67 protein-coding genes, 4 tRNA genes and 3 pseudogenes are annotated in these 52,244 nt (G+C 62.0%); 37 read left to right on the top strand and 37 right to left on the bottom strand.

Annotated elements, in window-relative coordinates; genetic code table 11:
- The first annotated feature begins 59 nt into the window (after positions 1–59).
- Positions 60–302, top strand: a complete 243-nt coding sequence (locus tag B3E94_RS02335) for a DUF1654 domain-containing protein (RefSeq protein WP_176514264.1) — start codon at positions 60–62, stop codon at positions 300–302.
- Between the two features lie 6 nt (positions 303–308).
- A complete protein-coding gene (locus B3E94_RS02330; RefSeq protein ID WP_286912179.1) occupies positions 309–1,001 on the top strand; it encodes an endonuclease I family protein in 693 nt (230 codons plus the stop codon).
- A 17-nt stretch (positions 1,002–1,018) separates the two neighbouring features.
- Here the strand turns inward: B3E94_RS02330 and B3E94_RS02325 are convergent, their stop codons facing one another.
- The 4 genes from B3E94_RS02325 to B3E94_RS02310 form a co-directional block, all read right to left on the bottom strand.
- Entirely contained in the window at positions 1,019–1,444 is a 426-nt protein-coding gene (locus B3E94_RS02325) for a GTP pyrophosphokinase (protein ID WP_176514261.1), read from the bottom strand.
- A gap of 87 nt (positions 1,445–1,531) precedes the next feature.
- Positions 1,532–2,104, bottom strand: coding sequence for an SPOR domain-containing protein (locus B3E94_RS02320; protein ID WP_176514259.1), 573 nt, complete (start codon positions 2,102–2,104; stop codon positions 1,532–1,534).
- Between the two features lie 142 nt (positions 2,105–2,246).
- A tRNA-Val gene (locus tag B3E94_RS02315) sits at positions 2,247–2,323 on the bottom strand.
- A 160-nt stretch (positions 2,324–2,483) separates the two neighbouring features.
- Positions 2,484–2,560, bottom strand: a tRNA-Val gene (locus B3E94_RS02310).
- A gap of 201 nt (positions 2,561–2,761) precedes the next feature.
- Between B3E94_RS02310 and B3E94_RS02305 the strand changes: the two genes are divergently transcribed.
- Positions 2,762–4,045, top strand: a complete 1,284-nt coding sequence (locus tag B3E94_RS02305) for an NAD(P)/FAD-dependent oxidoreductase (RefSeq protein WP_003250557.1) — start codon at positions 2,762–2,764, stop codon at positions 4,043–4,045.
- A gap of 72 nt (positions 4,046–4,117) precedes the next feature.
- Here the strand turns inward: B3E94_RS02305 and B3E94_RS02300 are convergent, their stop codons facing one another.
- Positions 4,118–4,861: a peptidase C39 family protein gene (locus B3E94_RS02300; RefSeq protein ID WP_286912178.1), complete on the bottom strand. Its 744-nt coding sequence runs from the start codon at positions 4,859–4,861 to the stop codon at positions 4,118–4,120.
- Positions 4,862–5,017: 156 nt separating this feature from the next.
- Between B3E94_RS02300 and B3E94_RS02295 the strand changes: the two genes are divergently transcribed.
- A complete protein-coding gene (locus tag B3E94_RS02295) occupies positions 5,018–5,197 on the top strand; it encodes a hypothetical protein (RefSeq protein ID WP_236193562.1) in 180 nt (59 codons plus the stop codon).
- Positions 5,198–5,342: 145 nt separating this feature from the next.
- Here the strand turns inward: B3E94_RS02295 and B3E94_RS02290 are convergent, their stop codons facing one another.
- Together B3E94_RS02290 and B3E94_RS02285 are read right to left on the bottom strand one after the other, a co-directional pair.
- Complete coding sequence (locus B3E94_RS02290; protein ID WP_236235404.1) at positions 5,343–6,095, bottom strand: TerC family protein; 753 nt, start codon at positions 6,093–6,095, stop codon at positions 5,343–5,345.
- Between the two features lie 26 nt (positions 6,096–6,121).
- Positions 6,122–6,370 carry a hypothetical protein gene (locus B3E94_RS02285; RefSeq protein WP_176517209.1) on the bottom strand — a complete coding sequence of 83 codons (249 nt, stop codon included), beginning with the start codon at positions 6,368–6,370 and terminating at the stop codon, positions 6,122–6,124.
- Positions 6,371–6,501: 131 nt separating this feature from the next.
- On the opposite strand from B3E94_RS02285, the gene nhaR reads away from it, so the two are divergent.
- From nhaR to B3E94_RS02270, 3 genes are all read left to right on the top strand, one after another.
- Positions 6,502–7,395: a transcriptional activator NhaR gene (gene nhaR, locus B3E94_RS02280; protein ID WP_176517210.1), complete on the top strand. Its 894-nt coding sequence runs from the start codon at positions 6,502–6,504 to the stop codon at positions 7,393–7,395.
- A gap of 105 nt (positions 7,396–7,500) precedes the next feature.
- Positions 7,501–8,712, top strand: a complete 1,212-nt coding sequence (gene sstT / locus B3E94_RS02275; RefSeq protein ID WP_286912175.1) for a serine/threonine transporter SstT — start codon at positions 7,501–7,503, stop codon at positions 8,710–8,712.
- 179 nt (positions 8,713–8,891) lie between these two features.
- Positions 8,892–9,539, top strand: a complete 648-nt coding sequence (locus tag B3E94_RS02270) for a YceH family protein (RefSeq protein WP_236235407.1) — start codon at positions 8,892–8,894, stop codon at positions 9,537–9,539.
- 4 nt (positions 9,540–9,543) lie between these two features.
- Here B3E94_RS02270 and B3E94_RS02265 read toward each other — a convergent pair whose 3' ends face one another.
- The 8 genes from B3E94_RS02265 to B3E94_RS02230 all read right to left on the bottom strand — a co-directional run bounded on the left by B3E94_RS02265 (position 9,544) and on the right by B3E94_RS02230 (position 16,970).
- Positions 9,544–9,732 carry a hypothetical protein gene (locus B3E94_RS02265; protein ID WP_236235408.1) on the bottom strand — a complete coding sequence of 63 codons (189 nt, stop codon included), beginning with the start codon at positions 9,730–9,732 and terminating at the stop codon, positions 9,544–9,546.
- A gap of 157 nt (positions 9,733–9,889) precedes the next feature.
- A complete protein-coding gene (ahpF, locus tag B3E94_RS02260; RefSeq protein ID WP_286912173.1) occupies positions 9,890–11,452 on the bottom strand; it encodes an alkyl hydroperoxide reductase subunit F in 1,563 nt (520 codons plus the stop codon).
- Positions 11,453–11,577: 125 nt separating this feature from the next.
- Complete coding sequence (ahpC, locus tag B3E94_RS02255) at positions 11,578–12,141, bottom strand: alkyl hydroperoxide reductase subunit C (protein ID WP_008090543.1); 564 nt, start codon at positions 12,139–12,141, stop codon at positions 11,578–11,580.
- Between the two features lie 252 nt (positions 12,142–12,393).
- Complete coding sequence (gene gorA / locus B3E94_RS02250) at positions 12,394–13,749, bottom strand: glutathione-disulfide reductase (protein WP_286912171.1); 1,356 nt, start codon at positions 13,747–13,749, stop codon at positions 12,394–12,396.
- A gap of 99 nt (positions 13,750–13,848) precedes the next feature.
- The gene (galU, locus tag B3E94_RS02245) at positions 13,849–14,688 is read right to left on the bottom strand and encodes a UTP--glucose-1-phosphate uridylyltransferase GalU (RefSeq protein WP_176515059.1); all 840 of its coding nucleotides are present in this window, start codon (positions 14,686–14,688) and stop codon (positions 13,849–13,851) included.
- Between the two features lie 226 nt (positions 14,689–14,914).
- Entirely contained in the window at positions 14,915–15,829 is a 915-nt protein-coding gene (locus B3E94_RS02240; protein WP_286912170.1) for a c-type cytochrome, read from the bottom strand.
- The gene (locus B3E94_RS02235) at positions 15,826–16,476 is read right to left on the bottom strand and encodes a c-type cytochrome (protein ID WP_236235413.1); all 651 of its coding nucleotides are present in this window, start codon (positions 16,474–16,476) and stop codon (positions 15,826–15,828) included. The genes B3E94_RS02240 and B3E94_RS02235 overlap by 4 nt, the downstream gene beginning before the upstream one ends.
- A gap of 134 nt (positions 16,477–16,610) precedes the next feature.
- On the bottom strand, positions 16,611–16,970 hold the full coding sequence (locus tag B3E94_RS02230) for a hypothetical protein (RefSeq protein WP_286912169.1): 360 nt from the start codon (positions 16,968–16,970) through the stop codon (positions 16,611–16,613).
- Positions 16,971–17,131: 161 nt separating this feature from the next.
- Here B3E94_RS02230 and B3E94_RS02225 point away from each other — a divergent pair, with 161 nt between their 5' ends.
- The 8 genes from B3E94_RS02225 (at position 17,132) to csrA (ending at position 22,893) form a co-directional block, all read left to right on the top strand.
- Positions 17,132–17,434: a DUF1883 domain-containing protein gene (locus B3E94_RS02225; RefSeq protein WP_039602623.1), complete on the top strand. Its 303-nt coding sequence runs from the start codon at positions 17,132–17,134 to the stop codon at positions 17,432–17,434.
- Positions 17,435–17,441: 7 nt separating this feature from the next.
- The gene (locus B3E94_RS02220) at positions 17,442–17,612 is read left to right on the top strand and encodes a hypothetical protein (protein ID WP_176515065.1); all 171 of its coding nucleotides are present in this window, start codon (positions 17,442–17,444) and stop codon (positions 17,610–17,612) included.
- A 28-nt stretch (positions 17,613–17,640) separates the two neighbouring features.
- Positions 17,641–18,717 (top strand): NAD(P)H-dependent flavin oxidoreductase, encoded by a 1,077-nt coding sequence (locus B3E94_RS02215; protein WP_286912168.1) that lies wholly within the window; start codon positions 17,641–17,643, stop codon positions 18,715–18,717.
- Between the two features lie 114 nt (positions 18,718–18,831).
- Positions 18,832–19,590, top strand: a complete 759-nt coding sequence (modA, locus tag B3E94_RS02210; RefSeq protein WP_236235417.1) for a molybdate ABC transporter substrate-binding protein — start codon at positions 18,832–18,834, stop codon at positions 19,588–19,590.
- Positions 19,590–20,270, top strand: coding sequence for a molybdate ABC transporter permease subunit (gene modB / locus B3E94_RS02205; RefSeq protein ID WP_176515068.1), 681 nt, complete (start codon positions 19,590–19,592; stop codon positions 20,268–20,270). Before modA ends, modB begins: the two co-directional genes overlap by 1 nt.
- A 1-nt stretch (position 20,271) precedes the next feature.
- Positions 20,272–21,363, top strand: a complete 1,092-nt coding sequence (gene modC / locus B3E94_RS02200) for a molybdenum ABC transporter ATP-binding protein (RefSeq protein ID WP_286912167.1) — start codon at positions 20,272–20,274, stop codon at positions 21,361–21,363.
- A gap of 57 nt (positions 21,364–21,420) precedes the next feature.
- On the top strand, positions 21,421–22,443 hold the full coding sequence (locus B3E94_RS02195; protein WP_286912166.1) for a DNA topoisomerase IB: 1,023 nt from the start codon (positions 21,421–21,423) through the stop codon (positions 22,441–22,443).
- Positions 22,444–22,695: 252 nt separating this feature from the next.
- Entirely contained in the window at positions 22,696–22,893 is a 198-nt protein-coding gene (gene csrA, locus B3E94_RS02190; RefSeq protein ID WP_008089330.1) for a carbon storage regulator CsrA, read from the top strand.
- A gap of 73 nt (positions 22,894–22,966) precedes the next feature.
- On the opposite strand, the gene B3E94_RS02185 is transcribed toward csrA, so the two are convergent.
- The 4 genes from B3E94_RS02185 to B3E94_RS02170 form a co-directional block, all read right to left on the bottom strand.
- Positions 22,967–23,320, bottom strand: a complete 354-nt coding sequence (locus tag B3E94_RS02185; protein WP_176515072.1) for a response regulator — start codon at positions 23,318–23,320, stop codon at positions 22,967–22,969.
- An 11-nt stretch (positions 23,321–23,331) separates the two neighbouring features.
- The gene (locus B3E94_RS02180; protein ID WP_286912165.1) at positions 23,332–24,777 is read right to left on the bottom strand and encodes an ATPase domain-containing protein; all 1,446 of its coding nucleotides are present in this window, start codon (positions 24,775–24,777) and stop codon (positions 23,332–23,334) included.
- Positions 24,778–24,782: 5 nt separating this feature from the next.
- Entirely contained in the window at positions 24,783–25,943 is a 1,161-nt protein-coding gene (locus tag B3E94_RS02175) for a two-component system sensor histidine kinase NtrB (protein WP_286912164.1), read from the bottom strand.
- Positions 25,944–26,025: 82 nt separating this feature from the next.
- Complete coding sequence (locus B3E94_RS02170; RefSeq protein ID WP_286912162.1) at positions 26,026–26,313, bottom strand: hypothetical protein; 288 nt, start codon at positions 26,311–26,313, stop codon at positions 26,026–26,028.
- Between the two features lie 204 nt (positions 26,314–26,517).
- Here B3E94_RS02170 and B3E94_RS02165 point away from each other — a divergent pair.
- Together B3E94_RS02165 and B3E94_RS02160 are read left to right on the top strand one after the other, a co-directional pair.
- A tRNA-Leu gene (locus tag B3E94_RS02165) sits at positions 26,518–26,602 on the top strand.
- 102 nt (positions 26,603–26,704) lie between these two features.
- On the top strand, positions 26,705–27,118 hold the full coding sequence (locus tag B3E94_RS02160; protein WP_236235422.1) for a DoxX family protein: 414 nt from the start codon (positions 26,705–26,707) through the stop codon (positions 27,116–27,118).
- Between the two features lies 1 nt (position 27,119).
- On the opposite strand, the gene B3E94_RS02155 is transcribed toward B3E94_RS02160, so the two are convergent.
- A complete protein-coding gene (locus B3E94_RS02155; protein WP_286912161.1) occupies positions 27,120–27,323 on the bottom strand; it encodes a hypothetical protein in 204 nt (67 codons plus the stop codon).
- A gap of 248 nt (positions 27,324–27,571) precedes the next feature.
- Here B3E94_RS02155 and B3E94_RS02150 point away from each other — a divergent pair, with 248 nt between their 5' ends.
- The gene (locus tag B3E94_RS02150) at positions 27,572–28,246 is read left to right on the top strand and encodes a polysaccharide lyase family 7 protein (protein WP_286912160.1); all 675 of its coding nucleotides are present in this window, start codon (positions 27,572–27,574) and stop codon (positions 28,244–28,246) included.
- A gap of 130 nt (positions 28,247–28,376) precedes the next feature.
- Here B3E94_RS02150 and B3E94_RS02145 read toward each other — a convergent pair whose 3' ends face one another.
- From B3E94_RS02145 to B3E94_RS02115, 6 genes and pseudogenes are all read right to left on the bottom strand, one after another.
- A complete protein-coding gene (locus B3E94_RS02145) occupies positions 28,377–28,631 on the bottom strand; it encodes a hypothetical protein (RefSeq protein ID WP_286912159.1) in 255 nt (84 codons plus the stop codon).
- A 480-nt stretch (positions 28,632–29,111) separates the two neighbouring features.
- Positions 29,112–29,726 carry a hypothetical protein gene (locus B3E94_RS02140; protein ID WP_286912158.1) on the bottom strand — a complete coding sequence of 205 codons (615 nt, stop codon included), beginning with the start codon at positions 29,724–29,726 and terminating at the stop codon, positions 29,112–29,114.
- A gap of 445 nt (positions 29,727–30,171) precedes the next feature.
- The gene (locus B3E94_RS25435) at positions 30,172–30,420 is read right to left on the bottom strand and encodes a hypothetical protein (protein WP_313394414.1); all 249 of its coding nucleotides are present in this window, start codon (positions 30,418–30,420) and stop codon (positions 30,172–30,174) included.
- Positions 30,417–30,905: a glycoside hydrolase family 104 protein gene (locus B3E94_RS02125; RefSeq protein WP_286912157.1), complete on the bottom strand. Its 489-nt coding sequence runs from the start codon at positions 30,903–30,905 to the stop codon at positions 30,417–30,419. Before B3E94_RS02125 ends, B3E94_RS25435 begins: the two co-directional genes overlap by 4 nt.
- 188 nt (positions 30,906–31,093) lie before the next feature.
- Positions 31,094–31,300 (bottom strand): annotated as a pseudogene (locus B3E94_RS25455) (DapH/DapD/GlmU-related protein); the annotation flags it as partial.
- 559 nt (positions 31,301–31,859) lie between these two features.
- The gene (locus B3E94_RS02115; RefSeq protein ID WP_286912155.1) at positions 31,860–32,480 is read right to left on the bottom strand and encodes a hypothetical protein; all 621 of its coding nucleotides are present in this window, start codon (positions 32,478–32,480) and stop codon (positions 31,860–31,862) included.
- Between the two features lie 70 nt (positions 32,481–32,550).
- Here B3E94_RS02115 and B3E94_RS02110 point away from each other — a divergent pair, with 70 nt between their 5' ends.
- Both B3E94_RS02110 and B3E94_RS02105 read left to right on the top strand, forming a co-directional pair.
- Entirely contained in the window at positions 32,551–32,868 is a 318-nt protein-coding gene (locus B3E94_RS02110) for a hypothetical protein (protein WP_286912154.1), read from the top strand.
- 81 nt (positions 32,869–32,949) lie between these two features.
- On the top strand, positions 32,950–33,309 hold the full coding sequence (locus B3E94_RS02105) for a hypothetical protein (RefSeq protein ID WP_286912153.1): 360 nt from the start codon (positions 32,950–32,952) through the stop codon (positions 33,307–33,309).
- Here B3E94_RS02105 and B3E94_RS02100 read toward each other — a convergent pair.
- The 3 genes from B3E94_RS02100 to B3E94_RS02090 all read right to left on the bottom strand — a co-directional run bounded on the left by B3E94_RS02100 (position 33,293) and on the right by B3E94_RS02090 (position 34,389).
- Positions 33,293–33,505: a hypothetical protein gene (locus B3E94_RS02100; protein WP_286912152.1), complete on the bottom strand. Its 213-nt coding sequence runs from the start codon at positions 33,503–33,505 to the stop codon at positions 33,293–33,295. The two genes, B3E94_RS02105 and B3E94_RS02100, sit on opposite strands and share 17 nt — an antisense overlap.
- 122 nt (positions 33,506–33,627) lie before the next feature.
- Positions 33,628–34,053 carry a hypothetical protein gene (locus B3E94_RS02095; RefSeq protein WP_286912151.1) on the bottom strand — a complete coding sequence of 142 codons (426 nt, stop codon included), beginning with the start codon at positions 34,051–34,053 and terminating at the stop codon, positions 33,628–33,630.
- Between the two features lie 81 nt (positions 34,054–34,134).
- Complete coding sequence (locus B3E94_RS02090) at positions 34,135–34,389, bottom strand: hypothetical protein (RefSeq protein ID WP_286912150.1); 255 nt, start codon at positions 34,387–34,389, stop codon at positions 34,135–34,137.
- Between the two features lie 47 nt (positions 34,390–34,436).
- Here B3E94_RS02090 and B3E94_RS02085 point away from each other — a divergent pair.
- A pseudogene (locus B3E94_RS02085) lies at positions 34,437–35,360 on the top strand (DNA cytosine methyltransferase).
- Between the two features lie 60 nt (positions 35,361–35,420).
- Here the strand turns inward: B3E94_RS02085 and B3E94_RS02080 are convergent.
- On the bottom strand, positions 35,421–35,930 hold the full coding sequence (locus B3E94_RS02080; RefSeq protein ID WP_286912149.1) for a hypothetical protein: 510 nt from the start codon (positions 35,928–35,930) through the stop codon (positions 35,421–35,423).
- 743 nt (positions 35,931–36,673) lie between these two features.
- Between B3E94_RS02080 and B3E94_RS02070 the strand changes: the two genes are divergently transcribed.
- The 5 genes from B3E94_RS02070 to B3E94_RS02050 are packed head-to-tail and all read left to right on the top strand — an operon-like array spanning position 36,674 to position 38,240.
- The gene (locus B3E94_RS02070) at positions 36,674–36,856 is read left to right on the top strand and encodes a hypothetical protein (protein ID WP_286912148.1); all 183 of its coding nucleotides are present in this window, start codon (positions 36,674–36,676) and stop codon (positions 36,854–36,856) included.
- Positions 36,853–37,104, top strand: coding sequence for a hypothetical protein (locus B3E94_RS02065; protein ID WP_286912147.1), 252 nt, complete (start codon positions 36,853–36,855; stop codon positions 37,102–37,104). Before B3E94_RS02070 ends, B3E94_RS02065 begins: the two co-directional genes overlap by 4 nt.
- Positions 37,101–37,613, top strand: a complete 513-nt coding sequence (locus B3E94_RS02060) for a hypothetical protein (protein WP_286912146.1) — start codon at positions 37,101–37,103, stop codon at positions 37,611–37,613. The genes B3E94_RS02065 and B3E94_RS02060 overlap by 4 nt, the downstream gene beginning before the upstream one ends.
- A complete protein-coding gene (locus tag B3E94_RS02055) occupies positions 37,610–38,008 on the top strand; it encodes a phage protein NinX family protein (RefSeq protein WP_286912145.1) in 399 nt (132 codons plus the stop codon). The genes B3E94_RS02060 and B3E94_RS02055 overlap by 4 nt, the downstream gene beginning before the upstream one ends.
- On the top strand, positions 38,001–38,240 hold the full coding sequence (locus B3E94_RS02050; RefSeq protein WP_286912143.1) for a hypothetical protein: 240 nt from the start codon (positions 38,001–38,003) through the stop codon (positions 38,238–38,240). Before B3E94_RS02055 ends, B3E94_RS02050 begins: the two co-directional genes overlap by 8 nt.
- Positions 38,241–38,310: 70 nt before the next feature.
- Here the strand turns inward: B3E94_RS02050 and B3E94_RS02045 are convergent, their stop codons facing one another.
- On the bottom strand, positions 38,311–38,568 hold the full coding sequence (locus tag B3E94_RS02045) for a hypothetical protein (protein WP_286912142.1): 258 nt from the start codon (positions 38,566–38,568) through the stop codon (positions 38,311–38,313).
- Between the two features lie 413 nt (positions 38,569–38,981).
- On the opposite strand from B3E94_RS02045, the gene B3E94_RS02040 reads away from it, so the two are divergent.
- The 3 genes and pseudogenes from B3E94_RS02040 (at position 38,982) to B3E94_RS02030 (ending at position 40,793) form a co-directional block, all read left to right on the top strand.
- Entirely contained in the window at positions 38,982–39,458 is a 477-nt protein-coding gene (locus B3E94_RS02040) for a hypothetical protein (protein WP_286912140.1), read from the top strand.
- Positions 39,459–39,497: 39 nt separating this feature from the next.
- Positions 39,498–39,743 carry a DUF4224 domain-containing protein gene (locus tag B3E94_RS02035; RefSeq protein ID WP_084966406.1) on the top strand — a complete coding sequence of 82 codons (246 nt, stop codon included), beginning with the start codon at positions 39,498–39,500 and terminating at the stop codon, positions 39,741–39,743.
- Position 39,744: 1 nt separating this feature from the next.
- Positions 39,745–40,793: pseudogene (locus B3E94_RS02030) on the top strand (tyrosine-type recombinase/integrase).
- Between the two features lie 96 nt (positions 40,794–40,889).
- On the opposite strand, the gene B3E94_RS02025 reads toward B3E94_RS02030, so the two are convergent.
- Positions 40,890–40,963, bottom strand: a tRNA-Cys gene (locus tag B3E94_RS02025).
- Between the two features lie 153 nt (positions 40,964–41,116).
- Positions 41,117–42,136 carry a protease SohB gene (gene sohB / locus B3E94_RS02020; RefSeq protein WP_286912138.1) on the bottom strand — a complete coding sequence of 340 codons (1,020 nt, stop codon included), beginning with the start codon at positions 42,134–42,136 and terminating at the stop codon, positions 41,117–41,119.
- 197 nt (positions 42,137–42,333) lie between these two features.
- Here sohB and B3E94_RS02015 point away from each other — a divergent pair, with 197 nt between their 5' ends.
- The 4 genes from B3E94_RS02015 to B3E94_RS02000 all read left to right on the top strand — a co-directional run bounded on the left by B3E94_RS02015 (position 42,334) and on the right by B3E94_RS02000 (position 45,470).
- Positions 42,334–43,044: a histidine phosphatase family protein gene (locus B3E94_RS02015; protein WP_286912137.1), complete on the top strand. Its 711-nt coding sequence runs from the start codon at positions 42,334–42,336 to the stop codon at positions 43,042–43,044.
- 57 nt (positions 43,045–43,101) lie between these two features.
- Entirely contained in the window at positions 43,102–43,419 is a 318-nt protein-coding gene (locus tag B3E94_RS02010) for an SCP2 sterol-binding domain-containing protein (protein WP_012273165.1), read from the top strand.
- A gap of 192 nt (positions 43,420–43,611) precedes the next feature.
- Positions 43,612–44,679, top strand: coding sequence for a phosphotransferase family protein (locus B3E94_RS02005; protein ID WP_286912136.1), 1,068 nt, complete (start codon positions 43,612–43,614; stop codon positions 44,677–44,679).
- A gap of 23 nt (positions 44,680–44,702) precedes the next feature.
- Entirely contained in the window at positions 44,703–45,470 is a 768-nt protein-coding gene (locus B3E94_RS02000; RefSeq protein ID WP_286912134.1) for an SDR family oxidoreductase, read from the top strand.
- Here B3E94_RS02000 and B3E94_RS01995 read toward each other — a convergent pair whose 3' ends face one another.
- Genes B3E94_RS01995 through B3E94_RS01985 form a run of 3 tightly spaced genes read right to left on the bottom strand, consistent with a single transcriptional unit; the run spans position 45,471 to position 47,146 of the window.
- Positions 45,471–45,593 carry a hypothetical protein gene (locus B3E94_RS01995; protein WP_286912133.1) on the bottom strand — a complete coding sequence of 41 codons (123 nt, stop codon included), beginning with the start codon at positions 45,591–45,593 and terminating at the stop codon, positions 45,471–45,473.
- 1 nt (position 45,594) lies between these two features.
- Positions 45,595–45,945 (bottom strand): hypothetical protein, encoded by a 351-nt coding sequence (locus B3E94_RS01990; RefSeq protein WP_286912132.1) that lies wholly within the window; start codon positions 45,943–45,945, stop codon positions 45,595–45,597.
- Positions 45,946–45,985: 40 nt separating this feature from the next.
- Positions 45,986–47,146: a GGDEF domain-containing protein gene (locus B3E94_RS01985; RefSeq protein WP_286912131.1), complete on the bottom strand. Its 1,161-nt coding sequence runs from the start codon at positions 47,144–47,146 to the stop codon at positions 45,986–45,988.
- A 224-nt stretch (positions 47,147–47,370) separates the two neighbouring features.
- On the opposite strand from B3E94_RS01985, the gene B3E94_RS01980 reads away from it, so the two are divergent.
- From B3E94_RS01980 to B3E94_RS01965, 4 genes are all read left to right on the top strand, one after another.
- Complete coding sequence (locus B3E94_RS01980; RefSeq protein WP_176515102.1) at positions 47,371–47,547, top strand: hypothetical protein; 177 nt, start codon at positions 47,371–47,373, stop codon at positions 47,545–47,547.
- Between the two features lie 51 nt (positions 47,548–47,598).
- Positions 47,599–47,979: a glycine zipper domain-containing protein gene (locus B3E94_RS01975; RefSeq protein WP_236235433.1), complete on the top strand. Its 381-nt coding sequence runs from the start codon at positions 47,599–47,601 to the stop codon at positions 47,977–47,979.
- A gap of 121 nt (positions 47,980–48,100) precedes the next feature.
- Complete coding sequence (locus B3E94_RS01970; RefSeq protein WP_236235434.1) at positions 48,101–49,930, top strand: SLC13 family permease; 1,830 nt, start codon at positions 48,101–48,103, stop codon at positions 49,928–49,930.
- Between the two features lie 139 nt (positions 49,931–50,069).
- Positions 50,070–51,491: a GGDEF domain-containing protein gene (locus B3E94_RS01965; RefSeq protein ID WP_286912130.1), complete on the top strand. Its 1,422-nt coding sequence runs from the start codon at positions 50,070–50,072 to the stop codon at positions 51,489–51,491.
- 1 nt (position 51,492) lies between these two features.
- Here the strand turns inward: B3E94_RS01965 and B3E94_RS01960 are convergent.
- Positions 51,493–52,244: sulfite exporter TauE/SafE family protein (locus tag B3E94_RS01960; protein ID WP_286912129.1), on the bottom strand; the 752-nt coding region annotated here is incomplete at its 5' end.

Below are 52,244 nucleotides of genomic sequence, written 5' to 3'. Positions count from 1 at the left end.
GCGAAAAAGACTACAGTGAAATACTGTATGCGCATACAGCAAAAACAAGGAAAAGCCCCGTGGCCAGTACCGCCTCCGCAACGCCGAGCAGCTATGAACAACTGGGTGTGCGCATCCAGAAGATCATCAACAGCCCCATCGCCCAGCGCAGCCGCGCCGCCCTGATCTTCCGCCTGGACCACGAGTCGCCGGACGATTGGGAAACCTTGCTCGAGGAAATCGCCGAGAACGACAACGTCACCCTCGCCCACCGCGACGATGGCGGCGTGCAGATTTTCTGGACGGTGCCGAAGGAAGACTGATCGCGCATGAGAGTTTCGCTTTTCGCCGCGACCTGCCTGTTGCTTGCCACCCCGTTTGCCCATGCCGATGCACCGCGCACCTTCCAGGAGGCCAAGAAGGTCGCCTGGAAGCTGTACGCGCCGCAATCGACGGAGTTTTACTGCGGCTGCAAGTACAAGGGCAACAAGGTCGACCTGGCCTCCTGCGGCTATGCACCGCGCAAGAATGCCCAGCGCGCCTCGCGCATCGAATGGGAACACATCGTGCCGGCCTGGCAGATCGGCCATCAGCGCCAATGCTGGCAAGAAGGCGGGCGCAAGCTTTGCTCGCGCCGCGACGATGTCTACAAGCGTGCCGAAGCCGACCTGCACAACCTGGTGCCGAGCATCGGCGAGGTCAACGGCGACCGTAGCAATTTCAGTTTCGGCTGGCTGCCCCAGCAGCAGGGCCAGTATGGCCTCTGCCTGACCCAGGTCGACTTCAAGGCCAAGAAGGTCATGCCGCGCCCCTCGATCCGCGGCATGATCGCGCGCACCTATTTCTACATGAGCAAGCAATACAACCTGCGCTTGTCGAAACAGGACCGGCAACTGTTCGAGGCCTGGAACAAGACCTACCCGCCACAGGCTTGGGAACGCCAGCGCAACCAGCAGGTGGCCTGCGTGATGGGCCGCGGCAACGACTTTGTCGGGCCGGTGAACCTCAAGGCCTGCGGCTGAGGTTCAGGGCGATGGGTTCAGGGCAGTGTCTGCAGGTAGGCGCTGGCTTCGCGGTAGCGGGCCAGGCGCGCCAGGTCGGCAGGGCCGGGGCAGGCGATGCGCGAGAGGTCGCTGTTGTCTGCAAGGTCTGCCAGCTTCACGGTGCGGGCCAGCGGGTCGACGCCCAGGCGCACCACGAAATCCTCGTAGCTCTCGCCCTGGCGCCGGCTCAGGGCCAGCAAGGCGGCGAGAATCTTCAGCGCGAAGCCCTCGCGCGCAAGGTCGGACAGAGTTAGCGAAGTGTCTTCGATGACATCGTGCAGCACGGCGACGATGCGTTGCTCGGGCGTGGACACCCGCATCATCACCCGCAAGGGGTGGAGGATATACGCCGCCCCACCCTTGTCGTATTGCCCTTCATGCGCTCTGGCGGCCACAACGATGGCCCGCTCCAGTGTAGACATGAGCCCCTCCCCGTTCAGCCATCTCCCAAGGCAAGCATAGCCGGCCTGGAAGGCAGATGACAGGGCGCCTGCGCCGGGCTTTTGGCGTCAGCGTTGGGCGCCGTGCTGGATCACCACCGAGTCGGTTCCGAGCTTGGCCATGACCTCGGCCTTGCGCGCCTCGGCCTCTTCACGGCTCGGGAACGGCCCCATCAGCACCACCGGCTTGCCTTCACGGTATTCGACCGAAGATGGGATGCCCTTCTCGATCAGGCGCGCGGTCATGTCGCTCAGTGCGCCCATGTTCGCACCCTGGATCACTTCCACGTCCCAGCCTTCTGGTGCCGGCTGGTCGGCCAGGGCTTCGGCGCGGCGCTGCAGGTCGGCGCCGCCGCACATCTCGCGGATGCGCAGGTTGTTGCCGGTGTCGTCGACGATGATCTGGTACTGGCCATCGGCACCCTTGATGGCCACGTAGCTGCGGTAGGCTTCGTACTGCCCGGCATCGTCCTTGCCGCGCACCTGGCCGCAGATGGTGCCCTTGGTGTCGATTCGCACGTTGCCGAACTTGGCGGTCTTGGGGTTGTTCAGGTGCTCGGCGACCTGCTTGTGCACGCCTTCCACCTCGTTTTCACAGCCCGCCAGGGCCAGCACTGCCATTACCACTGCCAGTTTGCGCACGCGTGTACCTCCAGATTCGAAGGCGCGGATTCTAGCATGGCGACCCCTGGCCCGGACCGCGACCATACGTTACACCTTGCAACAGAGCTTTTTCGCGCGCATGCAAAAAGGGCGACCCTTACGGATCGCCCCTTCTGATGTTTGGTAGGCACAATTGGACTCGAACCAACGACCCCCACCATGTCAAGGTGGTGCTCTAACCAACTGAGCTATGTGCCTGTCGTGTGGGGCGCATATTAGACATCAGATGCGCACCTGTAAAGCGTTTTTTTCAAAAAAATCAAAAACTTTCAGAGCCCGGGCAACACCGTTGCAAACACCCGCAAGCAGCCCTGGAATGCAAAAAGGGCGACCCTTGCGGATCGCCCCTTCTGATGTTTGGTAGGCACAATTGGACTCGAACCAACGACCCCCACCATGTCAAGGTGGTGCTCTAACCAACTGAGCTATGTGCCTGTCGTGTGGTGCGCATTCTACGCATTCCTAAAACCGTGTCAACACTTTTTTTCGCGCTAACTCACTGAATCTTAAACTCTTTATAAGGAAGCGACGGCACGCACCAGTAAAGGATTTTTAACGGGACGACTAGCGGGTGTTTATTATTATTGATAGCATCGGTACATTCGTTAAAAATATAAAACACGAGGTTTCTCGAGCATGGCCAATACCCCCTACCCCCAGTCCTACTACGCCGCCTCGGCTAACCCGGTGCCGCCACGTCCGGCGCTGCAGGGTGAGGTGGAAACCGATGTGTGCATCATCGGCGCCGGCTACACCGGCCTGTCCAGCGCACTGTTCCTGCTGGAAAACGGCTTCAAGGTCAGCATCGTCGAAGCGGCCAAGGTCGGTTTCGGCGCGTCGGGCCGCAACGGCGGCCAGATCGTCAACAGCTACAGCCGCGACATCGACGTCATCGAACGTACCGTCGGCCCCAAGCAGGCTCAACTGCTGGGCCACATGGCCTTCGAAGGCGGCCGCATCATCCGTGAGCGCGTGGCCAAGTACAACATCCAGTGCGACCTGAAGGACGGCGGCGTGTTCGCGGCGCTGACCAGCAAGCAGATGGGCCACCTGGAATCGCAGAAACGCCTGTGGGAACGCTTCGGCCACAACCAGCTGGAGCTGATGGACCAGAAGCGCATCCGCGAAGTGGTTGCCTGCGACAGCTACATCGGCGGCATGCTGGACATGAGCGGCGGCCACATCCACCCACTGAACCTGGCCCTGGGCGAAGCTGCCGCGGTCGAGTCGCTGGGCGGCATCATCTATGAGCAGACCCCGGCCGTGCGCATCGAGCGTGGCGCCAACCCGGTCGTGCACACCCCGCAGGGCAAGGTGCGCGCCAAGTTCATCATCGTCGCCGGCAACGCCTACCTGGGCAACCTGGTGCCGGAACTGGCCGCCAAGTCGATGCCATGCGGCACCCAGGTGATCACCACCGAGCCGCTGGGCGAGGAACTGGCCCGCACCCTGCTGCCGCAGGACTACTGCGTGGAAGACTGCAACTACCTGCTCGACTACTACCGCCTGACCAGCGACAAGCGCCTGATCTTCGGCGGCGGCGTGGTGTACGGTGCGCGTGACCCGGCCAACATCGAAGCGATCATTCGTCCGAAGATGCTCAAGGCCTTCCCGCAGCTGAAGAACGTCAAGATCGACTACGCCTGGACCGGCAACTTCCTGCTGACCCTGTCGCGCCTGCCGCAAGTAGGCCGTATCGGCGACAACATCTACTACTCGCAGGGTTGCTCGGGCCACGGCGTGACCTACACCCACCTGGCGGGCAAGGTGCTGGCCGAGGCACTGCGCGGCCAGGCCGAGCGTTTCGACGCCTTCGCCGGCCTGCCGCACTACCCGTTCCCGGGTGGCCAGATGCTGCGCGTACCGTTCAGCGCCATCGGTGCCTGGTACTACAGCCTGCGTGACCGTCTGGGCTTCTGATTCTGCAGGTCAGGCCCTATCGCGGATGAATCCGCTCCTACGGGGGGCGGATTCATCTGCGAGGGGCCAACGCTATTTCCCCAGGCTGTTCACCGCCTGCTTCGCCGCGATTTCCTGGCCGGCCTTGGCCAGTTCGTCGGCAGCCTGCAGCCAGCGCTGGCGGTCCACCTGGGCCGGCAGTTGCCGCGGCGGCTGCACCAGCACCGCCCAACTCCCCTCCTTCGCCCAGGCCGAGGCGAAATCGTCGAACGCCATCAGCTGCCGTCGATTCATGCCTGAGCGCAGCAGCACCCGCTTCTTGTAGCGGTCATAGCCGATCAGCAGCGCATAGCGCGGCTCGCTCCACCACGCCGAACCTTCCTGGTAGCGCAGCAGCACCGGGTTACCCGCAGCCACCTGTTCCAGCAATGCATCGACGCGCTGCTCGAGCGGATACACCACCATGCCGTATTCGCGCGCCACGCGAGGTATGCCGGTGCCCAGCGAATCGGCGCCCTGGGGCAGGTTCAAGGGCTTGTCCAACAGCCCGGGGGTGATCGGCGCGCCCTGCTGCGAGAGCAATGCGGCCAGGGCCATGGCGCCGCTGTGGTTGGCGTTGCCGCGATAGAACGGCACGCTGCTGATCTCGACCCGTTGCGGCAAGCCTTTGAGGGCGGCCGGCGGGGTGCTGGCGCAACCGGCCAGGCTCGCGGCCACCAGGCATGCCAGCAACAGTCGACGTGGGCCATTGCCCCACGGCTTGAAGGAATCGTGCTCCATGAACGCTCGCTTGTTCCGATGCCAGGCAGGCGGCGCCCGGCTCTGGCCGACGATCATAGGGCTCCGCGCGGCGCGGGTATAGCCCGTTGCGGGCGGCAAGGCCACTGGACCAAAGCACCAGACGTAAGGTCAATGGAACGTCACGGTCGGCGAGCTAGACTAAAGCTGTGTCTGGAGGGCGAGCCATGCCTGGCCCGAGAGAAGGAGGCACACATGAGCCTGACAATGGCAATTCTCATGCTGGTGGGTATGTGGCTTAGCGTCGCTGCCGCCATGTTATGGGGTGTACTGCGCATCGTGCGACGTCATTCACAGCATCACCACCTGCCACCGCAGGTCGCAAGCAAACCACAACCTGTTCGCCGCGCTCGGCGCCATGCTGGGGTGCACTGAACCCCTCTGAATCTGCTTCAACCCCTTCGCGGGACAAGCCCGCTCCCACAAAAAAGCCCCCCACTGCGTTTGAATTCAGTGGGGAGCTTTTTTGTGGGAGCGGGCTTGTCCCGCGAAGGGGGCGCAAGGCGCCCCCTGTATCACATCAGCCTTCAGCCGCCTCACGCTTGAGCCGTGCCCGTCGCGCCAGGATGTTGAGGATCTCGATCACCGTCGAGAAGGCCATCGCGGCATACACATAACCCTTCGGCACATGGGCACCGAAACCTTCGGCGATCAGGGTCATGCCGATCATGATCAGGAAGCCCAGGGCCAGCATCACCACGGTCGGGTTGTCGTTGATGAAGTTGGCCAGCGGGTCGGCGGCCACCATCATCACGATCACGGCGGTGATCACGGCGATGATCATGATCGGCAGGTGCTCGGTCATGCCCACGGCGGTGATGATGCTGTCGACCGAGAACACGATGTCCAGCAGCAGGATCTGGAAGATCGCCGCGGCAAAGCCCAGGGTGACCGTGGACGAGACCTTGGCCTCTTCCTTGGCGCCATGCGGGTCGACGTTCTCGTGGATTTCCTTGGTGGCTTTCCACAGCAGGAACAGGCCACCGGCGATCAGGATCACGTCCTTCCAGGAGAAGGCGTTGCCGAACACCTCGAACACCGGGTCGGTCAACTGCACGATCCAGGCCACCGTGCTGAGCAGGGCCAGGCGCATGATCAGGGCCATGCTGATACCGATGCGCCGCGCCTTGGAGCGGTACTCCAGCGGCAGCTTGTTGGTCAGGATCGAGATGAAGATCAGGTTATCGATACCCAGTACCACTTCCATGGCCACCAGCGTGGCCAGGGCAACCCAGGCGGTGGGGCTTGCGGCGAGTTCCAGCAAATATTCCATGTTTCAATCCTGCTAACGGTTCTGGGTCAGATGTCCTGGGTCTTGCCTTGCTTGTCTTGCGGCTCGGCTTGCTCGGGCTTCTGCCCTTCGCTGCCGATGGCGTCGCTCAGGGCTTCCTGGGCCGCCTTGTTGGTGTCATCGATGGCCTGCTTGGCCGACTTGGCCGCCTGGTCGAGCATCTGCTGGGCCGATTTCTCGGCCTGGTCGCAGCCCGCCACGCTCAGTAGGGCCAAGGCTAGCACCAGTGGTGTGCCGATGGATTTGAGTTGCAACATGAAGCCCTCGCTTGTCGATGTCCCTGCGGCGCGCGACGCGCCTGATGGGGTGGCATTCTAGTTTTCCTGACACATCCGGAAAATTCGTATTTTCAGCGTATATACTTCGGTTTTTACGAATCGGGACTGCCATGCTCAATTACCGTCAGCTCCATTACTTCTGGGCGGTGGCCAAGACCGGCAGCATCGCCCGGGCCAGCGAGCAGCTGAACCTGACCCCGCAGACCATCAGCGGGCAGATCAGCCTGTTCGAGCAGACCTACGGCCTGGAGCTGTTCCAGCGCGTCGGCCGGCAGCTGGAGCTGACCGAAACCGGCCGCCAGGCGCTGGTCTATGCCGAGCAGATGTTCCAGCTCGGCGGCGAGCTGGAGGCCATGCTGCGCGCCGGCCCGCAGGAGCAGATACTGTTTCGCGTCGGGGTTGCCGACGTGGTGCCCAAGTCGATCGTCTACCGCCTGCTGGCGCCGACCATGGAGCTGGACGATGTGCTGCGCATCAACTGCCGCGAAGACAAGCTCGAACGCCTGCTGGCAGACCTGGCGATCCAGCGCCTGGACCTGGTGATTTCCGACAGCCCAATGCCCAGCCACCTGGATATCAAGGGCTACAGCCAGAAACTCGGCGAGTGCGGCCTGAGCTTCTTTGCCACCCCTGCGCTGGCCCGGCGCCATGCCGGCCCCTTCCCCGCCTGCCTGCAGGATGCACCGCTGCTGATTCCGGGGCAGGAAACCGTGCTGCGCAGCCGCCTGTTGCGCTGGCTGGGCGAGCAGCAGGTGCAGCCGCGGATCATCGGCGAGTTCGACGACAGCGCCTTGATGCAGGCCTTCGGCCAGTCCGGCAGCGGCATCTTCGTGGCGCCGAGCGTGATTGCCGAGGAAGTGTGCCGGCAGTATGGGGTCGAGCTGGTGGGGCAGACCGATGCGGTGCTGGAGTCGTTCTATGCCATTTCGGTGGAACGCAAGGTCAAGCACCCGGGGATCGTGGCCATCACCGAGGGGGCGCGCCGAGAACTCTTTCATTGGTGAGGGTCGTGAGCCTTTCGCAGACATTGCTTGCACATGGGTCAGAACTTGCCGACTAAGGTCTATGGTAAAGTCGCGCCCTTTCACGATATCGAGACAGCGCTGCACATGACCCCTGTTTTCCGCCTCCTCAACCGTACCAGCCTGGTGACCCAGATCGTCATCGGCCTGGTTGCCGGCATCGCCCTAGCCCTGCTGGCGCCGGCCATCGCCCGTGACCTGGGCTTCCTTGGCAAGGTGTTCGTCAGCGCCCTGAAGGCGGTCGCGCCGGTGCTGGTGTTCATCCTGGTGATGGCGTCGATCGCCAACCACCGCCACGGCCAGGAAACCCACATCCGCCCGATCCTCTGGCTGTACCTGCTGGGCACCTTTGCCGCAGCGGTGGTGGCCGTGGTCGCCAGCATGCTGTTCCCCTCGCACCTGGCCCTGAGCACCAGCGACGCGGCCCTGAGCGCGCCGGGTGGCATCACCGAAGTGATGCAGAACCTGCTGCTGAGCGCCGTGGACAACCCGGTCAATGCCTTGCTCAACGCCAACTTCATCGGCGTGCTGACCTGGGCCATCGGCCTGGGCGTGGCGCTGCGCCATGCCGGCGACACCACCCGCACCGTGGTCGAGGACCTGTCCAACGGCGTGACCCTGATCGTGCGCGTGGTGATCCGCTTCGCGCCGCTGGGCATCTTCGGCCTGGTCAGCTCCACCCTCGCCCAGTCGGGCCTGAGCGCCCTGCTCGGCTACCTGCACCTGCTGGCCGTGCTGATCGGCTGCATGCTGTTCGTGGCGCTGGTGATGAACCCGCTGATCGTGTTCTGGAAGATTCGCCGCAACCCCTATCCGCTGACCCTGCTGTGCCTGCGCGAAAGCGGTATCACCGCCTTCTTCACCCGCAGCTCGGCTGCCAACATCCCGGTCAACCTGGCGCTGTCCGAACGCCTGGGGCTTCATGAAGACACCTACTCGGTGTCCATCCCGCTGGGTGCGACCATCAACATGGCCGGCGCTGCGATCACCATTACCGTGCTGACCCTGGCGGCAGTACACACCCTGGGCATTGCCGTCGACCTGCCGACTGCCGTGCTGCTGAGCGTGGTCGCGGCAGTTTGCGCGTGCGGGGCGTCGGGTGTGGCCGGGGGGTCGCTGTTGTTGATTCCGCTGGCGTGCAGCCTGTTCGGTATTCCCAGCGAGATCGCCATGCAGGTGGTGGCGGTGGGCTTCATCATCGGCGTGCTGCAGGATTCGGCGGAAACGGCGTTGAATTCTTCGACCGATGTATTGTTTACCGCTGCTGCTTGCCAGGCGGAGGAACGGCGCGGAGCCTGAAACTGCGGGGGCCGCTTTGCGGCCCTTTCGCGGGGCAAGCCCGCTCCCACAGGTTCATCGCTGCCCTGGGGTTGTGGGGTGCCTGTGGCAGCGGGCTTGCCCCGCGAAAAGGCCAGTGATTGCTTAAGCCAGGCGCTTTACCTACGCTAGTGGCCTTTTCCTCGCAATGAGACAGGGCCATGTCAGAACACGAAACCGCCGGCGAAGGCCGTTTCAGCAGCACCGAGATCCGAATTCTCGGTGCACTGATCGAAAAACAGGCCACCAGCCCGGAAAGCTACCCGCTGACCCTCAACGCCCTGGTCCTGGCCTGCAACCAGAAAACCAGCCGTGAACCGGTCATGAACCTCAGCCAAGGCCAGGTCGGCCAAGCCTTGCGCACCCTCGAAGGCCAGCAGATGACCCGCCTGCAGATGGGCAGCCGCGCCGACCGCTGGGAGCAGCGGGTGGACAAGGCGCTGGAGCTGGTGCCGGCACAGCTGGTGCTGATGGGCCTGATGTTCCTGCGTGGCCCGCAAACCCTCAACGAGCTGCTGACCCGCAGCAACCGCCTGCACGACTTCGACGACACCGAGCAGATCCAGCACCAGCTGGAGCGCCTGATCTCGCGAAACCTGGCCCTGCACCTGCCGCGCCAGGCCGGCCAGCGCGAGGACCGCTACACCCATGCGCTGGGCGACCCGGCGGAAATCGAGGCGATTCTCGCCGCCCGCCAGCAGGAAGGTGGCGCGCGCAATAGCGGCAGTGGTGTGTCAGAAGAGCGCTTCGAAGCGCTGGAGGCCCGCATTGCAGCGCTGGAGGCGCGCCTGGCCGAGCTCGAAGGCTGAGCCGTCAGAGCTCAGGTTCGGGGAAGTTGCGACAACTCTTGCGTTCGGCCAGCTCCCGGTCACTGGGGCGCTGGTCGACGAACACGGTACGGCCGTCGGCGTAGATTTCCAGGTAGCCCCAGTGCAGGTCCTGCTCTTTCTGCCCGGGCTGGGGTGGCACTAGCCACCAGGGTTCGCGGCTGATCAGGGTCATGGGTGAGATTCCTGAAGGGGTCTGCAGTCATCATAGACACCCGCCGCCTGTCATGGCCCTATCGCCGGCAAGCCGGCTCCCACAGGTACCCCACTGCTTTCAAATGCAGCGGTGTGCCTGTGGGAGCCGGCTTGCCGGCGATGAGGCCGGTGCAGGCTTACGCCGGCGCCGAAGTGCGAATCAGGTGATCGAACGCCGCCAGCGATGCCTTGGCACCCTCGCCCACGGCGATGACGATCTGCTTGTACGGCACCGTGGTCACGTCACCCGCGGCAAACACGCCGGGGATGTTGGTCGCGCCCTTGGCATCGACGATGATCTCGCCACGCGGCGACAGCTCGACCGTGCCCTTGAGCCAATCGGTGTTCGGCAGCAGGCCGATCTGCACGAAGATGCCTTCCAGCGCCAGGTCATGCACTTCATCTGTGCTGCGGTCCTTGTAGCGCAAGCCCGTCACCTTCTCGCCATTGCCCAGCACCTCGGTGGTCAGGGCGCAGGTGATGACCTTGACGTTGGGCAGGCTGTGCAGCTTGCGCTGCAACACCGCATCGGCGCGCAACTGGCTGTCGAACTCGATCAACGTCACCTGGGCGACGATACCGGCCAGGTCGATGGCCGCTTCCACGCCGGAGTTGCCGCCGCCGATCACCGCCACGCGCTTGCCCTTGAACAGCGGGCCGTCGCAGTGCGGGCAGTAGGCCACGCCACGGGCGCGGTACTCCTGCTCGCCGGGCACGTTCATTTCGCGCCAGCGGGCGCCTGTGGCCAGGATCACGGTCTTGGCCTTGAGCGAGGCACCACTGGCCAGGCGCACTTCGTGCAGGCCGCCGTCGGTGGCCGGGATCAGCGCTTCGCCGCGCTGCAGGTTCATGATGTCGACGTCGTACTGCTTGACGTGCTCTTCCAGCGCCGTGGCCAGTTTCGGCCCTTCGGTTTCCTGCACCGAGATGAAGTTCTCGATGGCCAGGGTGTCGAGCACCTGGCCGCCGAAACGCTCGGCGGCAACGCCGGTGCGGATGCCTTTGCGCGCTGCGTAGATGGCGGCCGTAGCGCCTGCCGGGCCACCGCCGACCACCAGCACGTCGAAGGCGTCCTTGGCGTTGATCTTCTCGGCCTGGCGGCTACCGGCATTGGTGTCGATCTTGCCGAGAATCTCTTCCAGGCCCATGCGGCCCTGGCCGAACAGTTCGCCGTTCAGGTAGATGCTTGGCACCGCCATGATCTTGCGTGCGTCGACTTCGTCCTGGAACAGCGCGCCGTCGATGGCCACGTGGCGCACGTTGGGGTTGAGCACCGCCATCAGGTTCAGCGCCTGGACCACGTCCGGGCAGTTCTGGCACGACAGCGAGAAGTAGGTTTCGAAGGTGAACTCGCCTTCCAGTGCCTGGATCTGTTCGATGACCTCGCGGCTGGCCTTGGAGGGGTGGCCGCCGACTTGCAGCAGCGCCAGCACCAGCGAGGTGAATTCGTGGCCCATGGGGATGCCGGCAAAACGCAGGGAAATGTCCGCCCCCGGGCGATTGAGCGAGAACGATGGACGGCGGGCGTCTTCACCATCCGCGCGCAGGGTAATGAGGTTCGACAGGCCAGCGATCTCCACCAGCAGGTCGTGCAATTCGCGGGACTTCGCGCCGTCGTCGAGGGAAGCAACGATCTCGATCGGCTGGGTGACCCGCTCCAGGTAGGTTTTCAGTTGCGATTTAAGCGTGGCGTCCAACATACGGGCGATTCCTTTTTTCAATCTTCACAAACAAAAACGCCCAGGCACTAGCGCCCAGGCGTTTGACGGGGCGATGAAAGCTTCAGCTTTGGCGGCTGCTCACCGCCCGCGACTGGCTCACGGTCTTAGATCTTGCCGACCAGGTCCAGCGATGGCGCCAGGGTGGCTTCGCCTTCTTTCCACTTGGCTGGGCACACTTCACCTGGGTGGGCGGCCACGTACTGGGCAGCCTTGACCTTGCGCAGCAGCTCGCTGGCGTCACGGCCTACACCGCCGTCGTTGATTTCGACGATCTTGATCTGGCCTTCCGGGTTGATCACGAAGGTACCGCGATCGGCCAGGCCGGCTTCTTCGATCAGCACGTCGAAGTTGCGCGAGATGACGTGGGTCGGGTCACCGATCAGCGGGTACTTGATTTTGCCGATGGTGTCCGAGGTGTCGTGCCAGGCTTTGTGGGTGAAATGGGTGTCGGTGGACACACCGTAGATTTCCACGCCCAGCTTCTGGAATTCGGCGTAGTTGTCGGCGAGGTCACCCAGTTCGGTCGGGCAGACGAAGGTGAAGTCGGCCGGGTAGAAGAACACGACGGACCACTTGCCCTTCAGGTCGGCTTCGCTTACCTGAACGAATTCGCCGTTGTGGAAGGCGGTGGCGTTGAACGGTTTGACCTGGCTGTTGATGATAGGCATGAGAGACGCTCCTTCATGGGGTTGAAATCAGTTGACGGAGAGAATCCTAACCGCTGGTCCCGATAAAGGCTCATTGGCAAAGCTCATGCTTGCGATTGGTTTTGGCTATAAGCGAGGTTTATTAATAGAAGGGATTGCGCTGAGCAAAGGGTTGCGGGCAAAACTGCAGGCCCCATCGCTGGCAAGCCAGCGCCCACAGGCACAGCGCAGGCTTTGAGAACTGCGCTGTAGCTGTGATGGGGCCAGAGGGGCTTAGCGAGTGACGGTGCGCATGGTGACGAACTCTTCGGCGGCCGTTGGATGCACGCCAATGGTTTCGTCGAATTGCTGCTTGGTCGCGCCGGCCTTCAGGGCAATGCCCAGGCCTTGGATGATCTCGCCGGCATCCGGCCCGACCATGTGGCAGCCCAGCACCTTGTCGGTCTCGGCATCCACCACCAGCTTCATCAGGGTCTTTTCCTGGATGTCGGTGAGGGTCAGCTTCATGGCGCGGAAACGGCTCTCGAAGACCTGCACCTTGTGCCCGGCCTGCAGCGCCTGCTCTTCGGTCAAGCCCACGGTACCGATCGGTGGCTGGCTGAACACCGCGGTCGGGATGTTCTGGTAGTCCACCGGGCGGTACTGCTCGGGCTTGAACAACCGGCGTGCCACGGCCATGCCTTCGGCCAGGGCCACCGGGGTGAGCTGCACGCGGCCGATCACATCGCCGATGGCCAGGATCGACGGCGCGGTGGTCTGGTACTGCTCGTCCACGCGGATGAAACCGCGCTCGTCCAGCTCCACCCCAGTGTTTTCCAGGCCCAGGTTGTCGAGCATCGGACGCCGGCCGGTGGCATAGAACACACAGTCGGCCAGCAACTCGCGGCCATCCTTGAGGGTGGCCTTGAGGCTGCCGTCCTCGAGCTTGTCGATACACTGGATGTCGGCGTTGAACTGCAGGTCCAGGCCGCGCTTTTCCAGCTCTTCCTTCAGGTGGGTACGCACCGAGCCGTCGAAACCACGCAGGAACAGGTCGCCGCGATAGAGCAAGGTGGTCGCCGCGCCCAGGCCCTGGAAGATGCCGGCGAACTCCACCGCGATGTAGCCACCGCCCACCACCAGCACGCGGCGCGGCAGCGCCTTGAGGTAGAAGGCCTCATTGGAGGTGATGGCCAGCTCCTTGCCCGGGATGTCCGGCACCTGCGGCCAGCCGCCGGTAGCGATGAGGATGTGCTCGGCGCTATAGCGCTGGCCATCCACTTCCACTTCGTTGGGCCCGGTGATACGCGCGTGGCCTTGCAGCAGGGTCACGCCGCTGTTGACCAGCAGGTTGCGATAGATGCCATTGAGGCGCTCGATCTCGCGGTTCTTGTTGGCAATCAGCGTGCCCCAGTCGAAATGCCCTTCTTCCAGGGTCCAGCCGAAGCCTGCGGCCTGCTCCAGCTCATCGGCGACGTGGGCGCCATACACCAGCAGCTTTTTCGGCACGCAGCCGACGTTGACGCAGGTACCGCCCAGGTAGCGGCTTTCGGCCACTGCCACCTTGGCACCGAAGCCCGCGGCGAAACGCGCCGCACGTACACCGCCGGAACCGGCACCAATCACGAACAGATCAAAATCGTAGGCCATGTATTCAGTCTCCTTGGCTGGCGCCCAGCATACCGCCGTTGGCAGCCGCAAACAAAAAAGCCACCCCGAAGGGTGGCTTTATCGACCTGGCGTGGCGAATCAGTATGCCTTGCCGGTCTTGTAGTAGTTCTCGAAGCAGAAGTTGGTGGCGTCGATGTAGCCCTCGGCACCGCCGCAATCGAAACGCTGGCCCTTGAACTTGTAGGCGATCACGCAGCCGTTCTGCGCCTGCTGCATCAGCGCGTCGGTGATCTGGATCTCGCCGCCTTTGCCCGGCGGGGTGTTCTTGATGATGTCGAAGATATCCGGGGTCAGGATGTAGCGGCCGATGATCGCCAGGTTCGACGGGGCGTCTTCCGGCGCCGGCTTCTCGACCATGTTGGTCACGCGGAAGATGTCTTCGCGGATCATGTCGCCGGCGATGACGCCGTACTTGTTGGTTTCCTGCGGGTCGACTTCCTGGATGGCGATGATCGAGCAGCGGAACTGGTTGTACAGCTTGACCATCTGGGTCAGTACGCCGTCGCCTTCCGGGTTCACGCACAGGTCGTCAGCCAGCACCACGGCGAACGGTTCGTCGCCGATCAGCGGGCGGCCGGTCAGGATGGCGTGGCCCAGGCCTTTCATTTCGGTCTGGCGGGTGTAGGAGAACGAGCACTCGTTGAGCAGGCGACGGATACCGACCAGGTATTTTTCCTTGTCGGTGCCCTTGATCTGGTTTTCCAGCTCGTAGCTGATGTCGAAGTGGTCTTCCAGGGCGCGCTTGCCGCGGCCGGTGACGATGGAGATCTCGTTCAGGCCGGCGTCCAGCGCCTCTTCAACGCCATACTGGATCAGTGGCTTGTTGACCACCGGCAGCATTTCCTTGGGCATGGCTTTGGTAGCAGGCAGGAAGCGGGTGCCGTAACCGGCTGCCGGGAACAAGCATTTCTTGATCATAAACGTCCTTAAACAAAGGCTGGGCCTGTGGAATTCGGCGCAGTCTAATCAGGCGGCAGTCACCTTACAATGCCCCCGCCCGTGGCTGACTGGTGCCAACATAGAGATAACCCAGTGTAGATAGTTCCGGCGGATCGTGAATATTGCCTTTGGCGATGACGACCGGCAGGCGCAACCCCCGCCTTGCAAGGGGCTGCGCCGCAATCCAGGCACCTGGCGCGGCCGCTCAACTACCGCTGCCGCGCCCGATCAGCACACCGTCGACCTGCTGGCCGTAGAGGTTGACCCCGTCGTTGGCGTGAAACTTCAGCCGAGTCTTTTCGATCGAGCCTTCCACCAGGCGCGGGTCCTGCGGCCGCTCATGGCGGTTGACCCAAGCGGCTACGTCCCAGGCCTGCTGGTCGCTCAGGCTGCCGGGCTTGCCCAGGGGCATGTTGTACTTGATGAACGACGCCGCCGTGTTGATCCGGTGCATCCCGGCACCCCAGTTGTAGGAATCCTTGCCCCACAGCGGTGGCATCACATAGTCACCGGCCACTTTCTGGCCTTCGCCATTGTCGCCGTGGCAGATCGCGCATTGCGCCTGGTAGACCGCCTCGCCGCGCTTGAAGTCGTAGCCACCCTTGGGCTGCGGCACATCGGGGTAGCCGCGCCCGGCGATTTCCACGCCGGTAGGCGCCTTGGTCGACAGCCAGTAGGCATACACCGACAACGCCGTCATCTGCGGGCTGTCGGCAGCCGGCGGCTTGCCGTTCATGCTGAACTGGAAGCAGCCCTGGATGCGCTCGGCGTAGGTGTTGACCTTGTCGTTTTTCTTGCGATACGCCGGGTACATCGGGTACGCGCCCCACATCGGCGCGGAATGGGCCAGGCGGCCCTGGTCGAGGTGGCAGTTGCTGCAATTGAGGCCGTTGCCGACCGCCTCGGGCATCAGCCGGCGGGTGTCGACGAACAGCGCATGGCCTTCGCGCACCATCTTGCCGAAGGCGTTGTCCGGCAGCTCGCTCTCGGCCGGCGGCGCGAACTGCGCCGAGGCCTCGGCACCGGGCACCTGCAGCTGGGACTGGTCTTCCATGGCGATGGGCGCGGCCACGGCATGGCCCATGGCGGCGAGCAACAGGGTGGGCATCAGTGCTCTCATGGCTTGGCCTCCGGGCTGACGGGGTTGGCAAAGTACTCGGCGATCGCCTTGACCTCGGCATCGGTCATGGCCTTGGCCACGCCGACCATGAGCTGGTTGGGGTCGTTGCTGCGGCTGCCGTCGCGCCAGCCGTTGAGCTGCGCCATCAGGTAAGGCGCAGGTTGCCCGGCCAGGGGCGGAAAGTGCTCGCCGACGCCGCTGCCGCCTGGGCCGTGGCATTGCACGCAACCGGGTATCTGCCGGCTCCAGTCGCCGTAGAGGGCCAGGCGTGCGGTGGGGTTGTCGGCTATCTGCTGGCGGCGCTGGTCCGGCGCGGGGTCGCTGGGCAGGCTGGCGAGGTAGCTGCTGACGGCAGTGATTTCATCGTCGGTCAGGGCCTTTGCCAGCGGCTCCATCACCGGCTGCTTGCGCGTGCCGTTGCGCCAGTCATGCAATTGCTTGCTGAGGTAGCCTGCGGGCAGGCCGGCCAGGCGGGGGAAGCCGGCAGCGGCGATGCCTTTGCCGTCCGGGCCGTGGCAGCTTGAGCAAGCCATGGCGGCGGGGTTGGCCCCGCCCTGGGTGAAGATCTTCTGGCCATCGGCGGCATGCGCCGCAGGCCAGGCCAGGATCAGCAGGCTGCCGATCACGACGCGACTCATCGGGGTCATCACGAAACTCCATTTCTTTTGTTATAAGCTTAAGCTTAAAAAACATAAGCAAATGGATACTAGCCCCGTAAGCGAATGTGCAACAGCGCTCGCTCAGGCCAAGGCCTTGCTAAGCGCGCATTACTTGCGCCAGGTCAATTGCCTGAAATGCATTTGGTCGCAGCCGTGCGCACGTCACCCAGGCGCAGCGGGAAGTTGTTCAGCCGCTCGTGCAGCTTGATGCTGCTGCCGCTGCCGCGCTTTTCGATATCCACCAGCGCCGCCGGCCCGCTGCCGGCCGAGAGCTTCTGCGGCACGATCAGGCGCAAGCCGTCATCACGCTTTTCTTCGACCAAGGGGTCGCGGCTGTCTGCCAGGTGCTGCTTGACGCAGTCGGCATATTCACGCGGCGTCTTGCCAGACATCACATCGAGGGTTTCGTGGGATTGCTCCAGCTCCGAAACACTGACACACCCTCCCAACGTCAAGGCCAACGCCGCTACCATCCACTTCATTTGTCGCACCTCTGCTGTCAAGAATTCGCTATGACAACGCCCAGGCGTTTTTGCTCCCCGCTTTGGCAGAATTATCCGCGCCCGCTTCAGCCGGTGCGCCAGCCTGTGGCGACATCGTGGTATCGTTCGCCTTTGCAGAACCAGACTTTGCGGAGCACCCCATGAAATTCGTACACCAGCGCGAGCACTTGAACGAGGACGACATCGTCGTCATCGAGTGTTCCCAGCGCTGCAACATCCGCCTGATGAACGACGCCAACTTCCGCAGCTTCAAGAATGGCGGCCGGCACACCTACCACGGTGGCCACTTCGAGCGTTTCCCGGCCAAGATCACCGTGCCCAGCACCGGCTTCTGGAACATCACCATCGACACCGTGACCACCCGCCCGATCTCGGTAACGCGCAAGCCAACCTTGACCCACAAGATCAAGATCATCCGTCGCTCGTCGTCGAAACTCAGATAAGACTGCCATGACCCAGAACATCAAGTACGTCATCAAATACAAGCTCGACGGCGAGCGCCGCTGGGATTTCGCCGTGATGCCCGACGCCTCGCACGAGCAGGCGCTCGATGCCCTGCGCAAGATCCACGGCGACGACGCCGAGAAGATCACCGACATCCAGGTCAGCAAGGCCCTGTAACCCACACACTGCGCGCAAGGAGACCCGCATGAGCAACTGGCCCGACCATCGTATTCTCGATCTTCTGGGCATCGAGTTGCCCATGCTCCAGGCGCCCATGGCCGGAGCCGGCGGCTCGGCCATGGCGATTGCCGTGGCCAACGCCGGCGGGCTTGGTGCCCTGCCCTGCGCCATGCTTACCGGCGAGCAGGTGCGCGGCGAAATTGCCGCCTTTCGCGCCGCCTGCCCGGGGCGGCCGCTGAACCTCAACTTCTTCTGCCACCAGCCCCCGGCGCCAGATGCCGAGCGCGCCGCGCAGTGGAAGCAGGCGCTCAAGCCTTACTACGAGGAAGTCGGCGCCGATTTCGAGGCGCCCACCCCGGTCTCCAACCGCGCCCCCTTCGATGAACAGAGCTGCCAACTGGTCGAGCAACTGCGCCCGGAAGTGGTGAGTTTTCACTTCGGCCTGCCGGCCCCTGCGCTGCTGCAGCGGGTCAAGGCGACAGGTGCCAAGGTGCTGTCCAGCGCCACCACCGTGCAAGAGGCCATCTGGCTCGAGGCCCACGGCTGTGATGCGATCATCGCCATGGGTTATGAAGCCGGCGGCCATCGCGGCATGTTCCTCAGCGACGACATCACCAGCCAGATCGGCACGTTCGCCCTGGTGCCGCAGATTGCCGATGCGGTGCGCCTGCCGGTGATTGCCGCAGGCGGCATCGGCGACCACCGCGGCCTGGTCGCGGCGCTGGCCCTGGGTGCCAGCGCCGTGCAGCTCGGCACCGCCTACCTGTTCTGCCCGGAAGCCAAGGTTTCTGCGGCCCATCGCCGCGCGCTGGGCAGCGCGCCCGCCAGCGACACGGCGCTGACCAACCTGTTCACCGGGCGCCCGGCACGCGGCATCAACAACCGCATCATGCGCGAGCTGGGGCCAATGAGTGCGCTGGCGCCGCGCTTCCCACTGGCCGGTGGCGCGCTGATGCCGCTGCGGGCGATCACCGACCCGCAAGGCAACAGCGATTTCAGCAACCTGTGGGCAGGCCAGGCGCTGCGCCTGGGCAAGGCGATGCCAGCCGAGCAACTGACCCGCGAGATCGCCGAACGCGCACTGGCGCAGCTCAATCGGTAAAGCGCGCGGAAGGCCACTGCCACCTGCAAATCCGCATGATTCAGCCCCTTCCCGACAAATGGCCTATCGCTATATAGTTCACGCCATAACGATAACCACCCCAAGGAGCTGTTCATGCGTATCCGCTTGCCTTACCTGGCCGTCACTGCCCTCGCCAGCCTGATTTCCTTCAACAGCGCCTGGGCCGACGAGGTGCAGGTCGCGGTCGCCGCGAACTTCACAGCGCCGATCCAGGCCATCGCCAAAGACTTCGAGAAAGACACCGGCCACAAGCTGGTCGCCGCCTACGGCGCCACCGGGCAGTTCTACGCCCAGATCAAGAACGGCGCGCCGTTCGAGGTGTTCCTGGCCGCCGACGACAGCACCCCGAAAAAGCTCGAAGAAGAAAAGGAAATCGTCCCAGGTTCGCGCTTCACCTACGCCATCGGCACCCTGGCGCTGTGGTCGGCCAAGGAAGGCTACGTGGACGCCAAGGGTGACGTGCTGAAGAAGAACGAATTCAAGCACCTGTCCATCGCCAACCCGAAAGCCGCGCCTTACGGCCTGGCCGCCACCCAGGTGCTGGACAAGCTGAAGCTGACCGAAGCCACCAAGGGCAAGATCGTCGAAGGCCAGAACATCACCCAGGCCTTCCAGTTCGTCTCCACCGGCAACGCCGAACTGGGCTTCGTCGCCCTGTCGCAGATCTACAAAGACGGCAAGGTCACCAGCGGTTCGGCCTGGATCGTGCCGGCCAACCTGCACGACCCAATCCGCCAGGACGCCGTGATCCTCAACAAAGGCAAGGACAGCGCTGCGGCCAAGGCCCTGGTCGAATACCTTAAAGGCCCGAAAGCCGCTGCGGTGATCAAGTCCTACGGTTATGAACTCTGATGCCACTTGACGCCAGTGACCTGGGCGCGATCTGGCTGACCCTTAAACTGGCCAGCCTGACCACCCTGATCCTGCTGGTCGTCGGCACGCCCATCGCCTGGTGGCTGGCGCGCACGCGCTCCTGGCTACGCGGGCCGGTGGGCGCGGTGGTGGCCTTGCCGCTGGTGCTGCCACCGACGGTGATCGGCTTCTACCTGCTGCTGGCCTTGGGCCCGCACGGCTGGATTGGCCAGGCCACCCAGGCCCTGGGCCTGGGCAGCGTGGTGTTCAGCTTCGCCGGCCTGGTGATCGGCTCGACGGTGTATTCCATGCCGTTCGTGGTGCAACCGCTGCAAAATGCCTTCACCGCCATTGGCCAGCGCCCACTGGAAGTGGCCGCGACGCTGCGCGCCAGCCCCTGGGACACTTTCGTCCATGTGGTGCTGCCGCTGGCCCGCCCCGGTTTCGTCACCGCCAGCATCCTCGGCTTTGCCCACACCGTGGGCGAGTTCGGCGTGGTGCTGATGATCGGCGGCAATATCCCTGACAAGACCCGCGTGGTTTCGGTGCAGATCTTCGATCACGTCGAGGCCATGGAGTATTCACAAGCCCACTGGCTGGCCGGTGCCATGCTGGTGTTCTCGTTCCTGGTGCTGCTCCTGCTGTATGCCGGGCGCCGCGGCAAGACCGGCTGGAGCTGAAATGAGCGGATCGATTGTGGCGCGCCTGCAACTGGCGCGCGACGACTTCACCCTGGATGTCGACCTGCAGCTGCCCGGTCGCGGCATCAGTGCACTGTTCGGCCACTCAGGCTCGGGCAAGACCTCGGTGCTGCGCTGCCTGGCCGGGCTGGAGCGCGCGGCCAAGGCCTATATCGAAGTCAATGGCGAGGTCTGGGAAGACAGTGCCCGCGGCTACTTCCAGGCGCCGCACCTGCGCCCAGTGGGCTACGTGTTCCAGGAAGCCAGCCTGTTCCCGCACCTGTCGGTGCGCGGCAACCTGGAGTTCGGCTGGCGCCGCATCGCCGCCAGCGAGCGCAAGGTCGGCCTCGACCAGGCCTGCCAACTGCTGGGCATCGGCCACCTGCTCGAACGTCGGCCGGCCACCTTGTCCGGCGGCGAGGCGCAGCGCGTGGGGATCGCCCGGGCGCTGCTCAGCAGCCCGCGCCTGCTGCTGATGGACGAGCCACTGGCTGCCCTCGACGGGCCACGCAAACGCGAGATCCTGCCTTACCTTGAGCGCCTGCACGACGAGCTGGACATCCCGCTGGTGTACGTCAGCCATGCCCAGGACGAAGTGGCGCGGCTGGCCGACCACCTGGTGCTGCTCGAGCAAGGCCGGGCCATGGCCAGCGGGCCGATCGGCGAAACCCTTGCCCGCCTCGACCTGTCGCTGGCCCAGGGCGAGGACGCCGGCGTGGTGATCGAGGGCATGGTGGTCGGCCACGACCCGCACTACGACCTGCTCGACTTGCGCCTGCCCGGCAGCATCGGGCCGCTGCTGCGCATCGCCCACCCGGCGCACAGCATGGGCAGCACGCTGCGGGTCAAGGTGCAGGCCCGCGACGTCAGCCTGGCGCTGATGGCCGACGGTACCTCGAGCATTCTCAACCGGCTGCCGGTGCGGGTGCGCGAAGCGTGCCCGGCAGACAACCCCGCCCATGTGCTGGTGAGCCTGGACGCCGGTGGCAACGCCTTGCTGGCGCGCATCACCCGCTACTCGGCCGACCAGCTCGGCCTGCACCCCGGCCAGGCCTTGTACGCGCAGATCAAGTCGGTGGCACTGTTGGGCTGAGCATCGGCGGCGCGGCTGTTGTCCATTGATCAGTGACCTGATCGAGGTGTGCCGACGATGCTCGACTGCAGCTTGCCGCCCAGCCTGCACTATGTTGACGACAGCCAGCCCGGCCTCAGCCGCAAGCTCTGGCGCGGACGCTTCATCTACCTGGATGCGCAAGGCCAGCGCATCCGCGACAGCCAGACCCTGGCGCGCATCGCGGCGCTGGTGATCCCGCCGGCCTATACCGATGTGTGGATCTGCGCCGACCCGCAGGGCCATCTGCAGGCCACCGGCCGCGATGCCCGCGGGCGCAAGCAGTACCGCTATCACACCCAGTGGCGCGAACTGCGCGACGAGCACAAGTACGGGCGCATGCTGGCCTTCGCCCAGGTACTGCCCAAGCTTCGTGCGCAGCTGGAACTGCACCTGGCCCGCCCAGGCCTGGACCGGGAAAAGGTCATGGCCCTGGTGGTCAGCCTGCTCGACCACACGCTGATCCGCATCGGCAACCAGCGCTACCTGCGCGACAACAAGTCCTACGGGCTGACCACCCTGCGCAACCGCCACGTCAAGGTCGAGGGCAGTACCATCCGTTTCCAGTTCCGCGGCAAGCGCGGCGTGGAACACGATGTGACCCTGCGTGACCGGCGCCTGGCGAACCTGCTCAAACGCTGCATGGAGCTGCCTGGGCAGGCGCTGTTCCAGTACCTGGACGAAGACGGCCAGCTCCATAGCGTGGGCTCCAGCGAGATCAACCAGTTCTTGCAGCAACTGACCGGCGCCGACTTCACCGCCAAGGACTACCGCACCTGGGCCGGCAGCAGCCTGGCGTTGAGCCTGCTCAGGCCGCTGGCCTGGGAGCCGGAAAGCGAGGCCAAGCGCCAGGTCAGCAGCATCGTCAAGCAGGTGGCCGCACGCCTGGGCAACACGCCGGCGGTGTGCCGGCGCTGCTACATCCACCCAGCGGTGCTGGAGCATTACGCCCTGGGGCGGCTGCCTAACTTGCCTGGCCGCCGAGTGCGCAAAGGGCTGGATCCGGAAGAAGTCGCGCTGCTGTTGTTTCTGCAGGCGCTGGAGGAATCGGCTGATGATTGAGCTGGGCTATCTGACCAATGATGCAGAGAAATTTCCCATACGCCTCGAACCCCCCTATCCTTGCCACCGAGCACCTTCGTCGACACACCAGTGGCGCACTGAATCGGCACCTGCGACTAAAGACACACGACAGTTTTTATATTTCGGGGAATTACTATCCGCCGAAAGCGTCTTTAATGAGAAGGAAGAGGGACAGGCTCCCACCGCCACGGCACTGGCCAGGCGGATTTCTATATCACCAAGGAGAACTACATGCTGATACTCACCCGTAAGGTTGGCGAAAGCATCGTCATCAACGATGACATCAAAGTCACCATTCTGGGCGTCAAAGGGATGCAGGTGAGGATTGGCATCGATGCACCAAAAGATGTTCAGGTGCACCGTGAGGAAATCTTCAAACGCATCCAGGCCGGCAACCCGGCACCGGAGAAGCACGACGACCAGCACTGACCTGCCGGCTACCTGACAGTCGCACGGACGCGCCTGCTCGCAACGCACCAGGGACCGGCCCGCTGGCCGAGCCTCAGGTGCCCAGCAACTCGCGCACCTTGGCGATCATCCTGTCCATGTCGAAGGGTTTGTCGAACACCGCGGCGAACAGTTCCGGGCGTCCTTGGCTGGCCTGGGCGCCGCTCATGAGGATCACGGGCAGGTCCGGCAGCACCAGCTCCTCGCGAATCGCCACCACCAATTCCTCTCCGTTGAGCACGGGCATCATGTAGTCGGTGATGACCAGCTCCACGCGCTTTTCCTTGAGCGCTTCCAGGGCTTTGCGTCCATTGCTCGCCTTCTCCACCAGAAAGCCTTCATCCTCCAGGGCGAAGCCCAGGATATCGGCAATCAGGTATTCGTCATCGACGATCAGGATGGTATTCATCTGCGGCCCCGTCACCCACCCCCTTGCGGCACCGGCGAACCCGAAAGCACCCCGCTGGCACCCTCGAATGCCTTGCGCAGGCTGATACCCTGCGGGCCGAAATGCAGCGCATGCAGCGCCGGGTCGTGGTGGCTGTCGCGTACCTTGAGGATCGACAACAGGCGCCGCAGCTGCGAGTCCAGCTCGACGAAGCGCATCAGCATGAGGTTGTCGACGATGCTCGACAGGTCCGGCGCGGGCGCGGTGATTTCCGAGCCGAAGATGTCGCGCATTTCCCAGGTGAGCATGACGCTGACATCCCGCGCCCGCAGCTCGCCGGTCAAGGCGCGGAAGAACGCGTTGAGCCGTGCCGGGTCGACTGCCAGGCGGCTGAAGGCGCCGAGGCTGTCGATCACCACGCGCTTGCTGCCCGCGGCTTCGACCTGCGCCAGCAGGTGCGCGCCGAGCTGGTCGAGCAAGCCTTCGGTGGTTGGCTGCCAGCACAGCTGCAAGGCGCCTTGGCGCTCCAGTGCGGCGAAGTCATAGCCCAGGGACGCCGCCTTCAGGCGCAGGCGGTCGGGGGTTTCGTAAAAGCCGAAATGCAGGCCCGGGGCTTCGGGAGTGGAGGCTCCCAGAAACGCCAGGCCCAATGAAGTCTTGCCGATCCCCGAGGGCCCCATCAACAAGCTGACCGAGCCTTTGGCCAGGCCGCCGCCGAGCATTTCATCGAGTGTCTCGATGCCCGTGGTCACCCGGCTCAAGCTGGCATTGCCCGGCTGGCTGGGGTGGCTGTACAAGGCCTCCAGGCGTGGGAACACGTGCATTCCCGCCTCGTCGATCAGGCATTCGTGGCGGCCGGACAACGCCCCGCTGCCGCGCGTCTTGCGCAGTTGCACGTGGCGCACGGCGCGGCTGCCGAGCAACTGCTCGCCCAGCTCGATCACCCCATCGACCATGGTGTGCTCGGGGCTGCCTTCGTCCAGCCGAGCGCTGGTCAGCAGCAGCACGGTACAACCGGCGAAGGCCGCATGGCCTTGCAGCTCGGAAACGAATTTCTTGGTGTCCAGCGACGTCTCCGCGCGCACCCGGGCGTTGAGCACGCCGTCGACGATCAGCAAGCTGGCCTGCTGCCGGCTTATCTCCTGGCGCAGCAACTTGACCACCGCATCCAGCCCCTCCTGCTCGAGGGTGTCGAAGGCGCTGACGAACTGGATCTGGTCGCCGACCATCGCCGGGTCGAAGAAATCCAGGGTCGCCAGGTACTGGAACAGCCGTTCGTGGGATTCACTGAGCAAGGTCGCCACCAGCACTCGCCCGCCTTGGCGCACGTGGCTGCAGGCCAGCTGGTTGGCAAGAATGGTCTTGCCCGCCCCTGGCGGCCCTTGAATGATGTAAGACGCGCCAGCGACCAGGCCGCCCTTGAGCAGCGCGTCGAGCCCCGCTATTCCCGTCACCAGCCGCTTGAGTGCTTGTGCCATGGTGGCTACCTTTGCGTTTGACTGTGCGCATCACGCCGGCAGGTCGGCAGGTACAGGCGCATGCAGGTACCCTCGCCCATCTCGCTGCGCACGGTGATTGCGCCATTGCTTTGCTTGGCAAAGCCGTAGGCCTGGCTAAGGCCCAGGCCGGTGCCCTTGCCGAAGGGTTTGGTGGTGAAGAACGGCTCGAAGATCCGCGGCAGTACGTGCGGGTCGATGCCTGGGCCGGTGTCGCTCACCTCGAAGCAGACGTAGCCTCCGCACAGCCCTTCCACTTCGCCTGCAAGCTCCACGGCCTCGATCGCCATGCGAATCGTGCCGTGGCCTTCGATGGCATCGCGGGCATTGAACATCAGGTTGAGCAAGACCATCTGCAGTTGCCCGACGTCCACTTCGATCATCGGCAAATCGGGCTGCAGCTGCTCTTCGAGCGTGATCTCGCGGGGCAAGGCGTGCTCCAGCAGGCCACGGGTTGCAGCGAGCAACTCGGCCGGCGCGATCAGGCTGACTTCGAGCTGGCGGTGGCGGGCGAAGGTCAGCAGCTGTTTGGTCAGCTCGGTGCCGCGCTGGCCGGCATCGAGCACGTGCTGCATCAGCCGCTGCTGGCGCGCCGGGTCGCGGCTTTCCTGGGCCATGCGCGCGGAATTGATGATGATGGTCAGCAGGTTGTTGAAGTCGTGGGCCAAGCCGCCCGTCAGTTGGCCCAGCGCTTCGAGCTTTTGCGCCTGGAACAGCTGGGCACGCACCGCATCGAGCTGCATGGCCGACTCGCGCCGGTCGGTGATGTCACGGGTAACCTTGGCCAGGCCGATGACCACCCCGTGCTCATCGTGGATAACGTCCAGCGCGGCCAACGCCCAGAACTGCGTGCCATCCTTGCGCACCCGCCAGCCCTCGTCCTGCGCCACGCCCTGTTCCAGGGCCTGCTTGAGCAGCCGTTCGGGGCGGCCATCGAGGCAATCCTTAGGGGTGAAGAACAACGAGAAATGCCGGCCGACGACTTCCTCGGCGCGGTAGCCCTTGATGCGCTCGGCGCCGGCGTTCCAGCTGACCACACGGCCAGAGGTGTCGAGCATATAGATGGCGTAGTCCACCACTGACTGCACCAAGCGCTCATAGCTGTTAGCGGGCATCACAGGGTGGTCGGTGCAGTCAGCTGAAACCATGCAAACTCCACAGGCACAGCAGGAGGGGAAATAGTGAGCTTAGCCAAAGTTGCCCGCCTCCGTCAGCGCGCTGCACTTCAGTTCAGCCAGGCTCACGCTCGACCAGCACCGGGCTGACCCGCCGCGGCAGCGCCACTTTCAGCAACCACAGGCACACCAGCACGATCACCCCGCCACCGCCCAGAGCCATCAGGCGCTGGGGTTGCGGGTGTTCGTCGGCGAACCCGAGCATCAACAGGTAGCCGCCCAGTGAGGCCAGGCTGACATAGAGAAACGCCCCCAGCAACAGAACGTGGGCGAACAGCACACGCCAGTACCAGCGGGGGCGAACGAGGCGCCCGGAATCGGTGGAACGAGAAGCCCGAGACATGGCTACGCACTCATTGGATCCAATGGAAGGCGCCACAGTGGCCTAATGACACCTAGGTGTCAATTAACCTTCCGTTCGAGGCCGTCACTCCTTTGATCATAGGTGCTGTAGTTGACTCAACTATAACAATGGGTTATAAAGCGCGCTTGATTGTCAGGCCCTTCTGCCTAGAAGCGCGCCGGTCGTCACGACCCTTTCAAGCGTGCGAGTGTGGTGGAATTGGTATACACAGCAGACTTAAAATCTGTCGGCGTGAGCCTTGCGGGTTCGAGTCCCGCCACTCGCACCATATTTTGATGAAGGCGCCCTGGTGGCGCCTTTTTCGTGCCCGCCGGAAATTCAGCACATGCCTGCTAGAGTGGAACCTGTCTACGTCCACTGGAATGCCACCATGCGCTACTCCCTGTTCGATGGCCAACGCGACATCATCCTCCTCATCGCCCGCGTACTGCTGATGATCCTGTTCATCCTCTCGGGCTGGGCCAAGCTCACCGGTTTCGAAGGCACGGTCGGCTACATGACTTCGCTGGGCGCACCTGCCCCCATGGTGGCGGCAGCGGTTGCCGTGCTGATGGAGTTTTTCGTCGGCATCGCGCTGATCCTGGGTTTCTACACGCGCCCGCTGGCCTTCCTGTTCGCGCTGTTCGTGCTGGGCACGGCGCTGCTGGGGCACCCGTTCTGGAACATGGTCGACCCTGAGCGTGCCGCCAACATGACCCAGTTCCTGAAGAACCTGAGCATCGTCGGCGGGCTGCTGTTGCTGGCAGTGAGCGGGCCTGGGCGGTTCTCGCTGGACGGGCGCTGAGTCAGTCGTCCACGTCGTCGTGCCAGGCGGGATGGTCGCCTTCGTCGTCGAGGTCGTCGTCGAGGTCATCCAGTAGCTCTTCATCTTCCTCGACTTCATCTTCGGCGCCCTGGGCATCGGCTTCGAGGTCCAGGTCGTCGTAAAGGAATTCGTGATCGAGCAGATGATCGTGCTCCGGCTCGTGCAGGTCGTCTTCGTCGCGCATGGTGGCTCCTGGAAATTGGCCACGCCTGTATAGGCGCATCGCTGGCCAGGGTCAATGGCTGACGGTTAATGCTGAGTTAACCGATAGCCCTCAGGCTGAAATCTCTCCCTTCAAACGTTCCTTGCCCGCCTTCCTGGCGGGCTTTTTTTTGCGCAGACCCTTCGTCCGAATGCGGGCCGCTCCCCGAACCCGACCGCAATGTTGCGTTCGCACATGATGCAGGAACCGCTTTTTCAAGGAGAGAATGCATGGCCGTGAACATCGACAACCTCATCATCACCACGCCCCTCCCGAAATCCGCCAGCAACCCCGTTGCCCTCGAAGTGACAGGCGCCCAGGCCCTGGCGAGCCTGACCAACGTGGTCGCACGCCTGAGCGACGGCTCGATCCGCATGACCGCCCCCACCAGGGGCGCATCGAGCAAGAGCACCCACCGCACCCGCTGCGAATGGAAAGAAGCCGTGTACTGGGCCCTGGGCAGCGCTGCCCGCCACCGCAATCACCAGCGCATGACCCTGGAGAAGGTCAACCTGGCGCAGAAGGTGGTGATTTCCCAGATGCATGTGAAGGACGACGACAACCCGCCGATCAAGGTGTTCTGGAACAAGGGCAAGATCACCGTGGGCTTTCGCGCGGACTTCAACCAGAGCGCAACCGTGAGCAGCACCGTGCTGGAGAATGTGCCACTCGGCAGCCGTTTCGACATCACCATCGAAGCCACCGAGAACGGCGCCTGCACGGTCAGCGCAACGTGCGCAGGCCGCACCGGCACCACCGCCACGCTGCAGCTGGGGTCATCCTGGGCGGCGCGGACGCTGAATTTTCATGGCGGGGTGTACAACCAGGTGGACTACAACGATGACACGCCGGCCGAGGATGGGTCCGTCTGCGTGATCAGCGCACTGGAGCTGGTGCATGCTTGAGGCGGGTATTACAGGCGTGAAACATACCCTTCACGAATTTATGACACCCGCCTGGGCACACTGACCCTGCTCCGACGTTCTTTAGGCCCGCCACTTGTTGGCGGGCTTTTTCTTTGCCCGAATGAGGCGCTCAGCTGCCCTGGTCTTCCGAGTTCCCGGCACGCATGAAAGCCCTGACCCAAAGCAGAACGACGCCCAGAGGCAGGGTGGACCAGATCAGCATCCCCTCATGTCGTAGCCGGAAAATATCATTCAGCACGCCAGCGTCTTTGGTAAAAATGCCAACTGAAAGCATTAACAGCGCCAACCCTCCGCCGATGGCGGTACACAGCCATCCCACCACGCCCATGGTCTTGTCCAGCAGCTTCTTCTGGGCAGTGTTCATCTAATCACCTCAAGCAAAACCGCCAATTGTACCTCACGCAGCTCATGATGCCTTGTGATGCGCTAACCATCGGCTTTTCTAGCGCACAAAGAAAAACCCCGCAGACGTTAATCTGCGGGGCTTTCGAATGTGGAGGCCGAGGTCGGAATCGAACCGGCGTAGACGGATTTGCAATCCGATCTATATTCCATTGATTTTTCAATAGCTTACGAGCCTTCAGTTCCGCATAGAAAAATTCTTAGCAAGGCTGCAGCCCTTTAAAATCAAGGGACATGGCAGGAATTGCGGAACTGATTTTCGCGCCTGGTCAGCGGTTTTCAAGACCGTGGGATAAACCCAGATCCTATGCCGGCTGTAGGGCGAAATCGCTTCCAAAACGAAGATTAAAACGGCTCGACTACAGCCCGCATGCGGCAAGGGTCGCCGTTTCAGTTTTGGAACCGATTTTCGCTGATTTTTTATCACTTGAAATGGAAACTATTAGTCTATGATGTTACAGGGCACTCGATATACTAAGTCCTCTTCTTTGAAGCCAGACCGCTCACCGAATTCTGCAAACGCCCGTTTCCGGTAGCTGCTAACCCCTTCTTCAATCAATTCGTAAATATCTTCGTCATACTGACTGCAACCCCAAACATTACTTGCGAGGTACAAAGCATGATGCGCAAACTGGTTCCGGAGTGTTTCGTGCCATCCATCCTGCTCCTCAAGGCTAGTCAAGTTCATTATTTCCTCAGCAGAATTCAATAGGAAAGAGACATAAAATTCATACTGTTCATAGCTTTTTTCTTTAGACCCCAAATTCTCCCCAATTTTTTTGAATTTATAATAGCCAGGATTATCGACAGGATAGGAAGCGGCTGAAAACTCCGGATTTTCGAAGGACAAGGTTAGATAATCTTTATAGATGCCCTTTGCAGCTATTACCTTCGACTCCTGTAGCTGCACATAGGCTACAAAAGCTGCAGCGATTGCGACCATCGCCGTAACAGCTGTTGCAATATCCGAGACCCACTTGTCTCTTTCGGACAAGACGAAGGCCAAAATCAAACAAAATGCAAGAAAGGCGGTTAACGCCACAAGCTTAGATTCCACTCAAACCTCACAACCAACGCATATATTAGCCCAAGCCATGCAGACTTTTGGTCCTAGCCCCAGCGGCTCAGGGGCCGAGCAAATGGTAACGCATTAGTAATGCCCAGCACAGGTTCAGGCAATGCAGCAGTAGTGTGGAAAATAGACCTAAGGCCGTGCTGTTCGCGGTCTATGCGTCGATCCTGTCTATATGCATTGGCGAGTTTGGGCGACTTTCGCCAAGTAAAACCGAGAAGCTTTCGAGCGGTTTTAGATAACCTATGTGTCACACACGGGCGTTCTGCCGATCACGATCCGTCCTGGCTCATCACCTTCCCAGCTTTTCAAATTATCGTAACTGAACAGGCCGATGTGATACGCCTCCTCGATCTCCATCAACCCCCACGCCCTGGCAGCCTCAGACGGTTCCAGCATGTCCACGCTTTGGTCTTACATCTCGCGTTCTTCAGAAACGGTTTCGGTAATAAGCGGCTTGCTTACCCTGGCCGCTTCCAAGCCCGAATAGCCGGTCAGCAGTGCGAGCGTGAATACGATGCGATGACACGTCCTCCTCGGCCAAGCGGTCGCTGCTGTCACGCTCCGCTGAAAGCTTGCCAGCCGTCGCACGCTCCACAGACCGGCCATGCTCATAAGCGAGCCAGTAGGAGCCAAGCAGCGCCAGCACCAATGCCGCTCTTATGGCCAGTGACTTCATGCCAGCATCCCGCCGAACTTCTTCCGCTGCGCCAGCAGCTTCTCCAACCTGTGAGGGTTATGCCTATAATTGTACCCTGACCGCGAGGCCCAGATGTTCGAGCACTTGGCGATGGCTTCAGCGATGCAGCCCGCCTTGATATCGTCCAAGGCCCGGCATTCGCGGATGTGCTGCAGGGCTACCCGGTCCTGGTTCTCCGGGATGAAGCCACCGGTCAGGCACAGGCTCACCCGATATGCATCCCTGTACCGTGACAGCAGTTGGTAACGGCCGGCGGCCGTGCTCGTAACCGGCTTCCCATTGATGGGAAAGGTCAGCTTTTTCCGTGGATGATCCAGACAGCCGTTGAATAGGCCTCGGCCATACAACACGTTGTAACCGTCATCACTGCCTTTGACGGTCGAGGTGCCTTCTGAAAAGGCAATGAGGTCCAGAAACCGGAGCACATTCACGCCTCCCGCCTGTTGTTCGGTGAGTCGAGTCATGTTTTCTCCGAGCAAAAAAAACCCGCTATAAGCGGGCAAGAATCTCTTATCAGTGGAATCTAATCCAAATACTCTAAGGTAGAGTATCTTGCCTCTTCGTAATTACCCTTCAAGAATCTCGACTCAAGAAGTTCCGCTGCAGCCTCTGGGCTGGCCCATTCAACTCCATCCAAGGAAGATAGAGACCAATTCCACCACTGCACCTTCTGTAAACACTGAATAACTTCTTCAGAGAATCTGAACCTAATATGTGATGGTGGTAGCCCACCAATAATTTCGTAAGGCTTTACGTCCTTCGAGACGACAGAATTAGCGCCCACAACCGCGCCATCACCGATAGTAACGCCTTTCCTTATGATAACGTTTTGGCCAATCCATACGTCATTACCAATAGTCACATCCTTCTGATTTCTATTGGTCGGCTCTCGCATTTTCTTTAGGGCAGCGATCCTTTCTGTCTTGTTTCTAGACCAGTACTCCTGACAGAAATCTACATCCTGCCAAGAGTTAATAAATGTGCTTGTGGTTAACAGTCGAACATCATGCTCAACCGGGGCAATCAAAACACCTGGAGCAACAGAGCAAAACCGCCCAATCGACTTGAGGCCTTCAATAGAGCCTCCACGAAAGAACGTGAATGCTCCAACTGACCCGACTACAAATCTAGCAACCCGGCCAATTATCACAGGAGACTCTACGACTGAGTTGTTCTTCTTCAGCTGTTTATAAGTAGACTCTTGATCAATCTTGAAACCATCTTTATCGATAAACATCATGCGCCTGATTTGCGATTTCCATTTCAGCCTTACCATGACTACCCGCAGGAAGCACACTAAAAAGGCGTTGCTGATCAATGGTGCATCACTAGGCTACATGCTTCAAGCAATTTTGCGCTGACTTAGCTTGCGAAGCCGGGCAGCGGATCGCCCTGCCTATTCGTCATTGAGAGCTAGGTCACACGGCGATGCCAAGGCGTGCCATGCGCTTGCGCATCACCCCAGCCACCAACTGGATTTCAGCGTCCGTCAAGGCAACCGAATAGATCGCCACGGTCGAAATATCTACCAAGCCGCTGTTACCAATGTCTTTGCCACCGATTTGGAATGGCTTGTTGTTCAGCACTCGGGTTTTGAGCTCGTAGAATTCTGTTTTGACTCGCTCACTGCTCGCGGACAGGCGATTGCCACCTTCCTCGTCAGTGATGTTGAGGTAATCCGGCGCTCGATCTAAACGACGGACTAAGCTCTGCATGTTCTTCAAAGCGGCCGAGTTAGGGTATCGGTCTTTCTCTACCGCTACTCCCCCGACGTTTTGATAGAGAATGATGTACTCATCAGAAACTCTGAACAGCACACTGAAAAGCCCAAGTGAAGGAGTTCCAGCCAGCCCCAGCGCAGTGCTGGTGTAAATGAGCGCCCCGCTCATCTGTGTCGAAAGGTCAGCCAAAACCTTGGCATTGGTAGGGCACTGCACACCGCCACCCACATCCACCATCTTGATTTCTTCCGACAGGAACAACTCGTTTGCCGTGTCGATTGTTTGTGTCAGGCGCGCGAGATCTTCTGCTCCGCTCATTACTCCAGGCGAAAAAAGCCCACCTAAGTGGGCAGGGAATTAGGTGGCCGGCGCTCCGGGCCATGATCGGATGTACCAGCGCTGCAGCAGCGCCCGCAATTGGGCGGCCATAACTGCTACGGATATGCCGGCAAGCAATGAAGTGAACTCGGCCTCATTCAAGCCAAACCCCAACCGCGGCAAAGGCAAATTGGGTAAGAAACTCGGCGACCCAGTAAAAGACAAGGTCCTGGCTGAGCAGATCGTCGCAGCGCGTGATGCCGGAGTGACGATGGCCCAAGCCATCCGCCGGCTGGGCATTTCCTACAAGCTAATCCACCGGTTCATGACCGACTTCGAGATCAGCTACCCCACCACCGCCGAAAAGAAAGTGAAACGCACCGCATGAAACGCATTACCGCGCGCGCCCGGCACGGCCGGCGCCAGCAGCACATCAACCTGCCGCCGAGCGGCCTGGGAGGTACTGGCCATGGCCAAGCAGAAGACCGGGGGAGCGAAACACTCTGCGGACTACCGGGATCGCAAGAAGGAAGAAGCCGAGAGACTGGGCATCGAGAAGGTGTTCTTCAACATGCCGAAAGGGATCAAGGCCGCCATGGCTGCCGAGATCGAGTGCCACGGATACGACCAGGTGCAGGAACTCTGGCAGGACCTGGCCTTGTCTTGGATTGCGCAAGAACCTGAAGAGCGGGCGCGCCGACTTGAACGGCCTGACGCGCCAGCTTTTTACATCTCGCCAAAACTAGCGCGACAGTTCAAAGAGACAAGCATGGCTGAACTGAGGCGCAATCCGGGCGACGAAATACAAAGCCTTACGCCAGTTTCCTGACCTTCACAACGGCTGACTCAACCTCATTCCAAGCATTTGAAACGTGGGGATGCTCAGCTTGACGGTACTTCGAGCTGTCGAGGATCAATGACTTGGCCTTCTGGCTGATGTCCACCAGGTTCAAGTTCAGATCTTGAGTAGCTCCTAGTACGGCGACGAGAGCCTGTTCCAACGCGATTTCGCGATCAGTTGCCATTTTCACTCCTTGTATCCGGCTCCATGCCGGTCACCCGTAATACCCCATCCCAAACCAAATTGCCACCATGCCGCATCCGGCCACGGAGTGCGACGCATGCATAGCATGCTCATAGTTTCGAATTAGAGGATTTTTACCCACTTCGCCGGCGGGTTTCTTTGGTCGTAACGCCATTCACTACCGCAGCTTGAACACCGACAGTCGATCCAATGCTGCTGGCTTGCTGTTTTAGAATTCAATATTTTGAAATCAGTACCGCCATAACCGAACTTCTCCATTCCAAACTTACAGCATGACTTCATACCAAAAAGAGGGTCATCAGCAGGCCTCCAGTAAAGATCAAGCCCCCCCTGAACATGATCCTCAGGGCCATGAGAAATGTAGATACGACCATTACTCAAAACCTGATAGATGGCAAGTGCAGTCTTGCCATCCAGAGAAAAATCAACTGAGCCTTTATTATCGCGACGATTATGATTTACAAGAATATACCCCGGCAGATACTTCCGATATCTGTCTTTAATTTCTTCCTTAATTTTCTCTTCCATTTTTTGCATCCCTCAAAATCGCTGCGATTAAGCTGATGCTACCTCAAACACCGCCTCCCCGGCGAGGGCGGTGTATCGAAGTCAAAGCATGATGACGATTGCCTGCAGAGCCGCAGTAACCGACGCGGCACCGGCAGCCCAGGCATTGAAGCGCCCCTGCTTTTCAGCAGTGAGAATGAAATCAGTTTTGCCGTCACTTACCGTCCCGACCGGGGATCCATCATCGTGGTAGCGGGCTTCGTAAGGGACATGCGCAGTTGCTGAAAATACCCAAAGCACGGCTGATGCGACTCCTGTTACAGCAGAGATGCCTATCAGCAAAGTTTTTAAATCCATACCCCCTCCTTCAATTTGCGCCGGAATATACCGGGTGGGCCATCACCATGCCCACAGCAATCGACCTGTTCGCCGGCCTTGGCGGATGGAGCACCGGCGCACGCGCCGCAGGTGTCCAGGTTCTCTGGGCGGCAAACCACTGGCCTGTGGCCGTCGAATGGCACAGCGCCAACCACCCCGAAACGCAGCACGTTTGCCAGGACCTGCACCAGGTCCGGTGAGAGCAGGTGCCAGCACACGACATCCTGCTGGCTTCACCCTGCTGCCAGGGCCACGCCAAGGCTCGCGGTAAGAAGTCTGGCAACCCCGAGCATGACGCATCACGATCCACGGCCTGGGCGCCAGTGTCGGCCCTTGAGTTCCACCGGCCGCAGGCGGCAGTGATCTAGAACGTGCCGGAGTTCACCGACTGGGTGCTCTACCCGGCCTGGTTGCAAGCTGTTCAGGCGCTGGACTATCAGGCTGCGCCGCACATTGTCGACTGCGCAGACCTCGGAGTGCCGCAGAATCGGGTGCGCCTGTTTATGGTCCTGACACGCAGCAAAGCGCCGCTCATGCTGCAACTGCCGAGCGAGCGGCATGTCCCGGCCGCCAGCTTCCTCTACTACGACGCCGGGCGCTGGTCGCCGATCGAGAAACCAGGCCGGGCCCAGGCCATTCTGGAGCGGGTGCGCAACGGCCGCCGGCGCTTCGGAGACCGGTTCATCATGCCCTACTACGGCAAGGGCTCAGGCACCACCGGGCGCGGCATCAACCGGCCGATCGGCACCATAACCACCCTGGACCGCTGGGCGCTAGTCGACGGTGACCGGATGCGCATGCTCAGCGCCAGCGAGGCTCTGGCCGCGATGTCGTTCCCGGCTGACACCCTGCGCCCGGACAATCACCGGCTGACCATGCACATGGCCGGTAATGCTGTTCCGCCGCTGACAGGTCAGCGGGTTATCGAGGCCCTGCTTCGGGCAGCATGAGTAAAAAGAATCGCAAGGCCTAGGAGGTCGAGCTTCTGGCTCTGATGGGCATTTTGTCTTTCAATTTGCCTTTAACAGCAACTTTAGCTTGAACAAATTGCGACAGCCCATTAAAAACATTTGTCTTTGCGATATCGCTTGTCGCAAACAGGACTTTATCTTGCCCATCAAAGATCGTTGCTCGCGACTGATTGAACCACCTAGAAACAAAGAGAACTCAATACCTAGCAGCGAAAACACATGGTGAGTCACTCCATCTTTGCGATAGGCCTGAGGCAGCCTTGCGAAAGAATTTAGTTCAGGATTGGTATTTACATTTACCATGAGCAACATATCGCTCAGTGATTGCAGCCCGAGCAAGAACCTTCTTATTTCTTGTTCGTACTTTTGACCTAAGGCTTTCTTGTATGGGTCCGTCTTACCAGCCCAGTTCCAGACATGCGCACGCCAAAATATACTTAACGCAAAGTAAATTAGCCCATCCACGTCTTTCCTATCAAGGCCTGAGTGGTCATGGAGGCTATACCCTTCATGGGACCCTCGCACTTCACAGGCCAGCAGCTGGTCCACCAGAAGAAAACCTGAGCGAGTCCCCCAGAGCCGCCCAATAAACTTTTCACCATGCTTTGAAAAAAGATCTTCACACACTCTACATAGCAAATATTGCGTAATTTGGAGGTCCGATTGAGAGGCAGTGCCCTGCCCGCCATCGGTTCTTATCGGTGAGCCTCCCCCGTTTCCAGGCAACCCTCGCAAATGTTTATATGCGGACTTTGGAATGAGATGGCTATCAATCAGGTCAGCTTCAGACTTGCAAAGTGTACAGCAGCCCATTTTCAGACTCCTTTCAAGGGAATTTAATTATACCGACAGGCGTCATGCCAAGCTAAAAAAATCGCAGATTCGGAATCAGTGATTGTTTAGCACATATGTACTCCACCCAGCTGTAACCCCTCTACCTCTATTCACTGCCGCGATATGGCGGCCAAGGACGAAGTCATGCCTGAAGAAAAGCAATTGATCCAGCCGGCCCCTGTTGCGCGCGACGAAAACGGGTAGTGGTGCCACCCAGGCATCCCTGACTTTGGCGGAACGGAAGACCCGACCCCCTTCAAGGGATGGGCAGCTGAGCAAGGGCTGGAGCTGAAGACCTGGGATATGGACGCAGAGCTGGACTTCCACCCCTGCTGGGATGGTGCGGCCCATTGCAACGGGTGGGAGCCTGAACCGCCTGGCCCAGAGTGGTTCCTAATGGGCATCTTCGACACGGAAGACGGCCCGCATGTGCAGTGGGCGCGCCGTGAGGTGAAGCCATGACCCGAGAAGAAAGAAAGCAGGCAACGATGCGGACCCGCCAATGGTTCGCAGCCATTGTTCAAAACGCTGAGCCCCTGACATCCCAGCACTTCGATGACCTGACAGATGAACAGCAGGACCTAGTTCACGTTGAGCAACGAAGAATCGTCGACCGCATCGAAAGGACGGTAGCCAAATGACCCGCCTCGCCCTCTGCTTCCTGCTGCTGACCACCGGCACCAGCGCAACCGAGAACGTCATCGACGTGCAGCACGACAGCCAGCGCGGCGTCACCTGCTACCTGCTCAATGGGGTCGGCATCAGCTGCATCCCCGACAGCCAGCTGCAGGCTGGCAACCAGCGCCAGCTCTCCCCGCACGAAACCCAACCCGAACCTACAGCCGCACTGGCGCCTGGGCGCTGGATTGATGAGAGGTATGAACTGTGACAGATGAAGACATTATCAAGCTGTCGGCCAAGGCCATGGGATTCGTGCTGGAGTACCGGCGCGGCAGCGACGCCTTCTACTACGACGACCTCGAGACAGGCCGGGAGGCTTGGCTGCCGACACAGGATGACCGCCAGACGATGCTGATCATCGCGAAGCTCAGGATGGACATCTGCTGCCTGCATCACCTCGCTCGGGCTACCGCCCATGTGCCGTATGTCGGCTTCAAAAAAAGCGAGGTGCCCCACGCAGACAACCCCGGCGCTCGGCGAAACGCCCTGCGCTTGGCAGTGGCCACGGTGGCAGCCAAGTATGGCCAAGGGATGCTCGACGGCGGGACAGATGAGCGAGTCCTGGGACACTTGCTTGGCATCGAAGGCTCAACTGCGCACGCCATGCGCGGCACCATCCGCGAGTCTCGCGAGGAGATCAGCAAGGCCTGCCGGCGCCTGAAGCGGAAGGGGCTAGTGACCAACAAGGGGCCTTTCAGGCAGGCGGTGCAGAGATGACAGACCTGATCGAAGTGAGGACAGCCAGGCTGATCGGCGCGCCGCTGGACTGGGCAGTGGCCATGGCCGAGGGCTTCAACTCAGACCCACGCCGTCGCACGACAATCTGGCGCGCCGAGGACGACCCGACCAGTGTCAGCATCCGTGGTGCCGCTGAAGGCTTCGGCTATCGCCCATCCGCCAACTGGGAGCAAGGCGGCCCGCTGATCGACAAGCACCGCGGCAGCACTCAGCACTCTCCCGGCCTGGCCGAGGAGGCCTGCTACAGCGGCGGCCCAGCCGGTGCCGGGATCTGGCTCTACGGCCCCACCCCTCTGGTCGCGTTCTGCCGCGGCTTCGTGCACCACATGCTCGGCGATACCGTCCAGGTGCCGAAGGAGCTGATCAATGGCTGATTTCAACGATACTCAGCGCCTGGACTTCATCTTGGCGCGAGGCCGGCAGGTGGTTTTGGAAGGGATGGGCACCAACTGCCGGGGTACCTTCTTCTACGAGCTCTACGTGCAGGAAGGTATCTGGCCAGACGCAAAGTACGAGTGCATTCACCTCGAAGGCCCTGGCGACTTTCAGCCTAGCCAAGAGCAGAATCGCCAGGCTATCGACCTGGCAATGGAGGCCCAGCCATGATCCTCCCCCTGATGTACATGGCCTACCTGATCTACAGGGGGCCGCGCTAACTCACCGAACTTCGGCTGCTTTACTTGCTGGCCAGAATCCAAGCTAGTAACAACCCTCCGATAACGGTAGCAACTACTCCCATAATCCAGCTAAACGATTTCGCCATAATTTTACCAGTACGGCTGCTCTGTGATTCAGAGGGAGCAACTGACTTTTTAACCTCACAGTCAAAGACATCAACATTTTTGATTTTCTTCCCTTTGAGCAGAGTCTCACCGTCCGTCTTGCACTTTTCAAGGTTCACTTCATCAGAATCTTCCAATTCAAACATAGCCATTATTGATTCTCCTGATAGTGATAGCCAAAGTTGAAGGCGAAGGGATAAATATGTGCCTCACATTTTCGGCGCGAAGTCTTTTAACTCGAACTCCTTTCACCGCCACGCCCCCAGTAACTCTCATATTCGAGATCTTGGCTCCTACAGTGTCAGTAAGATTGACTCCAACATCAACATCCTCGAAGTTGCAATCCGAGACCTCGCAATTTGTACATCCAATCATAGAGATAGCAGTGAACACGGCCATTGCCCTAGCGCATGGTGATCTCAGAACGATAGCACCATTCCCACGCGACTGGACTTTCTTCACCGCTTCGACTTCCTCTCGCGACGAAACCATGACCTGATCCCGCCGAAATGGTCACACCCAACCACTACTCAAGCCCGCCGACATGCGCGGGCGAGGATGACCTATGCACGACACAAAAGCGCTACTCCGCGACGCCGCCATCGAAGGCATCTCCGGAATGGCCCAGCACCTGCCCGAAGGCTGCGAGCTATTCGTCATCGCCTGCCGGCCTGGCAAGGACGATTTCGACCTGGTTCTCCCGTCCCCCGAAGCAGATCTGAACAACGCCCTCGATGCCCTCCGCCGCCAAGGCCTGAGCATCGACGGCGCCAACAACTACAAGCAGGCCGTGTGCGACCTGGCTATCGGCGCCATGGCCATAGGCAAGCAGAACAGCAACCCGCCGCCAGCCGGCCATTGGGGACAGCAGTTCTGGGATTTCGGCCGGGCCGAGGGCCAGCAACGCGATGACCTTGTAGCAGCCCTTGAACACCTGGTCACCGTGACAACTCCTGACGCCAATGGGCAGATCGGCGTAGAGGACGAACACCTGGCCTCCCTCGATCATGCCCGCGCCTTGATCCGTGTGCATCGCGCCTGACCACCAACCTGCCGCCACCGGCGGCGTGGAGATCATCCCATGGAAACCGAGATCCTTTCGGACGAAGAGCTGGTGGCGATCACCGGCTACAAACCCCGGGCGTGGCAGCGCCGTTGGCTCACAGAAAAAGGCTGGCACTTTGTCGAAAGCCGCGGCGGCCGACCCCTGGTTGGCCGCCAGTACGCCCGCCAGAAGCTCAGCGGCGTTGTGATCGACACCGTGCCAGTCGCTGCAGTACCACCCCCGGCGCCAGCCTGGACCCCTGACTTTTCCCGAGTAAAGTGAAATGCGACCCAGAAGTACCGAGAACCGCGACCTGCCGCCGGGCATGTACCGGCGCAAGCGCACCAGGAAGAACGGAAAAGTGTGGGTCGGGTACTACTACCGCGACCAGGCGGGCAAGGAATTACCTCTCGGTACCGACCTGGTGCAGGCCAAGCTGAAGTGGGCCGACCTCGAAGCCAAGGCCACGCCGGCCGAATTGAAGACGATGAAGGGAATCTTCGACGAGTACGAGCGCAAGATCATCCGGGCAAGGCCGCCAGGACCCAGAAGGACAACATCTACGAGCTCAAGCAACTGCGCGCCGTGTTCGATCCGGCGCCGATCGACGCCATCACGCCGGCCATGATCGCGCAGTACCGCGATTCGCGATCGGCAAAAACCAGGGCAAACAGGGAAATCGCCCTGCTCTCCCATGTTTTCAACACTGCGAGGGAATGGGGGCTCACCCGGGACAACCCGTGCCTGGGCGTGAGGAAGAACAAGGAGAAACCGCGCGACTTCTACGCCAATGCAACGGTGTGGCAGCCAGTGTATGAGGAGGCCCCACCGGAGCTGAAGGATTCGATGGACCTCGCGTACCTGACCGGCCAGCGGCCGTCGGACGTGCTGTCCATGCGGAAGAACGATATGGAAGGGATCTACCTGCTGGTCAGCCAAGGCAAGACCGGTAAGCGACTGAGGATCGTCCTGGAAGCGAATGGCGTGAAGAACAGCCTGGGCCTGCTGCTCGAGCGGATCATGCGCAGGACCAGCGAGCACCTGTCGCCGTTCTTCATCGTCAATGAGCACGGCAAGCGCACGAGCTGGCCGATGTTGCGCAACCGGTGGGCCGATGCGCGAGAGGATGCCAGGGTGAAGGCCGAAGTCGAGAAGAAGCCAGACCTGGCCAATCGAATCGCCCAGTTCCAGTTCCGCGATATCAGACCCAAGGCGGCTTCGGAGATCACCGATCTGAGCGATGCAAGCGTGCTGCTGGGCCATTCGAAAGAGGGAATCACCGAGCGCGTTTACCGCCGCGTCGGCGCCATCGCAAAACCCTCGAAAGGATGAAGTTTCGGAACCCCACGCCTTTAGTTTCGGAACTCATGGCTCTTTTGACCCATAAAGAAAAACCCCGCAGACGTTAATCTGCGGGGCTTTCGAATGTGGAGGCCGAGGTCGGAATCGAACCGGCGTAGACGGATTTGCAATCCGGAGCATAACCACTTTGCTACTCGGCCTCAAAGTTCGGAGTTAGCGGCTTTCGCTTTGCTATCTCCTTGAAACACTGAACCTTTTTCAAAGTTCGCTGCGTTTCGATGGGCGCATTATGTCTGCATTCGGCACACCTTGCAACCCCCTGATCAAAAAAAATATTCAAGGGGTTCAAGGGTTTAGCGCAAGCGGCCGAGTTTACTCCACAAGCCCACCAGGGTGTTCTCCAGCGTGCCGCTGGCGGCCATGCCGATGCGCTCCTGCAAGCTCTTGCGTTCGGCGTAGTGCAAGTGGAACAGGTTGGCGTTGCGGGCACGCTCGCTGAGGTATTCGTCGCTGGTCTGCAGCTGGTCCACCAGTTTGCGGTTAAGCGCGGCGACGCCCAGCCAGACTTCACCGGTGGCCACCTCGTCGATGTGCAACTGCGGGCGGTAGCGGGCGACGAAGTCCTTGAACAGCTGGTGGGTGATATCCAGGTCTTCCTGGAACTTCTCCCGGCCCTTCTCGGTGTTCTCGCCGAATACGGTCAGGGTGCGCTTGTACTCACCGGCGGTGAGCACCTCGAAGTCGATGTCATGCTTTTTCAGCAGGCGGTTGACGTTGGGCAACTGCGCCACCACGCCAATCGAACCCAGGACGGCGAACGGGGCACTGACGATCTTCTCGCCGATACAGGCCATCATGTAGCCGCCGCTGGCGGCCACCTTGTCGATGCACACGGTCAGCGGGATGCCGGCCTCGCGGATGCGCGCCAGCTGGGAAGCGGCAAGGCCGTAGCTGTGCACCAGGCCACCGCCGCTTTCCAGGCGCAGCACCACTTCGTCGCGCGAATTGGCGAGGGTCAGCAGTGCGGTGATTTCGTTGCGCAGGCTTTCGGTGGCGGAGGCTTTGATATCGCCATCGAAGTCGAGCACGAATACCCGGCCCTTTTCCTCGGCCTTGGCCTTCTTCTGCTGCTTTTCCTTCTTCGCCTGCTGCTTGCGCAAGGCCTTGAGCTGGGCCTTGTCGAGCAGCCCGGCCTCCAGGCGCTCGCGCAGCTCTTTATAGAACTCGTTGAGGCGGGTGACCTGCAGTTGCCCACCCGCCTTGCGCCGCCCTTTACTGCGCAGGCCGGCGATGGCCGACAGCACCACCAGGATGGCAATTACCAGGGTGGCTGTTTTAGCGAGAAAGCTTGCGTATTCGGCAAGAAACTCCACGTTGACTCCTTATGAACCAGCGCCATGACGGCGCGAAACTTTAGCTAGCATACCGGGGCTCTGATGACGCTGCCAGCCGAGGCAAAGGGCGGCAACACAGTTCAAACAACCTTTTCAAACGCTTGTATGTTTTTTCGTTGACAGCCCGTGTGGCGCATCCTAACCTCGCAGCAATCTTCAAGCGGCCGGATACTTTCGTGGGCAACCTCTACCTGATCCGACATGGCCAAGCCTCCTTCGGTGCCGACGACTACGACGTCCTGTCGCCGCTGGGCATTCGCCAGAGCCAGGCATTGGGCGACCACATGGCCGCGCTCGGCTTGCGCCTGGACCGCTGTGTGGCCGGCGACCTGCGCCGCCAGCAGGACACTGCCCGGCTCGCGCTGGAGACGATGCACGGCAACGGCAGCGCAGTACCGGCCATTGAGACCGACCCGGCATTCAATGAGTTCGATGCCGACGGTGTGATCCGCGCACTGCTGCCGGGCCTGCTGGCCGATGAGCCGAATGCGCGAGAGATCCTGCGCAATGGCGCGCAAAACCGCAGCGAGTTCCAGCGCCTGTTCGCCCTGATGGTGCAGCGCTGGCACGCCGGCGAGCATGCCGACGATGGCCTGGAGACCTGGCAGGCATTTACCGCTCGGGTGCAAGCCGGCCTGCAGCGTGTGCTGGACAACGCCGGCAGCGGCGACAACATCGCCGTGTTCACCTCCGGCGGTACCATTGCCGCCCTGCTCCACCTGGTTACCGGTATTACCCCCAGCCAAGCCTTCGCGCTGAACTGGCAAATCATCAACACGTCGCTCAGCCAGCTGAAGTTCCGCGGCCGCGACGTGGCACTGGCCTCCTTCAACAGCCAAGCCCATGTGCAGCTGTTGAAGGTGCCGGAGCTCATCACTTATCGCTGAGCCCGGCCTGTTGTTGTCCCTGCGTGGACGTGAATATCACTCTATAAGGAATGCACCATGACCTCCGTAGCTGATGCCGTTAAAAAGATGCAAGAGAAGTTCAACCCAGCCGCTGCTGCCGGCCTGGACCTGGTGTTCGGCTTCGACATCACCGACGAAGGCAAGAAGTACGCCCTGATCGTCAAGGACGGCACCTGCGACCTGCAGGAAGGTGAAAACCCGGACGCCAACTGCACCCTGGTCATGGACAGCGAAACCCTCAAGGGCATCGTCAGCGGCGAAACCGACGGCATGCAGGCCTTCATGGGCGGCAAGCTGCGCGTCGAAGGCGACATGATGCTGTCGATGAAGCTCAGCGAGCTGTTCCCTTCCTGAGTGACGGGCACACCGAGCGAGACGAAAACCGAAGCCTGACCGGCTTCGGTTTTTTTTTGCCCTGCCCGCGGCATTCGGTGCAGTGATCGGCCAGCAACACCCACACCTATATGGCACCTGGCACGCTTGTTCCAGCGCAGCAAGACCATTAGATTAGCCAATAGTCCTTGCGCTAGAAAATAAGGAAAACGCATGACGCTCACCGACCAGTCCACCCAGGTACGCCCCGGCGAAGAACTCGACGCGGCCGTCATCGATCCTTACCTCAAGGCCCACATCCCGGGCCTTGTTGGCACCCCGAAGATCAGCCAGTTTCCAGGTGGCGCGTCCAACCTGACCTACCTGGTCGCCTACCCGGGCCACGAGTACGTGCTGCGCCGCCCGCCGTTCGGCCAGAAAGCCAAGTCGGCCCACGACATGGGCCGCGAGTTCCGCATCCTCAACCAGCTCAACAACGGTTTCCCCTACTGCCCCAAGGCCTACGCACACTGCACCGATGAAACCCTGATCGGCGGCGAGTTCTACGTGATGGAGCGGGTCAAGGGCATCATCCTGCGCTCGGACATCCCGGCCGAACTGGGCCTGGATGCCACGCGCACCGAAGCGCTGTGCAAAAGCTTCATCGACCGCCTGGTGGAGCTGCACCAGGTCGACTACAACGCCTGCGGCCTGGCCGACCTGGGCAAGCCCGAAGGCTACGTGCAGCGCCAGATCGAAGGCTGGACCAGCCGTTACGAAAAAGCCCTGACCCCCGACGCGCCACGCTGGGAGCAGGTCATTGCCTGGCTGCGCGAAAAGATGCCGGCCGACCACCCACGCCCGGGCATCGTGCACAACGACTACCGCTTCGACAACGTGATCCTCGATGCCGACAACCCGATGCGCATCATCGGCGTGCTTGACTGGGAAATGGCCACGATCGGCGACCCGCTGATGGACCTGGGCAACAGCCTGGCCTACTGGATCGAGGCCAGCGACCCGGCGCCGGTGCAGCTGATGCGCCGCCAGCCAAGCAACGCCCCAGGCATGCTCAGCCGCCGCCAGTTCGTCGACTACTACGCCGAGCGCGCCGGCATCACCCTGGACAACTTCGATTACTACTATTGCTACGGCCTGTTCCGCCTGGCCGGCATCGTGCAGCAGATCTACTACCGCTTCTACCACGGCCAGACCCAGGACAAACGCTTCGCCCAGTTCATCCACATGAACCGGCTGCTGGAGCAGATGAGCCTGCAGGTCATCGGCAAGTCCACGCTCTGACGACAGACAACAAGGAAAACAGCATGTCCAAGACTCACCTGTTCGACCTCGACGGCAAGGTCGCTTTCGTCTCCGGTGCCAGCCGCGGCATCGGCGAGGCCATTGCCCACCTGCTGGCCCAGCAAGGTGCCCATGTGATCGTTTCCAGCCGCAAGCTCGAGGGCTGCCAGCAGGTGGCCGAGGCGATCATCGCCGCCGGCGGCAAGGCCACGGCGATTGCCTGCCACATCGGTGAGCTGGAGCAGATCCAGCAGGCCTTCGCCGCCATCCGCGAGCAATTCGGCCGCCTGGACGTGCTGGTCAACAACGCCGCCACCAACCCGCAGTTCTGCAACGTGCTGGACACCGACCCCAGCGCCTTCCAGAAGACCGTCGACGTGAACATCCGCGGCTACTTCTTCATGTCGGTGGAAGCCGGCAAGCTGATGCGCGAGAACGGCGGCGGCAGCATCATCAACGTGGCGTCGATCAACGGCGTATCACCCGGGCACTTCCAGGGCATCTATTCGGTGACCAAGGCGGCGGTGATCAACATGACCAAAGTCTTCGCCAAGGAGTGCGCGCAGTTCGGCATCCGCTGCAACGCCCTGCTGCCGGGCCTGACCGACACCAAGTTCGCCTCGGCGCTGGTGAAGAACGACGCGATCCTCAAGGGTGCGCTGCAGCAGATCCCGCTCAAGCGCGTGGCCGATCCCAAGGAAATGGCCGGCGCCGTGCTGTACCTGGCCAGCGAAGCGTCCAGCTACACCACCGGCACCGCGCTCAACGTCGACGGCGGCTACCTGTCCTGATCAGGCCTTGATCGCCTGCAGGGTGTAGCTCAGCGGCAGGCGCTGGTGCTCCACCAGGCCGGTCAGTTGCAGGCCATGGGTTTCGGACAGATGCTCCTGGCCTCGACCAACAGCTCGGCGCACCTTACAGGCAGGTGGCCGCTGCGGCCCGGCGCTGCAGGGCAACGCCATCGTTTTTCTGTGCGTAGTAATCCACCCGAGTGCCGCCCGCCTGCGGGTACACATCGACGAACGACTCGGCTTCGCGGGTATAAACAGTCAGGCCGCCCTGCTTGCGAGGCTCCAGGTAGCCGCTGGCGTCATCGCCGAACACCTCTTCCTTCTGCCAGCTGAACTGGATGCACTGCGCCACCAGCTCCGGCGCCTTCTGCGAGGCCAGTTGCGCAGCCGGCTTGCCGCCACGGGCCGCGTCCATGGTCGCGCTAGCGCAACCGACCAACACCAGTGCCGCAGCCATCGGCAAAATTGCTCGCATGTTCCATCCTCGGGGCAAAAAAGAAAGCGACTCTAGCACTTCATCCGGCCCCGACCAACGCCGCCATGCGCACCGCATTGCGCCCCGCTGCCTTGGCCTGGTACAGCGCCGCATCGGCCTGGGCCAACAGGCTTGCGGTGCTGTCATGCGGGCCAGGTATGCCGCACCACAGGCCAACACTGAAACGCAGCGCAATCTCGTCGCCGGCAAAATGCGCCGGGCTCGTCGCGATGGCCTCGCGCAACGCCTGCAGCGCCTGCAATGCGCCGTCGCGGTCGGCATGCGGCAACAGCAGCAGAAACTCCTCGCCACCGTAGCGGCCCATGCTGTCGCCCTGGCGCATGCGCTGCTGCAACTGGCGCACGCAATGGCACAGCACCTCGTCACCGGCCAGGTGGCCGTACAGGTCGTTGATGCGCTTGAAATGGTCGATGTCGATCATGGCCACCGCCAGGTGGCTCTGCTCGCCGCGGGCGCGGTCCAGGGCCACGGCAAAGCGCTCCAGAATCGCCCGGCGGTTGAAGGCGCCGGTCAGCACATCGCGCAAGGCCAGGTGCTGCAGGCGCGCCTCGCTGCGCTCCTTGGCCATCAGCACCAGGCCGATCGAATACATCATCACCGTGACCGTGCCGATCGCCACGGAAATGCTCTGCTTGAGGTTGCTGGTGTCGTAGCGCATCTCCACGGCGGTGCCGCCTAGCACCGCCACGGCACGCATGCCCAGGCCCACCAGGCTGATCAGCGCACCGATTTCCAGCAACAGGTGCGCCCTGCCCGGGCGCTCGGCGTAACGCCGCGCCCAGTACAGGATCAGCGCGCACTGCAGCATCAACACCAAAGTCGCCAGCAACATGCGCGGCTCCAGGGTGTCGAGCAGCAGCATCAGGCCCACCAGCATGCACGCCGGGATGATGAAGATCAGCCGCCACGGCATGGCCTGTTCGCGCACGCGGAACAGGCTCGCCGAATAGAACGCCAGCGCCAGCGACAGCAAACTGTTGCCCACGCCATAGCTCAGCCACAGCGGCGCATGGCCATACACGGTGTAACAGACGTAGGCCAAGGCATGGGCAAGCAGCCCGCAGCCGGTCAGCCACACATCGTTACGCCGATTCGACGGGCCGACCAGCAGCAGGCAGAAAGCGAGGATGGTTGCCACCAGGGCAACGGCTGCGAACAGCGTGGGGGTGTGGGCGATCATCGTGATTCACCGTGTGGCAGCTAGCCGTCTTCAGTGCGGCCTGCCCAGCAGTCTATGGGCCAAGGCGCGCGGCGGCCATGACCGAACGGGACAGAACAGCAGCCGCAAGGCACGCCGTTCATCGTCCACGCAACAAAAAAACCACCCTCCCGGAAACAAAATGGATCGTTTCCAGTCTCAGGCAGTGCCCCGTAAACCTATGCGGATCAAGGACCTATATCGTGATGACCCGCCTTGCAAGCTGCTCGCTGATCGCCGCCTTCCTGTTGGTTGCCGGCTGCCACCACCACCGTTACCACGATGACGACGATGGCTGGCGCGATGGCGATCGTGACCATCGTCACCACCCGCGCTACGAGCGCGACGATGACAATCGCTACCGTGACCGCGACTACCGCTAAGACGTCTTTTCAATCCACTTACAACCTGATGATTTTTCCGAGGCTTCTATCATGCGTCTGACTTTGCCTTCCCTTGCCCTTGGCCTGCTCTTGTGCCAGGGCGCTTTCGCCGGTGACGGCAGCGCCGCCATTGGCGGTGGCCTGGGGGGTGCCCTGGGTAACGTGGTCGGCCAGCAAATCGGTGGCAGCACCGGCGCGGCCATCGGCGCCGGCCTGGGCGGCGCCGCGGCCGGTGCGGTAGGCGCCAACAAAGGCAACCGCACCGAAGCGGCCATCGGCGGCGGCCTGGGTTCGGCCGGCGGTTCGGTGATTGGCCGCAAGGTCGGCGGCTCGTCCGGCTCGACCATCGGTGCCGGCCTGGGCGGCGCAGCCGGCAGCGCCCTGGGCAACCACATGGGCAGCAATAGCAAGAAGCACCACCGCCACCACTGATGGCGGCGCACTCAGGGCCGCCTCGCGGCCCTGATGTTCATCAATACCACCTTCACCTGCACCTGCCACACTGGCTGCTACTGTCTACTGTGCCCCTTGTGTGAAGGAACATCCCCGCCCCATGAACCAGGAATTGCTCTGGGTCCTCGGCCTGCTGGCCGTCGTCGTCGTCCTCTTCGTCATCAACCGCCCGCGCATGGATGTGGTCGCCCTGCTGGTGATCCTCGCCCTGCCCTTGTCGGGCATCCTCACCGTGGAACAGGCCCTGGCCGGCTTCAGCGACCCCAACGTGGTGCTGATCGCCGCGCTGTTCGTGATCGGCGAGGGGCTGGTGCGCACCGGCATCGCCTACCGCATCGGCGAATGGATGAGTGAACGCGCCGGCAACAGCGAGGCGCGCCTGCTGGTGTTGCTGATGGTGTCGGTGGCCGGGCTGGGCTCGGTGATGAGCTCGACCGGCGTGGTGGCGATCTTCATCCCGGTGGTGCTGAGCATCGCCGCACGCCTGAAGATTTCCCCCAGCCGGCTGATGATGCCGCTGAGCTTCGCCGGCCTGATCAGCGGCATGCTCAGCCTGGTGGCCACGCCGCCCAACGTGGTGGTGCACAGCGAGCTGGTGCGCCATGGCTTGCCCGGTTTCAGCTTCTTCAGCTTTACCCCGTTCGGCCTGGTGGTGCTGGTGCTGGGCGTCGGCTACATGCTGCTGACCCGCCACTGGCTCAATGGCGAAGTGCGCAAGGATGGCCGGGTGGAAACCCGCCGCACCCTGCTCGACCTGGTGCTCGACTACAAGCTCAATGGCCGCGAGCGGCGCCTGCGGATCCGCCCACAGTCGCCGCTGATCGGCCATACCCTGGGCGAGCTGGAGCTGCGCACCCGGCATGGCGCCAACGTGATCGGCATCGAGCGCCAGCACAAGTTCACCACCCGGGTGATTGCCGCCGATTCCAGCACCGTGCTGCACCAGGGCGATGTGCTGCTGCTCGACCTGTTCGCCAACCGCGACGACCTGCGCAGCCTGTGCCAGACCATGCAGCTGGAGCCGTTGCACTTCAAGGCGGCCTATTTCATCGACCAGTCCCAGGAGCTGGGCATGGCCGAGGTTTCCCTGCCGCCAGGCTCCAAGCTGATCGGCAAGAGCATCCTCGAACTGGCCTTTCGCACCCGCTACGACCTCAACGTGGTCGGCCTGCGCCGTGATCAGGCGGCGATCGAGGAGCAGTTGGTGGAAGAAAAGCTGCGCCTGGGTGACACCCTGCTGGTGGTCGGCCCATGGAAGGCCGTGCGCCTGCTGCAGAGCCAGCCCAAGGACTTTCTGGTGCTGAGCCTGCCGGCCGAGATCGACCAGGTTGCCCCGGCCCGCACCCGCGCGCCTTATGCGTTGATCAGCCTGGCGGTGATGGTCGGGCTGATGGTCAGCGGCGCGGTGCCCAATGTGATTGCCGCGCTGATCGGCTGCCTGCTGATGGGCGCCGGGCGCTGCATCGACATGAACAGCGCCTACCGGGCCATCCACTGGCAAAGCCTGGTGCTGATCGTCGGCATGCTGCCGTTTGCCCAGGCCTTGCAGAAAACCGGCGGCATCGACCTGGCAGTAGGCGGGCTGGTCAGCGTGCTCGGCGGCGCCGGGCCGATCGCCATGCTGGCCTGCCTGTTCATGGTCACGGCGGTGATCGGCCTGTTCATCTCCAACACCGCCACCGCGGTGCTGATGGCACCGGTGGCGATCAGCACGGCCACGCAACTGGGCCTGTCGCCCTACCCGTTCGCCATGACCGTGGCCCTGGCGGCCTCGGCGGCGTTCATGACGCCGGTGTCCTCGCCGGTGAACACCCTGGTGCTCGGCCCCGGCCAGTACCGCTTCGGCGACTTCGTCAAGGTGGGTGTGCCGTTCACCTTGCTGGTGATGGTGGTGACGGTCTTGATGGTGCCTTGGTTCTTTGGTTTGTAGGACAATCCTGCACGCAATGGTGGCATTTGGATATTATCCCTACAGATCGCGGCAGATTGACATCAAGTACCCTGTACAAACACACTGAGGTGTCATTGCCCCAGGTGCCTACAGCCGTTGTCCTGGATTTCGTCTCCGCTTGTCGGTCGAGCCTATGGTTTTTCCAGCACAATCGCGCCTGTTGCCCTATTTTGCACTGTTCGGCCTGACCTTCGCCCTCACCGTGGGCGGCATCCTGGCCCGGCCGATCGAATCCTTGTCGTTGTTCTGGCCGGTGAATGCGGTGCTGGCCGGCGTGCTGCTGCGCTATCCGCGCCAGGCCGGGGTGATCGGCTTCGCCCTGGTGTGGCTGGCGATGGTCGCGGCCGACTTTCTGTGCGGGAGTGCCTGGGCGCCCGCCTTGTGGCTGAACCTGGCCAACCTGGGCGTGGTGGTGACCGTGTGGTTGCTGCTGTCACGCCTGCCCCGCCTGCACCGGCGCATGCGCAGCCCGTATGGCGTGCTGAGCGTGTTCGGCGCCTGCGCGGCGGGCGCCATGGTGGCGGCGAGCCTGGCCTGCGTGGTGGCCGCGCCGTGGTTCGAGCAGTCCCTGCGCACGACCTGGCTGGCCTGGTTCAGCGAACAGTTCTCGACCAGCGTGCTGGTGCTGCCGGTGTTGCTGACCGCGCCTTCGGCCCGGGCATTGCTGCGCAGCAATCAGGCGATCCGCCTGGCGCCGCTGCTGGTGCTGCTGGGCTCGCTGGCGTTTAGCATCGGCTTTGGCGGGCCTGGGGCCATCGCCTTCCCGATCGCCGCCCTGCTCTGGTGCGCCTGGACCTACTCACCCTTCCTGGTTTCGCTGCTGACGCTCACCGCCGGCAGCACGCTGATCGTTGCCGTGGCGCAGAACCTCATGCACTTCAGCGTGCCGCAGAGCGAGCCTGGGGTCACCACGCTGATGTCGGCGCGCCTGGGCATCGCCATGCTGGTGCTTGGGCCGCTGGTGGTCGCCTGCGTCAGCCAGGCCAACCGCAGCCTGCTCGCGCGCCTGGCGCACCAGGCCACCATCGATCACCTGACCGGCGTGCTCACCCGCAGCGCCTTCACCCGCCGCGCCAACGCCCTGCTCGAAAGCCGCCAGCAGCATGCCCAGGCCGTGCCGCTGACCTTGATGATGCTCGACATCGACCATTTCAAATCGATCAACGACCGCTACGGCCATGCCGTGGGTGACCAGGTACTGCGCCACTTCGCGCGCACCCTGCAAGACCAGCTGCATGAGGACGAACTGCTGGCGCGCATGGGCGGCGAAGAATTCGTGGTGATCCTCCCAGGCCTGGCGCCAGACCGCGCGCAGTTCACCGCCGAACGCCTGCGCCGGGCGGTGCAGGACCTGCATGTGGTGCACGGCGATGCGCGCCTGCAGATTACCGTGAGCATCGGCCTTGACGGCTGCGCCGCCGACACCGAGGCGCCGAGCCTGGACGTGCTGATGGCGCGCGCCGACCACGCCCTCTACCGCGCCAAGGCCCACGGGCGCAACCGCGTCGAGCAGGCCGAGGCGCAGCGCCAGGTGGTGTGACTCAGCCGGCCAGCAAATCCCAGGACAGCTTGGCGATCAGCACGCACAACAGCACCAGGAACAAGCCGCGAACGAACCCGGCGCCCTTGCGCACCGCCAGCCAGGTGCCGGTCAGGGCGCCGAGGATGTTGCACGCGGCCATTGGCAAGGCGATGGCATACAGCACGTTGCCAGACGGCACGAAGAACACCAGCGCCGCCAGGTTGGTGGCGATGTTGACTACCTTGGCCGACGCCGAGGCGTGCAGGAAGTCCAGGGCGAAGAAGCGGATGAACAGGAAGATCAGGAAGCTGCCGGTGCCTGGCCCGAACAGGCCATCGTAGAAGCCGATGGCGCCGCCGATCAGCACCGCCAGGCACTGCTCCTTGCGGCCGATCTTGGCCGGGGCGTGCAAGGTGCCGAAGTCCTTCTTGCAGAAGGTGTAGATGGCCATCAGCACGATCATCACCAGCACCGCCGGGCGCATCACGCTGGGCGGCACCAGCGACACCGTGGCAGCCCCTGCGAACGACATGACGAAGGCACTGACGGCCGCCGGCACGATCAGGCCCCAGTCCAGGGTCACCTTGCGGATGAACGATCGCGCGGCAAAGGCCGTGCCGCACACCGACGCCAGCTTGTTGCTGCCCAGCAAGGCCGCCGGTTGCGCGCTGGGCAGCACGTTGAACAGTGCCGGGATCTGGATCAGCCCACCGCCTCCCACGGCGGCATCGATCAGGCCGGCGGCGAAGGCGAACAGGGAAAGTACGGCGA

It is taken from the genome of Pseudomonas sp. UBA6315, assembly GCF_002438125.1.
Classification (GTDB): domain Bacteria; phylum Pseudomonadota; class Gammaproteobacteria; order Pseudomonadales; family Pseudomonadaceae; genus Aquipseudomonas; species Aquipseudomonas faucium.
The sequence above is the reverse complement of the archived record's forward strand: the minus strand, read 5'-3'. Positions and strand labels throughout refer to the sequence as shown.

Coding starts and splice junctions, on each gene's coding strand:
- B3E94_RS02330 (WP_286912179.1), top strand. CDS start 309: ATGAGAGTTTCGCTTTTCGCCGCGACCTGCCTGTTGCTTGCCACCCCG.
- B3E94_RS02325 (WP_176514261.1), bottom strand. CDS start 1,444: ATGTCTACACTGGAGCGGGCCATCGTTGTGGCCGCCAGAGCGCATGAA.
- B3E94_RS02305 (WP_003250557.1), top strand. CDS start 2,762: ATGGCCAATACCCCCTACCCCCAGTCCTACTACGCCGCCTCGGCTAAC.
- B3E94_RS02300 (WP_286912178.1), bottom strand. CDS start 4,861: ATGATCGTCGGCCAGAGCCGGGCGCCGCCTGCCTGGCATCGGAACAAG.
- B3E94_RS02295 (WP_236193562.1), top strand. CDS start 5,018: ATGAGCCTGACAATGGCAATTCTCATGCTGGTGGGTATGTGGCTTAGC.
- B3E94_RS02290 (WP_236235404.1), bottom strand. CDS start 6,095: ATGGAATATTTGCTGGAACTCGCCGCAAGCCCCACCGCCTGGGTTGCC.
- B3E94_RS02285 (WP_176517209.1), bottom strand. CDS start 6,370: ATGTTGCAACTCAAATCCATCGGCACACCACTGGTGCTAGCCTTGGCC.
- nhaR (WP_176517210.1), top strand. CDS start 6,502: ATGCTCAATTACCGTCAGCTCCATTACTTCTGGGCGGTGGCCAAGACC.
- sstT (WP_286912175.1), top strand. CDS start 7,501: ATGACCCCTGTTTTCCGCCTCCTCAACCGTACCAGCCTGGTGACCCAG.
- B3E94_RS02270 (WP_236235407.1), top strand. CDS start 8,892: ATGTCAGAACACGAAACCGCCGGCGAAGGCCGTTTCAGCAGCACCGAG.
- B3E94_RS02265 (WP_236235408.1), bottom strand. CDS start 9,732: ATGACCCTGATCAGCCGCGAACCCTGGTGGCTAGTGCCACCCCAGCCC.
- ahpF (WP_286912173.1), bottom strand. CDS start 11,452: ATGTTGGACGCCACGCTTAAATCGCAACTGAAAACCTACCTGGAGCGG.
- ahpC (WP_008090543.1), bottom strand. CDS start 12,141: ATGCCTATCATCAACAGCCAGGTCAAACCGTTCAACGCCACCGCCTTC.
- gorA (WP_286912171.1), bottom strand. CDS start 13,749: ATGGCCTACGATTTTGATCTGTTCGTGATTGGTGCCGGTTCCGGCGGT.
- galU (WP_176515059.1), bottom strand. CDS start 14,688: ATGATCAAGAAATGCTTGTTCCCGGCAGCCGGTTACGGCACCCGCTTC.
- B3E94_RS02240 (WP_286912170.1), bottom strand. CDS start 15,829: ATGAGAGCACTGATGCCCACCCTGTTGCTCGCCGCCATGGGCCATGCC.
- B3E94_RS02235 (WP_236235413.1), bottom strand. CDS start 16,476: ATGACCCCGATGAGTCGCGTCGTGATCGGCAGCCTGCTGATCCTGGCC.
- B3E94_RS02230 (WP_286912169.1), bottom strand. CDS start 16,970: ATGAAGTGGATGGTAGCGGCGTTGGCCTTGACGTTGGGAGGGTGTGTC.
- B3E94_RS02225 (WP_039602623.1), top strand. CDS start 17,132: ATGAAATTCGTACACCAGCGCGAGCACTTGAACGAGGACGACATCGTC.
- B3E94_RS02220 (WP_176515065.1), top strand. CDS start 17,442: ATGACCCAGAACATCAAGTACGTCATCAAATACAAGCTCGACGGCGAG.
- B3E94_RS02215 (WP_286912168.1), top strand. CDS start 17,641: ATGAGCAACTGGCCCGACCATCGTATTCTCGATCTTCTGGGCATCGAG.
- modA (WP_236235417.1), top strand. CDS start 18,832: ATGCGTATCCGCTTGCCTTACCTGGCCGTCACTGCCCTCGCCAGCCTG.
- modB (WP_176515068.1), top strand. CDS start 19,590: ATGCCACTTGACGCCAGTGACCTGGGCGCGATCTGGCTGACCCTTAAA.
- modC (WP_286912167.1), top strand. CDS start 20,272: ATGAGCGGATCGATTGTGGCGCGCCTGCAACTGGCGCGCGACGACTTC.
- B3E94_RS02195 (WP_286912166.1), top strand. CDS start 21,421: ATGCTCGACTGCAGCTTGCCGCCCAGCCTGCACTATGTTGACGACAGC.
- csrA (WP_008089330.1), top strand. CDS start 22,696: ATGCTGATACTCACCCGTAAGGTTGGCGAAAGCATCGTCATCAACGAT.
- B3E94_RS02185 (WP_176515072.1), bottom strand. CDS start 23,320: ATGAATACCATCCTGATCGTCGATGACGAATACCTGATTGCCGATATC.
- B3E94_RS02180 (WP_286912165.1), bottom strand. CDS start 24,777: ATGGCACAAGCACTCAAGCGGCTGGTGACGGGAATAGCGGGGCTCGAC.
- B3E94_RS02175 (WP_286912164.1), bottom strand. CDS start 25,943: ATGGTTTCAGCTGACTGCACCGACCACCCTGTGATGCCCGCTAACAGC.
- B3E94_RS02170 (WP_286912162.1), bottom strand. CDS start 26,313: ATGTCTCGGGCTTCTCGTTCCACCGATTCCGGGCGCCTCGTTCGCCCC.
- B3E94_RS02160 (WP_236235422.1), top strand. CDS start 26,705: ATGCGCTACTCCCTGTTCGATGGCCAACGCGACATCATCCTCCTCATC.
- B3E94_RS02155 (WP_286912161.1), bottom strand. CDS start 27,323: ATGCGCGACGAAGACGACCTGCACGAGCCGGAGCACGATCATCTGCTC.
- B3E94_RS02150 (WP_286912160.1), top strand. CDS start 27,572: ATGGCCGTGAACATCGACAACCTCATCATCACCACGCCCCTCCCGAAA.
- B3E94_RS02145 (WP_286912159.1), bottom strand. CDS start 28,631: ATGAACACTGCCCAGAAGAAGCTGCTGGACAAGACCATGGGCGTGGTG.
- B3E94_RS25435 (WP_313394414.1), bottom strand. CDS start 30,420: ATGAAGTCACTGGCCATAAGAGCGGCATTGGTGCTGGCGCTGCTTGGC.
- B3E94_RS02125 (WP_286912157.1), bottom strand. CDS start 30,905: ATGACTCGACTCACCGAACAACAGGCGGGAGGCGTGAATGTGCTCCGG.
- B3E94_RS02115 (WP_286912155.1), bottom strand. CDS start 32,480: ATGAGCGGAGCAGAAGATCTCGCGCGCCTGACACAAACAATCGACACG.
- B3E94_RS02110 (WP_286912154.1), top strand. CDS start 32,551: ATGTACCAGCGCTGCAGCAGCGCCCGCAATTGGGCGGCCATAACTGCT.
- B3E94_RS02105 (WP_286912153.1), top strand. CDS start 32,950: ATGGCCAAGCAGAAGACCGGGGGAGCGAAACACTCTGCGGACTACCGG.
- B3E94_RS02100 (WP_286912152.1), bottom strand. CDS start 33,505: ATGGCAACTGATCGCGAAATCGCGTTGGAACAGGCTCTCGTCGCCGTA.
- B3E94_RS02095 (WP_286912151.1), bottom strand. CDS start 34,053: ATGGAAGAGAAAATTAAGGAAGAAATTAAAGACAGATATCGGAAGTAT.
- B3E94_RS02090 (WP_286912150.1), bottom strand. CDS start 34,389: ATGGATTTAAAAACTTTGCTGATAGGCATCTCTGCTGTAACAGGAGTC.
- B3E94_RS02070 (WP_286912148.1), top strand. CDS start 36,674: ATGACCCGAGAAGAAAGAAAGCAGGCAACGATGCGGACCCGCCAATGG.
- B3E94_RS02065 (WP_286912147.1), top strand. CDS start 36,853: ATGACCCGCCTCGCCCTCTGCTTCCTGCTGCTGACCACCGGCACCAGC.
- B3E94_RS02055 (WP_286912145.1), top strand. CDS start 37,610: ATGACAGACCTGATCGAAGTGAGGACAGCCAGGCTGATCGGCGCGCCG.
- B3E94_RS02050 (WP_286912143.1), top strand. CDS start 38,001: ATGGCTGATTTCAACGATACTCAGCGCCTGGACTTCATCTTGGCGCGA.
- B3E94_RS02045 (WP_286912142.1), bottom strand. CDS start 38,568: ATGGCTATGTTTGAATTGGAAGATTCTGATGAAGTGAACCTTGAAAAG.
- B3E94_RS02040 (WP_286912140.1), top strand. CDS start 38,982: ATGCACGACACAAAAGCGCTACTCCGCGACGCCGCCATCGAAGGCATC.
- B3E94_RS02035 (WP_084966406.1), top strand. CDS start 39,498: ATGGAAACCGAGATCCTTTCGGACGAAGAGCTGGTGGCGATCACCGGC.
- B3E94_RS02010 (WP_012273165.1), top strand. CDS start 43,102: ATGACCTCCGTAGCTGATGCCGTTAAAAAGATGCAAGAGAAGTTCAAC.
- B3E94_RS02005 (WP_286912136.1), top strand. CDS start 43,612: ATGACGCTCACCGACCAGTCCACCCAGGTACGCCCCGGCGAAGAACTC.
- B3E94_RS02000 (WP_286912134.1), top strand. CDS start 44,703: ATGTCCAAGACTCACCTGTTCGACCTCGACGGCAAGGTCGCTTTCGTC.
- B3E94_RS01990 (WP_286912132.1), bottom strand. CDS start 45,945: ATGCGAGCAATTTTGCCGATGGCTGCGGCACTGGTGTTGGTCGGTTGC.
- B3E94_RS01985 (WP_286912131.1), bottom strand. CDS start 47,146: ATGATCGCCCACACCCCCACGCTGTTCGCAGCCGTTGCCCTGGTGGCA.
- B3E94_RS01980 (WP_176515102.1), top strand. CDS start 47,371: ATGACCCGCCTTGCAAGCTGCTCGCTGATCGCCGCCTTCCTGTTGGTT.
- B3E94_RS01975 (WP_236235433.1), top strand. CDS start 47,599: ATGCGTCTGACTTTGCCTTCCCTTGCCCTTGGCCTGCTCTTGTGCCAG.
- B3E94_RS01970 (WP_236235434.1), top strand. CDS start 48,101: ATGAACCAGGAATTGCTCTGGGTCCTCGGCCTGCTGGCCGTCGTCGTC.